Below are 57,671 nucleotides of genomic sequence, written 5' to 3'. Positions count from 1 at the left end.
AGCGCCTTTAACTGGGTAGAGCAACATCCGCGCTCGGAATTCGCTGAAGCGATGCGAACGGTGAAAGTCGCTGTTGATGCCGAGTTACCGACGAAGAGCACCAAGGCGATCGGCATCGTTTCGTGCCTCCCGGGAGAAGGGAAGTCGCTGGTCGCGGCTAATCTTGCGATGGTTCTTGCCATGCAGCGTTGTAGGACGCTGTTAATCGATGCCGACATCCACAATCCGGGCTTGTCCCCTATGTTGGCCAACGGCTGGGAACGTGGCCTGGCCAACTTGTTGGCTGGAGACTTCAATGCGAGAGATATGCTGGCCCATCAGTCATTGCCATTGAGGTTCCTGCCCGGCGTGAACCAGAGCCAACAAAAGCTCGCAAAGACCGTGCAGCCTATCGAGAAAATGGGCGACTTTCTGCTCAAGGCGGGCTCTACGTTCAATTACGTCGTCGTTGATTTGCCCCCGTTGGCTCCAGTCGCGGACGTGAGGTCCCTAGTCCAGCACCTCGACGGCCTTGTTCTGGTTGTTGAATGGGGCGTGACCGCTCGTACATTCGTGCGCGAAAGCCTCAACAACAATCCGATCCTCGCGGATAAATGTATCGGCGTTCTGCTTAACAAGGTCGATATCAAAAGAATCAAGCTGTATCAAAAGTTCGGCAGTGCTGAATTTTACAGTGAACGTTATGGTAAATATTATCAGAATTAGTTGTGGAGCAAGCTTGACGACTAATGATGTTCGACCGGGCCTATCCGTGCGAGACGCAGGAAAGGGTGTTCTTCGACGCGCATGACCGGGCGTTCGCCTTCTTAGGCGGGGTCTGCGCGCAGCGCGCAGGCCACCGGCTGGAGGAAGCGACGATTGTATTGCCGGTCCTTGCCGACGAACATCATCTCCACCACCGTCTTCGTGTTGTCGTGGATGAATCGGAGAGATGGACCAGGTCGAGAACCATGCCGGACAGGTGAAATGCGGAGCTGTCAGCACGATCGGCCCGGCTATCTTGGTCGCCGGTCCTTTTGCCGGTCCTTACATTCCGCCACCCAACACCGCCGTAGCGCGGACTCGCAAAGCACCCTGCGAATAGGCCTGCAGCATATCCTGTCGTGCCTGCACTCCGATCTTCTCGCGGAGCGTTTTATCGCCCACAAACACCAGTGCTTGCGTCACCGCCATCTCCGCCGAGGGAACAGCAAGCTTCAGCATATTCTCTCCATCCTTGCCGTAATCCCGGATACCGCCGACGTCGGTCGCGATCACCGGAAGGCCGGCAAGCATTGCCTCGGCGACGACGATGCAGAACCCTTCCGTATCGGACAGGTTGATGAACACGTCATGATCACAGGCTAGCTCGAACCAGCGCGCGACATAGCCATGGAAATGCACGCGATCTCCAATGCCGAGCTCATCCGCCTTGCGCGAAAGCGCCTGCCGTTCCGGTCCGTCGCCGTAAAGATCGAGGCTTGCAGAAACGCTGCGGTCTTGGAGCATTCGGATAGCCTCGATCAGGCGGTCAAAGTTCTTCAGCGGGATAAGCCGTCCGGCAGCAGCAAGGCGCAAGGGTGTGTGAAGCGCGTAATCGCGCTTGTAGCTGGAAGCCTCATCGGAGCAAAACAGAGGCACGATATGCGACCGGCGCCTGCGCGGCAGGAAGTATGCTTGCGTCTCCTGCAGCGTACTTTCGCAATCAGCCCAGATTTCGTCGACGCGCCAGGACAGCGCCTTGAGCACAGGGCCATAAACGCCTGCGGCGCGCCGGGAGCGGTAGCGGTAGCGGGCGGTGTGTTCGAATGAAACGCAGTGCAGACGAGGAGCAAACATCGCTGCAAGCCGTCCCAGGAGATTGGCCTGTTTAAGCGACAACGCAACCATATCCGGCCGCCACTCCCAGATGAGGCGCAATACTACAAAGAACGAGCCTACGAAGTTGCGCAAGGAAGTCTCTTCACTCTGCGAAGTCAGGATAAAATTGTGCTCTCCGATCTGTGCGGCGATTTCATCGGCAAGAGCCCCCCCTCGACCACGGCAACAGGCGAGAATCTTCAGCTGGTGGCCGCTGAAAAATCCTGCTCGCAACAAGGTGAGCAGCCCGTGCTCGGCGCCACCCGGATCGAATCCGTAGATGAAGTAAAGAATTCGCATGTGATAGTGAAGCGCTCCGATTATATTGCACCCCGTATCTACTATCGAAAATAACTGTCCGATCTTGTGTGGGCTTCTGCGCGCGGAGGGGCCGGTGGTGCGGGTTGGGAGATTTCTCAGTTCCTGCCGCCGGGCTGCGTCGCCAGCCGCCGCCCAGCTCCATCGTTCCGCCTGACCGGGGATAGGTGCCCGTCTCACCTGCCGTTACACGCCAGAACTTCAACGATAGGCCTGGGCGACTTTTGTACCGAGCTTTACCTGGGATAAGTGAGGCATATCGGACAGACACGCTGTGACCGAGGGCACAGTGAACTCGATATTTTCATGACAGGTTGGAGTAGCTGATATCCTGCTCGATCCGTAACTGCTCAATCCATTGAATGGGTTGCGACAAGGGGCTGAATTGGGTGAGCGCAAATGTCGAATAGATCGGCGCGGTGGCGGGCAGGCAGCTGCGCCGCGCCCGCATGCATATTTCTGTTGATCGCATACGCGAATCTGTCGAATGGCCCTGCCCTAGCTGAGGAGCACAATGTCGACGAATACCGTCTGCAGACTGGCGACGTGATCGGCTTCGCTGTCATAGGCTATCCCGAGATGCAAAAGCGAGCTGTTATCGATCAGAGCGGTATAATTGTGTTGCCGGTCTTGGGTCCCCTAAACGTTCTCCAGAAGACAATAGAGGATGTTCGCAAGGAGGTGATCGAGGTGCTAAAACCGAAGTCGCTTCCGCAACGATCTGCTGACGGTACTGAGAATTGGACAAATTTCTATCCAGATCAGATTATTGTTGATATTGAAGAATACCGACCCGTCTATATCGACGGGGATATTGCTTCTCCTGGGACTCAGGCCTTCAGACCAGGAATGACTGTCCGACAAGCTGTGGCGGCTGGCGGCGGCTATAAGCTCGGTCGCGGTGAGGTTGCAAACCCTGAACTGACGGTGGCGGACCTTGGCGGCCGCCTCGACGTTCTGCGCATCAAGTATCAGGAAAGCGAAATCAAAGCTGCTCGCATAAAAGCACAGCTGAGCGGCGCCAGGGCAATTGAGGTTCCGGATGCAGAACGTGACCCGAGCCTTGAACCTCGTCGCGACGAAGCTTTGCAGCAGGAGCAGAAGCATCTTGAAGCTCTCTATGCGGATCAGGAGAAGGAGCGCGCTTCAATCAAGTTGGCCACGACCAAGGCGGCGGAACGGATGGGCTACCTGAAGGAGCAGCAGAAGGCGGATCAAGCGGGCGCAGCAGCGGATGCGACGGAACTTGTTCGCCTCAAGAAGCTCTTCGAGAAAGGTCTGATCCAGATCACCAGGGTCAACGATGCTCAACGCGCAGTGCTCTTGTCAGCAACCCGCGCTTTGCAAACCAACGCTGAGATCTCTCGACTAGAACGCGACCAAGGCGATTTGCAGCGAACCCTAGAGAAGCTTACCGACCTAAGTCGAATTGACCTGCTGGCTAACTTGCAGACTGAAAGCGCGGCGATGACGCAAATGCGCGCTGAGATGGATTCGTTGGCCAAACAAATCGCCTATGTGAGGCAGCTGCGCATCGACCTTGTGGCCGAAGGGAGCCGGCGGGTTACGATAGGTGTAACCCGTTCCAATGGCGGACAGGCAGAGACGACCGGGGCGACTGACGATACCCTGCTCGCTCCGGGTGACACCATCACAATTACGCTGCAGGCCCCGCCAGGAGAGGCGGTCGCGAACTAGCTTAGCTAGTTGGCTCACATATGCTTTGCGGAACGCATGGAGGGAAGGATGCGCGTCCTCACGATGCCAAATGCAGCTTTCGCCCAAGGCGAAGTATCGGTCGAACGAGGGTTGCAGGTATCAATCATCGGCGGGTGTCACGATTGCCATACCGAAGGCTACAGCGAAACAGAAGGCAAGATTGATCCTGAAAAGGCTTTAATGGGCAGCTCGGTCGGTTGGCGCGGTCCCTGGGGCACGACCTATGCGACCAATCTTCGGAGAGATGCTGCGGTAATGAGCGAGCGTGGATTCGTAGGGATGCTGAAGCGCATTAGAACGTTTCCACCGATGCCTTGGTACAATCTTCGAGCGATGGAGGAGAGCGATATGCAATCGCTCAATCAATACATTAGGTCGCTCGGCAAACCCGGGAAGCCGGCCCCCAGCCGCATTCACCCTGATAAGGAACCGACGACGCCATACGTTCAACTTGTGCCACCCCAAATGCCGAACAACTGACAGATATGCCCAGAGCTGAGCGAAGAACTGCGCCAGGCAAAAAGCGCAGCGTCAGATTTCAAACTGACCACTACCCCCGGTTTCAGCTCCACCCCCGGTTTCAGCTCCTTGGCACGAATAGTAGTTTTAGCTAATATGTGCAGTGAACGACCCATCCCAGCAACTCTGTGCCTAGCGTTGCGGCGGATAGCAGCAGACGAAAAACGCTGAAAACCAAAAACATTTAGCGGTTTTTGCGGACGCCTGCACACCAGCGGAGAAGGGTTTAGATGACACTCTGTGCGTCATTCTCTCGTCAGGCCTTTGCGGACTTTAGGCTGCTTGATTGTCTTTGTGATGAATTGTCCAAAGATCATTTCTGGCCAATCTGGGGGCGATCGCAGTGCTCTTCGTTCGGGCGTGACTAGGGGATGGCGGAGTTGCCGGGCAATTCACAACACTCTGCCCACGCGCTCGTGGCGGTTATCATCCCTGCCTACAACGCGGAACCATTCATCGAGCGTACCTTGGCGTCCGTGCTCGCCCAATCGCATAGGAATATCGAAGTAATAGTCGTTGACGATGGTTCGACCGATGGAACAGCATCGATCGTTCGACGACTGGCTGATGGCGACGGGCGCATCAAGTTGCTCCAACAGAAGAATGGTGGCGTCGCCTCGGCGCGCAATGCCGGGATGCGGGCTAGCAAAGGCACCTTTATGGCGCCCGTAGACGCCGATGACCTCTGGCACCCGACCAAGCTCGAAAAGCAACTGCGTGTTTTCGCAGCGGCTGGCAATGATCTAGGGCTTGTCTATACACTTTACCGGACGATTGATGCCGATGATATGGTGATCATGACGCCGAAGCGGACACACCCGAATGGATGGGTGTTCATGCAGCATCTCGGACAAAATTTCATCGGCAACGGCAGTTCGGCGATGTTTCGGCGCGATGTTCTCTTCGAAATGGGTGGCTACTCCTCGCGACTGCGCGAGAGCGGTGCAGAGGGTTGCGAGGACTTCTTTGTCCAACAAAGCATTGCCTCGAAATACCGCTTCGGCGTCGTTGAGGAGCATCTTGTCGGATATCGCCGAACGCCGGGGAATATGTCGGCAGATTACGTGCGAATGCTCATCTCGCGTCGGTTGGTGCTCGAAAGCGTACTTGCCCGCTGTACAGAGGCGGTGAAGCCGGACTTGCTGGATGCGATGTTCCGTACCGATGTCGAGATTGCCAAGCTTGGGCTAATGACGCGCCGATTTGCTGCGGTCGCCAGGCACTGCACCAAGATGCTCTGGCGGTCACCTGTGCAGTTCGCGAAACTCGTTGCAGCATTCGCGGCCATTTTCTTGCGCAAGGTGAAACGAGCGCTTCCGCAACCGGAAAGTCAGGACCGCAGCTCGGAGATCGGACGAAATTTTTGGAACTACTCTATTCATGAGTTTGCGGATTCCGACGAGCATGCCAACCACCGCGTGGGGCTCAGCAATCTTGCTGTAATGGACGAGAAACTTGGACCAAGCGGAGCCTATTTGACGCGGCCTCCTGAACAAGGGACGCTTGCAATGCCCAACGAGAACACGAATTCCGACAGCCTACTACGTCCCCTCGAGACATGAGATGAAGAAGCTGTTGCTGGCTGGAGGAGCAGGATTCATCGGGTCGCACCTGGTCGACCGGCTGCTCAAAAGAAACGATTTGGACATGCTGGTTGTGGTCGACAGCCTATGGACCGGCAGGGCAGAAAACGTCGATCATATCCGAGACCAACGCCTGGTGCTGGTCCGCTGCGAGGTGGAGCATTTCAAATCCGATTTCCAATTCGACGAGATCTTTCACCTTGCCTCGCCCGCGTCGCCGCCAGTCTATATGCGGGAGCCCGAGCGTACCGTTTCAGCAAATCTGATTGGCGCTATGCGGCTCTTGAAGCTGCTCAAAAAGGGTGGGCGAATCTGCTTCGCGTCGTCCTCGGAGGTTTATGGAAATCCGTTGGTCAACCCGCTGCCCGAGACGTATCGGGGGTCAGTGGACTGTACGGGCCCGCGCTCTTCCTACGACGAAGGCAAGCGCTGCACCGAGGCGCTCCTCTTCGAGAGCAACCGTGTCCGTGGCGTCGATGTGCGGGTTGCCAGGATCTTTAACGTCTACGGTCCGCGCACGCGAGCCGATGATGGGCGTGCTGTTTCCAACTTTATCGCCAATGCGTTGTCCGGCAAGCCGATCGTCGTTCATGGTGATGGTCTCCAAACCCGCAGCTGGGGTTATGTCGACGATATTGTCGATGGGCTCGAACGGCTGTTCTGGCTGGAGAACTTCAATCATGTGGGAGCAGTCAACGTAGGAAACGACCGCGAAATTTCGGTGCTTGAGATCGCGCAGTATATTGCGGGCCTCATTCCTGGAACGACAATTGTTCATGATGACCCGGCGCCGCAGGATCCGACCAACCGGCGTCCTGACCTGACCCTGTGCCGAAGAATCCTGCCGGGGTGGTCGTGCAAAGTGCCCTATGAAGAGGGCCTCGTGCGCACCTTGCGCTGGTTTGAGGCCAATGGTGAAATTGCGGAAATGAGGGCAACCATGCGATCTAGAGCCGGCAATGATCGGCATGATCTGAAATAGGCGGGCGACAAGTACTGCGGAGCGGAAGGTGAATGAATCAACGGTTCGCGTGACCGCCCTCATTGTCACTTACAATCACGCACGCTACGTGGCGGCCGCTATCGACAGCGCTCTCATGCAAGAGGCCGATTTCGGTGTCGAGATATTGATCAGTGAAGACTTTTCGACCGACGGTACCCGAGAGATTGTCGAGCGATATGTTTCCAACCATCCTGAAAGGCTGTCGGCGATCTATTCCGGCGGTAATGTGAGATCGAACGAGGTCGTCGCGAGAGGACTCCGGGTGGCGCGTGGGCGCTACGTCTCGATCCTCGATGGCGACGACCTGTGGACGTCCAGAACCAAGCTGAAAGATCAGGCGGCCCATCTCGACGCGCACCCGGAACTCTCTGCAATATTCTATAATGCAGTCGTGGCGGATGGCGATGAGGTCACATCGACGCGGTGGACGCGGGCGGACCAGAACCCCATCGTGACGCAAAGGGATATCTGGGAGGGCAATCCTTTCGCCACTTGCGCCGGCATGATGCGAACCGCGTGCGTTCGAAACGTGCCGTCTTGGTATGCTGATTTCTTTCCGATTACTGACTGGCCGCTGTATGTGCTTTGCGCAAAGACAGCAGATCTCGCTTTCGTCGACGAGGTAGCAGGTGTCTACCGTCTGCATCCGGGCGGACTCGTATCGGCACTGCCAAACCGACCCAAGCTGGATGCGATCGAAGGATTCTACCGGCGCATGGCGCAGGTCATGGACACTCAGGGGGCAAATTCTGCGCGTGGCGGCTGCTCCCGCTACTTCTATGAATGGTCAATGCGGTATCTGGTAGAAGGCGATTTGCCATCGGCCAGATCGTGCTTCCTGCGGAGCCTTCGCGGCGGTGGTATCGGACGTGACGTGCCCAAACGCGACATTGCCAGGTTGGGGCTGCACCTGCTGAAGTCCTCGGTGCTCCAAAGATGACGGCGGCCCGCGACTTCGAGTATCGCGATCCGATCTCGCCGTTGCCACGGGATGCTGCTCGCCCGAAATGGTCGGTAATGATCCCCGCCTATAACTGCGCCCGCTTTCTTGCCGCAACGCTGGAAAGCGTGCTGGCGCAGGACCCCGGCCCGGCTCAGATGCAAATCGAGGTGGTTGACGACTGTTCCTCCGATGATCCTCAAAGGGTCTTGAATGAAATCGGTAGGAACCGCGTTGGCTTTTTCCACCAGCCGCAGAATCTAGGGCATATCGGCAACTTCCATACCTGCCTGGATCGTGCTCAGGGCCAACTCGTACATCTCCTGCACGGCGACGATGCCGTCCGCCCCGGCTTCTACGAATTGCTCGGACGAGGCTTCGATGCGGACCCGAGTACGGGCGCGGCATTCTGCCGGGCGATCTTCATGGATGCCCACGGACAGGAGCTGTCGATCCCGCCTGTAATGCAGTCAAGCCCCGGACGGCTCGAGAATGCGGCGGTTCGACTGGCGCTGGAACAGCACATCATGACGCCATCAATCGTTGTGCGGCGCGCGGTCTACGAAGAACTCGGCGCGTTCGACCGGCGGCTGAAATGCAGTGAAGACTGGGAGATGTGGGTCCGCATCGCTTCTCGGTTTCCTGTCTGGTACGAACCGCAGGCCCTTGCGCTTTATCGGATGCACCGCCAATCGAACACAGGGCGCCATATCCGAAATGCCGAGGACATGGCCTACACGCGAATGGCGATCGATATTTTCAAGAGCTATCTTCCAACCGAACTCGCGGACGATGTCGCCGCGTCGGCAAGGCGGACCTATGCGCTAAGCGCTCTCGAAACCGCGCGGCGACTGCTCGGCGCCGGTGATTGGGCTGGATGCCTGGCGCAGATGAGCGAAGCGTTCCGCTTCGATCCCTCACTCAAGACAATTGGGCGTATGCTGCGGCTTGTTGCAAGGCAGGGAGGCAGGATTGTCCATCCCGGTTGAAACCGAGCAGCGGCCTGCAGGTCACCGGGAAGATGAACCGGTCCGGCTCGTTTTGGCCGGATGTGGCGCCGTCACAAAGCTCTACTATGCGGAAGCGCTTTCACGCCTTCAAAGCAGAGGCCAAGTTGCAGTCGCGGGGATATTCGATCCAGAAGCGAAGCAGGCCGCACTCGTTCAGGCGCGACTGCCCTCAGCCAAGGTTGCGGCCAGTTTCGACGGCCTTTTGGCTATGGACGCCGATGTTGCGATCATTGCTTCGCCACCTGGATATCACGCTGATCAGTCGATACAGGCGTTAGAAGCCGGGCTGCATGTTCTGTGTGAAAAGCCGATGGCCACGAGCTGCTCCGAGGCGGATCGTACCCTTGCGGCAGCGGCAGCCAACAATCTTCTTTTGGCAACAGGGCTCGTCAGAAGGCAGTTCCCTGCGACGCGGTCGATAAAGGCCATGCTGGAGGGCGGCATGATCGGACGGTTACGAAGCGTCAGTTGTTTTGAGGGCGGCTCCTTTCAGTGGCCGGTGGCTTCGATGAGCTATTTTAGCTTCGCGGAGTCCGGGGGTGGCGTGCTTCAGGATATCGGCACGCATTGCCTTGACCTCTTGACCTGGTGGTTTGGAGAACCCGACGAGATTCACTACGCCGATGACGCAATGGGCGGCGTCGAGGCGAACTGCCTTGTCCGGCTGCGTTTTGGCGGCTTCGACGCGAAGGTCAGGTTGAGCCGGGATTGGGCTCGCCCGAATCTGTACCGCCTTGAGGGCGAACGTGGCTCGATTTCCTGGACAGTCAATGAGACCGAGACTGTGGAGCTCGCCTTGAATGGAAGTCGCACGACAGGCTTCGTTTCCTTCACCAATGCCGACGGCCGGTCGCGCGATTTTGTCGATGCATTTTGCGATCAGATTTCGGGCTTGGTGGATGCGGTCCGAAATGGGGTCCCCCTTTCTGTGCCGGCCAGTGCTGGGCGCAATGTGCTCGATCTGGTCGAAGGTTGCTATGCCAGACGGAAACTGATGGACATGCCCTGGCTCGGTCCGGAAGAATTGCTCAATTTCGCTGCTTCCGCCGGGACCAGACAATGACCGGCACTGTTGCAGTGCTTGGCGCCAACGGCTTCATAGGTTGCCGCACCGTGGAGTTGCTGCAACTTTCCGGCTGGGCGAATGTGAGGCCGATCGTTCGCAGGCCGGATGCTTTGGCCAGTCTGTCTCGCTTTGCGATGGACGCAATGGTGGCGAATGCGCGTGATCTTCAGGCTCTTACCGCGGCCTTTGCAGGCTGTCAGTACGTCGTACATGCAGTTGCCGGTGATGCCCGCACGATCGTCGATGCTGTCGAGCCCGTCTATCGTGCAGCCGCCGCTGCCAGCGTGCTTCGTCTGATCTATCTCAGCAGCGCTTCCGTTCACGGCCAATCGCCCCCGTCCGGGACGGACGAAACGAGCGCGCTGCATGACGATCAGACGATCGCGTACAACAATGCGAAGGTTCATGCCGAACGCCGACTCGGGCAACTGTCACGCGATGGCGCGGTGCAGGTCGTGGTGCTGCGGCCTGGAATTGTCTTTGGCCCACGCTCCCGTTGGACCGGTGGGTTTGCCGACGAGCTCATCGACGGTTCCGCCTACTTGGTGGATGGCGGTCGTGGTATCTGCAACAGCGCCTATGTCGACAATGTCATTCACGCGATCAAGCTTGCCATCGAAGTGCCCGAGGCGTCTGGGCGAACCTATCTGATCGGAGACCGGGAAGAGATCAGTTGGGCAGATCTTTGCCGACCGATCGCCGAGGCACTGGGGTTCGACCTGGCCACGATTTCGATTCCAGCGCCCTTGTCATTTGCTCCAAGCTGGAAACAAAGGCTGAAGGAAAGCGAAGGATATCGGCGGCTCGTCCGAAGCCTGCCAAGGCCTGTTCGCAGCGGACTGAAGGCAGGCTATGGCGAGTGGCGGAAGGCACGACGCAATGCGACCGGTGCGACTATGGCCCCAACGGTCATGGTATCGGAAGAGCGCGCGCTTTTGCACCAGTGCCAGACGAAACTTCCATGGCGCAAGGCCGAGCTTGAGCTCGGATACCAACCGGCTGTCAGCTTCGAGGAAGCATGTCGGCGATCGGTCGGCTGGTTGACTTTTGCCGGCTACCCGACCTGCGGAAACGGAGCGGGTGAGAGATGACCACCCGCCCCGCTGCATACAGCGTTTCAGTTGTCATCACGACCTACAATCACGCGCGGTTCCTTGCCGAAGCGATCGACAGTGTCCGCAACCAGACCGTAAAGCCGGATGAGATCATCATTGTGGACGATGGGTCGTCGGACGATCCCGAAAGTGTCGTTCGTCGATATGACGACGTCCACTACATCCGCCAAAAAAACCAGGGTTTGGCCGCTGCGCGCGACACCGGGATGACGGCAGCGCGCGGCGAATTCATTGCCTTTCTGGATGCCGACGACAGGCTGCGCCCGGTGGCGCTCGCCACCAATCTTGCCTTGTTTCACGACAATCCCGATTGCGCGTTGGTCTACGGCGCCTACCGCGATATCGACGAGGCCGGTGCAGTCAGGAATACTGTGCCACTGAGGTCGGCGGGCGCGGACCCGTATGCGGGGTTCCTAACCGGCAACCTGATTGGAATGCATGCGACGGTGCTCTATCGCCGCAGGACATTGGAAGCCGCCGGCGGATTTGACCGGTCACTGCGGGCTTGCGAGGACTACGACGTCTACCTTCGCCTATCACGGGCGAACAAGGTAGCCTGCACTCCGGAATGCCTCGCAGATTACCGTCGGCACGCAAGCAATATGTCGAAGAGCAATCCGATGATGTTGCGCGCGGCGCTGAAGGTCCTTCGCCGGCAGCGGAACGTCGCGCAGACCAATCCTGATTGGGCGGCCGCCTACCGTCAGGGTGTCGAAAAGTGGAAGCTTTATTATACGGACATGCAACTGGCACAGCTTGGTACAGCGCTGCGATCCCGTTCTTCGCTCGTCGGTCAACTCAGCAGCACGATCGCCGTTTCGCTTGCAGCGCCGTTGCAGACCGCCGTGATGGTGCGGCACCGCTTCAGGCGCCGTTCAAGTCGGCACCGCTCGAGCGCCTGGTTCGGTGACCTCGAGCGTACCGTACCCTTCAGCACGGAGTTCGGTTTTGATCGCGGCAAGCCAGTGGACCGCCGCTATGTCGAGACTTTCCTCGCGTCCTGTTCGTTGAACATATCCGGAAGGGTCCTGGAGGTTGGCGACAACGCCTATACGATGCGTTTCGGAGGCAGTCGGGTTACCACAAGCGAGGTTCTGAACCGCTATGCCGGCCACCCGTTGACAACCTACGTGGGTGACCTGGCGAACAGCGAGGATCTGCCCTCCGAGACCTTCGATTGTATCGTGCTCACCCAGACCCTGCACCTCGTTTTCGATCTACCCGCTGCGGTCGCCACCCTGTGGCGGATCCTGAAGCCGGGAGGCGTGCTTCTGATTACAGTGCCTTGGGTGAGCCCGATTGACAGGGGAGAATGGGGTGGGAGCTGGTACTGGTCGATTACTCCGGCTGCCCTGAGGCGACTTCTGTCGGACAGGTTCGGGGCGAAGAACGTCGAAGTCAGTCACTATGGAAGCGCTTATTCTGCTACCGGATTCCTCTACGGCCTGGCAGAACATGAGCTGAATTCGGCACTACTTGATGTGAATGACCCCAACTGTCCGGTAATAGTCGCGGCGCGGGCTTTCAGGCGATGAGCGGCGCCGTGACTGCGCGTCAAACTGTCAGCAAACTGCTGCAGCGGGGGCGCCTGCTTGCCGGCTTCAATCGACCTATCGTGCTGATGTATCACCGCGTCGGAGCACCGCTCGTCGATCCTTGGGAACTCGCGGTTTCGCCGCGTAATTTCGCACGCCAGATCGAAGTCTTGACGAAAGCGCGTGACATTGTTCCCCTGCAATGGCTGGCGCAACGGCTTCGCGAGGGACGGCCACCGAAAAATGCGGTGGCAATCACCTTTGACGACGGCTACGCGGATGTCCTCCAAAACGCCGTGCCGACCCTGCGGCGTATGAACTGTCCTGCGACTGTCTTCGTCACCACCCATGCGATCACCGATCCGTCGGTGTTCTGGTGGGATATTCTATCCCGCATCATTTTGGAAATGCCAGCTCTCCCGAATGCTCTGGAGATCGAGATCGCTGGCCGAAACTACGACTGGCGCGTGAGGGAGGACGCAATGCAGGCGGACTCCAATAACGCGATCAACCGCACGAAGCTCCATTTCGACTTGCACGCACTGCTGAAGCCGTTGAGAGCACCCGAACGCGAGAAGGCGCTGGAGTGGCTGGCAAGATGGGCAGGAACCGACGCCAGTCCCCGGGGGCGCGATCGCGCCATGACGCATTCGGAGCTTCGGCAGCTCGCCGACATCGATGGCGTTTCGATCGGCGCCCACACCTGTACGCACCCATCCTTGCCGCTACTGAAACGGGACGATCTTGAACGCGAGATCTCAGGCAGCCGCCAAAAATGCGAGGAGATTACAGGACGGCGGGTGGTAGGATTCGCATACCCGTTTGGAGATGTCGATGGCAGCACCGCCAACGCCGTAAAATCTGCCGGCATGGACTATGCAGTAACCACCCTGCCGCGTGAAGCGGGGCCTCGCGTCGACCCATTCCGATTGCCGCGCGTTGCGGTCGCCAACTGGGATGAAGCTGACTTTCGGCGCATGGTGCTATGCCATGGCTGACAACTCAGGCGCACAGCCGCGTGTCACGGCAATTATAGTCGTGTTCAACGGTGAGAGGTATCTCCGGGAAGCAGTTGACAGCATTGTAGGTCAAAGCTTCGTCGACTGGGAACTCCTCGTTGTCGACGATGGCTCGACTGACCAGTCGTCCGCCATCATACGCGGCTACGAGCAGCGCCTGCCGGGCAAGGTTCGGCTATTGTCTCATCACGACAACCGCAATCATGGTATCAGTGCCTCGCGCAACCGTGGGCTGGCGGAGGCGCGCGGCGCCTATGTCGCGTTTCTCGACGCAGACGATACATGGCTGCCCGAAAAGCTTTCCGAACAAGTCTCCATCATGGAAAGCGATCCGGCGCTTGGCATGGTCTATGGCCGCACTCTGATCTGGCATAGCTGGGACGAGGCTGCTGATTGTGCGGACTTCCACTACCCGCTCGGCGTCGAACCAGACGCCCGTTATGAACCACCTGTGCTGCTGGAGCTGCTGCTGCAGAACGAGGTCCAGACGCCGACAACTTGCAATGCCCTGATGCGTTCAAGCTTGTTCGCAACGCTTGGGGGATTCGAGAACAGCTTTCGCCTGATGTTCGAGGATCAGACATTCTTTGCCAAGGCGCTCGCATTCGCGCCCGTCTATGTATCCGGCCGCATTTGGGCAAGATACCGCCAGCATGCTGAAAGCTGCTCTGTCGCCTCCGCCAGGGCAGGCGCTGACGAGGCCGCGCGTATTGCGTTTCTCAAGTGGCTGAATGGCGTGATGGCGGATCAGGGCGCCTCTTTCCGCATTCGTTCCGCAATCTGGAAAGTGCTCGCGCGCGAAACCTGGAAAGCGAACAAGCGAAGTATTAAGAGACGGCTTCAACGATGACTTCCCTGCCGCGGGTGACAATCATAACCCCCTTCCTCAATGCGGAGGCAAATCTGGGCGAAGCGATCGCCAGCGTCCGAGCCCAGACGGTTACGGATTGGGAGCTCGTGCTGGTCGACGATGGCTCGACCGACGACAGTGTCAAGATCGCCAAATATTTTGCGGCAACCGACCCCCGAATTAAGGTGCTGCGCAGGCCTCCCGGATCCAAGCGTGGCGCCGCGGCAGCTAGAAACGCCGGAATAGAGGCCGGCAGCGGCGATATGCTTGCCTTCCTGGATGCAGACGATCTGTACGAACCGCATATGCTCGAGACGGTCCTAGCGGCAGCCGATGCCAACCCAGATGCCGCAATGATCTTCGGGCCAACCAGATGGTGGTATCCTGATAGCGCGCGCTCCGACTGGATCGAACCGACAGACGGATTTGCCAGACGTTTGCATCAGCCTCCACGGCTTCTGAGGCGGCTTCTGCTGATGCAGGATGGCCACGTTCCGTGCACTTGTTCCGTGCTCTTGCGCAGAAGCGCGGTTACCACGGTTGGCGGCTTCGAGGAGCGCTTCGATCTCTATGAAGACCAGGCTCTTTGGGCGAAGCTATTCCTACGCTTTCCCGTCTTTGTCACTCCTGTAACGCTCGCAAGCTACCGGCAGCATCCCGGTTCGGCATCGGCGTCGGCCACGGAGCGAGGCCTCTACGACCGCATGGGGAAACACCCTGCCCGCGCAGCTTTTCTCGACTGGATCGCGGAGCACATGGCGGAAAGTGGACGGCAGGACTTCCGCGTCCAATGGGCGTTGCGGCTGGCGCGTGCGCCTTATGTCACGCCGCCAACAATCGCAAGCAAGGCCAGCCGGCTCACCCTGAAGATCAGCATGTGGATAGCAAGGCGGCGGCGCCGGGTTCGGCGGAAGCTTGTGCGTGTTTTCAAATTGAAGTCAGGCGTCAACGCCTGACCACCCACCGGTGCGGAAAGCTGACACTGCCAAAACCGGGTTGGGCGGTGACCGGTCGATCGTCGAGCAAGCCGGGCATTACATCGAGCACAGCGGCGGTCTCGACGTGGTCTTCGACCACCCTGTCGTCCGCCACCAGCGCTACATCGATCCTGTAGCGCCCCGGTCTCAGCATAAGGCTCTCCACATCAACCGTATAGACGTCGCCTTGACGATCATGCAGGGAGTGCTCCAGGGTATCAAACGACGTCACAGGATCGCCGAGGTCGTCGATGATGGTAACAAGGCATTGCGCGGCTTCGCGCGGCCCATCGACCTGAAGCCGAAAAACCGCCGGCTGCCCCGACGCGACGGGACCCTTTTTGTTGAAAACCTCGATGCCGACGACACGCAGGCGGCCCCGCCCGGTGCGCGTCGTTCGTGTGCTCAGATCGGTGCTCGCATGCGCTTCCAGTGTCTGCAGATAATTCCGGACCAGGTCGCTCGTCGGGCCGTCGGCCAGGATCGTCCCGCCGTCGATCAGAATTGCGCGGTTGCAAAGCCGCTGCAGAACCGACATCTGGTGGCTGGCGATCAGCACGGTGCGGCCCGTTTCGGCGACGCTCTCGGCCTTGGCAATGCATTTCTTCTGGAATGCGGCATCGCCAACAGCCAATATCTCATCGATCACCAGAATATCGGGATCGACATGCGCGGCAATCGCGAAGGCCAAGCGTAAGTACATTCCGCTTGAGTAACGCTTGACGGGCGTGTCGAGAAACGGCTCGACGCCGGAGAATTCGACGATTTCATCGAGCTTGGATCTGATCTCGGCGCGCCGCATGCCGAGTATCGCTCCGTTGAGATAGATGTTCTCGCGGCCGGTGAGCTCCGCATGGAACCCCGTGCCGACCTCCAGCAAAGCTCCCAGCCGTCCGCGTATCGTCGCGCGACCGGAAGTCGGCTCCACAATCTGCGCCAATATCTTGAGAATGGTGCTCTTTCCCGCGCCGTTGGGTCCGATCACGGCAAGGACTTCGCCTGCGCGCACCTCGAAGGAGACGTCCCTCAGGGCCCAGAATTGATCGTCTCCACTGTTGCGCCGACCCAAATCTGGCTTCCTATGTAGGATTCGCCTTGCGCCGCTGGCCAGCGCGTCCCGCAAGGTTGGGAAGCTGTTGTTCGCCACCCCCAGCCTGTAGGCCTTGGAGAGATTGGTGGCTTGAATCACTGTGTCGGTCATTGCTCAGATCAGGTCCGGAAACGCGCGTTCGGACTTTGAGAAAATAGCCAGCCCGGCAACGAGAAGGGCCAGTGAGGAGAGGATCGATATCGAAATCATGACCCAATCGGCGGGCGTGCCCAGTACGCTCCAGCGCACGGCTTCGACTATCCCGACCATAGGGTTCAGGCTGTAGAGCGGCCGCCAGAAGTGGGGCACGAGATTGCCCGGATACACAACCGGGGTCATGAACAGAACTATCTGGAGGCTGAACGGCACGAGATATCCCACATCGCGAAAGCGGACATTGATCGCAGATAGTGCCACTCCCAGCCCCGTCGCCGACGCTGCCATGACTAGCACGAACAGTGGCAGGAAGAGCACCTGCGGTGCCGGCCAGCTTCCGAATGCCAGCAGCGCGGCGAACAAAAGAGCGAAGCCGACGATCATATCGGTCAGGCACGCGGCTATAGCGGAGATGGGAATGATCAGACGCGGAAAATAGACGCGCTTCACCAGTTCCTGGTTGCTGACAAGACTGCCCGTCATGCTGCCAACCGCGCGCGAAAAAAAATTCCATGGCACGAGCCCACACAGGACAAATAGCGGGTATGGCGCCCCGTTTGATGATATGCCTACGAGTCGACCAAAGAAGACGCTGAGGACCGACATGGCAACGAGCGGCTGCAACATTGCCCAAAGCACGCCCAGATAAGTCTGGCGGTATTTGACCTTGAAATCGCGCCAGGCCAGGAAGAATACAACTTCCCGATATCGCCAAAGCTCGGGAAGGTCGATCAGCCGCCGCTTGCGGGACGGATCGATCACCGTCTCAACAATTACAGGTAGCGGGTCTGTCCGAACCGACACTTTGATGGCGTCCCTGCTTCCTTGACGGCCCATTGAGGCCTACATTTCCGCGCAGTGCAATCAGGACTTTCTCCGAAGTCTATCCTGGGGAACGCACGAATGTAGTCGAACGGAGCCTACTCCTCTTCCCGAAAATCCTGTAGCGAGGCGTGCCGCAAATCGTCCTCGCCGCGCAAGTGCTTCACGCGGCCGATCAGACCCGGCATGACCCATGTCGTCGCTGGTCGCTTCATGCCATTTGGGGGCTGCCCTGGGCTCTCCTGGACGCGCTTCCAAAGCCGTTCCCGCATCTCGCGGTTCAAGGTGATGAACGCTGCCGACATAGCGCCCGGTGACCGTGGATTCGACCTGACATTGCAAGGTGGTTAACGCCGCAGAGGGTGTCTCGCTCTTCGGGCTCTGCGTAAGGCTTGTTGAAGACCATGAAGTCCGGTCACCGGCAAGCCTTGACCATTCTCTATGGCGGCAATCCTGAAGCACCTCCTGGCCTCCTGCGGAGTCGCATTACCAGCCAGGGGCGGTGCAAACGCGTGCCGCTCGGTTCCAGTGCGGGCCACGCTCGGTCCATGTCAGGAGTTCCTTGGACGCAGCTTGTACGTTGCTGATCAGAAGTCGGTGACCGGCAGTGGTCTTCACAGGGACCTTGGGGCTGAACGAGAGAACGGACATTAGTAAAGTCTAATGGAGCGGCAGAATGTTGGGTAGAAATTTCTGAGCGGAGCTAGCGTAGTCTGCCCGCTGACAGGCCCGTCGCTTCTCGCCACAGCGGCCGCATTATCTATCCTTTTGGCGTCGCCGCGCCCCGCAGCAACACCGCCGCCGAGGAACTTGCGTAGGTTCGGTATTGCGATTTCGACGGCCGTGACCCTTCTCCATCATTTCAACGAAGCAGGCTGGCGTGGCGGGCACGCTCGCGGATCTCTTCGCGAGAAATGCCAGCATCCGCCAATGTGCTGTCCGGGACCTGCCTCAAGCTCGCAATCGTCTGGCGATAGGCAAGCCAGCGGGTAAAACGGTGTCGAAGTTCATACAACATGATCGTCTCCTTTGGCGCGCGGAACGCCCGCGCGCCTGGGTTGGTCGAAAGCGCAAAGCATCTGCGCGAAGCACATGCCGATCGAAAGGATAGCGCTGGCTTCTTGGCCAGCTTTGGCGCTTCTCGCTGTCCCGCCAGGCAGGATTGTCCAACGCCTCCAATGCCTCCATACTTGCGTGTGATGCCGCTTCGCGCTACAGCCACGGTCGCAAGGAGTTTTTCATTTCTGCAAAATGGATATCGTCTGGGACGATCTGAGGCTGTTTCTCGACGTTGCGCGGCTGGGTGGCTTGAGCGCAGCGACGGGAATCACGCGCCTCAGCGCAGCCACCCTTGGACGACGCGTCACCGCGCTCGAAAAGCAGATCGGCGAACCGCTGTTCGTGCGTCAGCAGACCGGCTACCGGCTCACCCCGGTCGGTGAAGAACTGCTGCGGCGCGCCGAAGACGTCGAGGCAGCAATGCAGTCGCTGACCCGCTGGCGCGAGGGAAGCCTGCCCGACCGCATTGTCCGTGTCTCGGCCGGGCCATGGACCTCGGCCTTCGTTTCAGCCCATATCGGCGAGATCTGGACGGTCGATGACGGCATAAGGGTGGAGCTCGTCACCACCACCGATCGGGTCGACATCGGCCGCCGTGCCGCCGACATCGGCATCCGCAGCGAGCGCCCGACCGAGCAGTGGCTGGCCGGCCGTCAGAGCGGCAAGGTCGCTCACGCCATTTATTCCGGACGCCACCTGATCAACGGCATCGCCGCCGGCTTGTTCGTCGGCGTCACCGGCGAAGGGGCAAAGATTGCCTCCGCGCGCTGGCTGCAAGCCCATCATGGCGACCGCATCGCCGTGCGCGGCAACAACAGCCATTCGGTGCGCGAACTGGTGGCCGCTGGCGCCGGCCTTTCGATCTTTCCGTGCTTCGTCGGTGACAGCGATCCGCGGCTGGTGCGCGTCGCTCGGCCTATCCCCGAACTCGAAACCGACCAGTGGATCGTCACCCATCACGAGGAGCGTCACTCCCCGCTGCTACGAAAAGTCGCCGACCGGATTGCCGCTTTGATGCGGGCGCACCAGCCGCTGTTTCGCGGCGAAAGGCCGATCCTGTAAGCCTAAGGCGTCGATCGGCCGCCAAGTGAACCGCATGCTTGCGCTCATGTCCTTGCCGGGGCTCCGGCGCCTTCAGGCGTTGGACGTGTTGTCCGGGTGCGACAAGTAGCGCCAATAGTCGTCTACCGACTCCGGGACCCCACTCTGGAACTCAGCGCGCTACAAGCAGGGAGTGCGTTGGGCAGCGAGCCGGTGCTCGCGCCCCAGCCCTGAGCGTCGGCTGATGGGAGAGCGACGGGCCTGAGACGACGTCTCTCCCACCTGCATCCACACCATCGGCATCGCCAGCAAATCGATGCACCGTCGCCCGGCTAAAGCTGGCGACTGGAGAGGTTCGCCCCTTCCGGGACATGATTATTCAGGCGCCTGATCGGATGCTCAATGGAAGAAAGATTGAATTTCCTCCATGTCGACATTGCCGTCGCCATTGTTGTCGACCGCGTTGAATATCCGTCCAACCAAATCTTGAACCTCGTTCTGCGACAACGCGCCATCGCCGTCGGCGTCCACTGTAGCAAACATCATTCGCATCCCTGCGCCATGCATCATCCTGGCTCCCATACCGTCGCGACGTTCCCTCATCCTGCGTCCTTCAGGCGAGCCCTCTCGGAAGTCGCGGTGCCATCGGCCGCCACCGCGCCGTTCTTCGCTGGCGGTGTGGTCCTCTTGCATTCTTTCCTGCATCATTTCATGCATCATCTGACGCATCATTTCGCGCATGGAACCTTGGGTCTGTGCGTTTCCCGGAGATTGTTCGGCTCCCTGCTCTTGTGCCGGTGCTGATGGCGTAGATGTCCCGCTCGTCTGTCCCAGCGCTGGCGAGGCCAACAGAGTGAGCATCACGACAGCGGCCGTAGTTGCGGTTGGTAGTCTCATCATGTCCTCCTTTGGACGGATGGATGCGCCGAACGTGTCGGCATCAAGTCAAACCCGCTGCTCTTCTCATGGTTCCTCATAGGTCAGCAGAGGACTGAAGCGATCGAGAAAGCAATTGGCCCGCTGGCGCGAAGCCGGCGCAGAGTGGACCGTTCCCCGTGCGCGATCTCTTTAAGGAACTGCAGCTCGAATTCGTCGTCGACTCTTTTTGTCAAGGTCAAGCTCTTCCGCCGCGACCTGGATAAGCGCGGTGCGGATGCCTTGCCCGAGCTCGGCCTTGCCGGTGAAGACGGTGATCTTGCCGCCTGCCTTGAGCAGCGTTCGGCGATTGAGCGCGACGTTCATCAGCCTGCCCTTTCCATCTGTTCAACCGCGGCGGATTTCATCAGTTGGCCCGCGCGTCCGCGTCGACGCGGATCCAGCTGTCAAGAAAACGCCTTTCGTTGAGGCTGCCCGGCAGTTTTGGCGACGTTGCAGGGGCCGCTGCTTCCTGAGCCGCCACCGGGCAGTATCGTGAAAGAACGACGAGCGCGCCGCCTGCCTTGAGCAGCGTTCGGCGATTGAGCGCGACGTTCATCAGCCTGCCCTTTCCATCTGTTCGACCGCGGCGGATTTCATCAGTTGGCCCGCGCGCCTGATCGCCAAGAGAATCCGCATATGCGTCCCGCAGCGGCAGAGATTTGTCCGCAGCGCATCCCGGATCTCGCCGTCGGTCGGTTCAGGATTTTTCTGCAGCAGCGCCTGCGCGCTCATCATCATGCCCGGGATGCATAGCCGCACTGCGCGGCCTGCATCTCGATGAATGCTGTCTGGATCGGTGCCGGGAGTCGGTGCCCTGGGTGTTGGGCATCGGGGTCGTTGTTGAGGAGGATCCGCTCGTGTTGGTGTTGCTTGACTGAGCAAAAGCAAGACCGCTGGGCAAGACCATCATGGCTGACGCGAATAGAAGCCGTTTCATCATCATCATCTCCTGTTTCAGGAAGCATGGTCCCTTCGCTTTGATAATCGGGAAGCAAGTTGGCAGTTCCGAAAAAAGCCTCATTCGATCAAGGCTTTGCATTTGCTTTGTTCCAGGGCCTGTCCTTCGGATGACCGGCGCCTCCTGCTCGCGCCTCGATCGCCGGTCGCCCTGTTGTTTCAGCCACACAAAACCTCGTCCGCATGGGCGTTCTTGCCTCGCGGTTCCGGCGACCCTGTGCAAGCACGGAGTGTACCATTTTGATACAATCGCCGATTGGTAGACACGCGCGATGCACCGGCAGTTAGTTGCTCCGACTGGCCAAAGGAGGGAAAAGACCGCGAACAGGGAGGAAAACGATGTCTGCGCAAAAAGAAGACTATCGAACGAACAGAGCCGACTATGCGATTGCCGCACACGGCCGCGCGGTTGTTGAAAATGGCGTTCGCGAAGATCTATTGGCAAGCACGAAGTCGCTGTGGCTAAGAGATCGGCGGACCGTCAGATTGACCGCAAACCCCTCGGAAAGCTGGCCAGGACGAAGAGGCAGACCGCGCGGTTTAGTTTAGCGTGCCCTCCGCTAGGCCAGACAGCTGCCTGTACCGACAGGCTGCCCGGAATCCTCGGAACAAGGCCAAACCACTCACGTTGTGGAACGACGACACAGCGGCAGAGCGAAGGCCGCAAGCTATTGGGAGGTTCTAATGTCTGTGCAATGCCGCGTGTCGGTCGACGACAGCCAGTACATCCAAGATGTCACCTTTCAGGTCTTGCCACGGATCGGCGAAACCGTGTCAATGGCGATCGGCGGGAGCGCCGCCAACCTACGAGTTTCGCGAGTGGTGCATTTACCGGAGGGCGAGTCGCCGGACGGGTCGCTGATTGTTGTAGAACTCACGAGCAAGATCCTTTGAAAACTGCCTCGGCCCGCCACAGGCCTGACTGACCATTGGTGCCGCGCTCCAGCAGATACTGACAGCCGTTCACCACCATCCACCTAGCGCGGGCAACACGCTTGAAAAGCCGTTCGACGTGAACCATGCGGGCAGGCAACGAGGCTGGACGATCCGAAGAATAACGTTTCGGCGACAAGGAACGGCTCCTAGGGCCGGATCCTCAATGAAGCTTACCGGAGTTAGAGCTTGATCAACTGCCACCAGTCGAGGCAGTCAAGCGCCTCGCCGAGTTCACATTTGGTCTTCACAGCCGCCAGATGGGCGCTTCCTTTTCCAAGTCAGCTTTGGGAGAGCCGGTTTTGGGCCAAAAACGAGAGCAACTTCCGAATCTGCATCATTCAGCCGCAGCAACGAAGCTTGAATCGACAGGTCGATGAGTATGGGGAAAGGCGGTAGCGCTCTCCCGCTACCACTTAATCAATTGGTTACCAGCGTTTGCCGGATGGCGGCCAAAAGCCGGGGAGAACAGAAACGCCATTCTCCCCCAAACTGCTCTCCGAATGTCCATCATTCTCCGAAGCTGGGGAGTAGCTCCAAAAATCCCCAGGTTTTGAAAACAGCAATATCAATGCCTTAGCGCCGGCCTCGTTGCGGGCAGTTTTGCGGTTCGCTCGCCTGTCAAAAAGGACCACAACTAAGCTGTCGCTCGCTAGGTCCGGCTTGCGCCAACTAACTTTTCCGAGGAACGCGACTTCTCAAATGGTCTCATTTGATGGTCGAAAACTCAAAACGATCAAAACGGAAAACTGCCGTATACTCGTGGCCCCGCTCCGGCGTCCCGGCAGGATTACGGAAGATCGCGCCGCAGGTTGTCTGAACTCTCGGAATAGCGTCGCACAGGAAGTTCTCCTGCACCCAACTGGTCCTTTTATCTATCCATGCGCCTCCCCCGCGCAGGTCACGACCGAGGATGAGCGACCTGATCTCCGAACCGGTAAGCCGGTCCTTCGCATCCAAATCGAGCTGTTCCGGCAACTCCGGCAAACCGGCCTTGTCCAGGCCGTCCAGCAGGCGGCCGATGTCAGCCGGGTTCTTGAACACAAAATACCTCTGCGTGACCAGTTGATTTGCCCCTCCATCCTTTCGTTCCAACATAACGTTCCTTAGCCTGTCGCTATAGGCGGCGACCTGGTCACTGCGCCCCAGATGTGCATAGGCCGAAACCAACACCTGCAGGCCGTAGAATTTCGGCCAAGGATCGGGCGATTGGAGATCGATCCTTTCAAGGTAGTCGACGGCTTCCTCGAAACGACCCTGGCCAAATGCAGCCAGCCCGGTCTGGTAGTGCTGATGGTCATTGCCGCCTGGGTCGACACGGTTGGCCGCGTCGAGATAGTCGCGCGCTTCGTTCGGCCTGCCATTGAAACTCAGGGCTTCTGCCAGCCCGACATAGTTCAGGGGATCGCTCGGGTCGAGCGCCACTGCCTTGAACATAACCGCGACTGCCTCATCGGACCGGTGCTCGCGAACCAGCAAACTGGCGACGAGCTGATAGTAGGAGGGCGAAGGATGCTTGGCCGCCTGCTCCAGGTACTTGTAGACGTTGTAAAGCGCGCTAATGTCCGAAACGGCCAAAGCCTTGACCCGCGGCCCGTCCATCTCCCAATAGGCCCATGCGAGCGATGCTGCCGCCGCGCCGAAATTCGGATCGAGTTCCAGCGCCTGCTGGAATAACCTCACCGCCTGCGCAAACTCCTCTGGAGTATTGCGACCGTTATAGATTTCCATGCCCATGAGGTAAGCTTCGTAGGCTGCGGGGTTGCGCGTGCCTCCTGCGAAGTCTGCCTTACCTTGGGCGCTGACGAGACGGAGCTTGAGCGCGCCTGCGATGCTAGCGACGACCTTGTCCTGTAGCGCAAAGACATCCGCCCACTGGCCGTCGAAACGTTCCGCCCAGAGATGTCCGGTGGTCGAGCCGTCGACCAATTGAGCGTTGATACGCATGTCGTCGCCGACCCGACGTATCGAGCCCTCCAGCATGTACCGGACACCAAGCGCTGCGGCGATCTCTGCGGGCTTGGTCTCCTTGCCCTTGTACGCTGAAGCCGCGTTTCGCGACACGACGAACAGGCCGGGTATGCGTGCAAGTTCCGTGGTCAGGTCTTCGGTGAAACCGTCTGCCAGATAGCCTTGCGCCTTGTCGTCGCTGAGATTGTCAAATGGAAGCACGACGAGGGATGGCCGGGCGTCGGCTTTCGCGTTGGCTGCCAAAGCGGCGGGCCGAATCGTCGGCTCCCACGGTCGCCACCAGGCTGCTGCAAGGCCGATTGCGACAACAAAGACCCCAACAGAGACGGCCAGATAGCGCCAGAAGCGTGGGTGTCGATTGACATCATCCCTAGGTTTTCCCGCCACCGCGGGATCAAGCAGCACCCGGTATGCCTGCACCGGTTCGGCGATGTTTTTCAGCTTCTGTTCGCCCATCGGCTCAAAGCCGAAAGCCAACTTCTTCTCGACCTCTTTGGCGACCTTTCCTGAGACGCAAATGCCGCCAGGTTCCGCTAGCTGTTGAAGCCTCGCAGCGACGTTGACGCCCTCGCCATACCGGTCCTCGCCCTCGACAATCACCTCGCCGAGATTGATCCCGATCCTGACGTGAATCCGATGATCTTCGGAAACGGCGGCGTTGCGTTCCACTAGGCCGCGCTGCAACGACACGCCACATTCGACCGCGTCCACGACGCTGCCGAATTCGGCCAGCAGTCCATCGCCTATCAGCTTGAAGATGTGGCCGTGGTGGCGGGCAATCTCGGGTTCGAACAGTTCCTTGCGTCCAGCACGAAGGCGCTCGAACGTGCCGGCCTCGTCGCGTTCCATCTGGGTGGAATAGCCAACAACATCGGCGGCGAGAATGGCGGAAAGCTTGCGATCCATCGATCTGGCCCCATCCCCGACGGATTATAGAACTGGTTGCGCTGAAATGAAACGACTGACCTCACCAGCGTCCGCCGTGAGCCGGATCCAGCAAAAGCCGTCGCGTAAGGAGTTCGTAGAAACGGGGGTTTCGCCACTCTTCAGATCAACAGCACCCAGCACCAATACGCACCAATCACCATTTGCACGGCGAACGCGGTGAACCTGAGACTGACCGCGAGTTGGTTGGTCGAGACGAGGTGGATCACCGACTGCACTATCCGTGCGCCTAACAGCGTGGAGGCCAGGGGATCCGTGACATCTGTCTTTGAAATAATGATCGCGACCCCGAGCAGACCTCCGAAGATTGGAAGCCCTTCTATGCAGTTGGCGTGGGCTCGGGCCAACCTCTGCATGAAGGGGGAGAGTGCTGCGTTATCTGGCGTAAAGCCGTTTGCCGCGACTTGTCCCGAGATCACTGATTTCCATTACGATCAGCAGGCCCAGTGCCCAGGGCAAGAAAGCCGACCCTTACGTCCAGCGTTAGCGGGGCGGGCCTCTCGTCAGGGCGCTGCGTTAGGTGTACCATTTTAGCCATGTTGGGTCCGGGGCCGGATGATGATCGTCCCTCCATTGAACCGGAAACTGCTGGCGATCCTTGCAGCGGATATGGTCGGCTATTCAAAGGCGATCGAGATTGACGAAGCTGGCACCATCGGACGCCTGAAAGCTGTCCGGGCCGACGTAACCGATACGGCGATCGCTCTGCACCAGGGTCGAATTGTCAAGCTGTTAGGAGATGGCGCACTTGTCGTCTTCGACAGCGTGGTCGATGCGGTGATCTGCGCAGCCGAAATTCAAAAAGCTGTGGCCGCTCGCAATGGTGGATTGCCGGAGCATGAGCGGATTGTGTTCCGCATCGGGATAAATCTTGGCGATGTGGCGCTGGTGGATGGCGATGTGTATGGCGACGGCGTCAATATCGCCGCTCGCATAGAGCAGCTTGCTGAGCCGGGCGGGGTAGTGGTGTCAGGTACGGCCTACGACCATTTGCAGGGCAAGCTTGATTGGCCACTCGATTTCGTTGGCGAGCAGCAAGTCAAGAATATCAACCGCCCCGTGCGGATGTACCGGCTCAGGCTTGATGGCAAGCGGGTGCGCTGGACCTTACGCAAGGCGATGCCGCGCTGGACCAGGACGGCTGCGGCGGCCCTCGTGGTGCTGGCTCTGGCGGGTGGAGGGACCTGGTGGTTCTTTCAGCCCGCGCCGCTGGGGGCCAAGCCGTCGGTCGCGGTGCTGCCCTTCAATAATTATGGCGACGACGAGGTCACCGGTCGTTTGGCCGATGGCTTGACTGAGGATATCATCACCGACCTCGCGCGGTTTCCCGAACTTGAGGTCGTGGCCCGGAATTCGACGGAAGTTTACAAAGGCAAGCCGGTGGATGCCCGCCAGGTCGCAAGTGCGCTCCATGTCGGCTTCGTACTGGAAGGCTCTATCCAGCGACAAAACGGGCGGGTGCGGGTCACCGCGCAGTTGATCGATGCACAAACCGGCAACCATCTTTGGTCGGATCGTTGGGACCGGCCCGCTGAGGATGTGTTCGCCGTCCAGACCGAGATTGCAGAGCAAGTCACCAACCGTCTGGGCGGCGGCGTAGGGTTGATTCAGGCGGCCGGGCGGGCCGCGGCCAAACGTAAACGACCTGAAAACCTGAATGCTTATGATTATTATCTGCTCGGGACCGAGAAGATTGAAGAGATCACCATAGCGGATGAGGAGGAGGCCATCGCGCTTCTCAACCGCGCCGTCGAGCTGGACCCCGGACTGGCCCGCGCCTGGGTAGAACTTTATCATGCTCACGTTATATTGGCTGGCTTCGGTATCAATCCCGAGAGCGAGATCAAGGCGGCTGCCGATGTGGCCGAACGCGCGGTGCGGCTCGATCCAAGTGACGCTGAGGCACACGCCGTGTTTGGTATGAGCCTCAGCAACAAGGGCGACATCGCTCGCGCCAAGGCTGAGCTGGACACGGCCCTTCGTCTTGCTCCCGGTTCGTCCGAAATCCTGACATTCTATACCGGCTATGCGGCACGCTTCGGTGAACCCGAACGCGGCGCTCAGATGGTCGATCAAGTGATGCGGCTCGACCCGAACTACCCGATGTGGACGTCCAACTTCTTCGCCCCTGCCTATTTTATGGCCGGCCGGTATGAGGACGCGTTGAAGATGCTGGAGCGCATGACGCCTAACAACTACGACAAGTGGAAGTGGGTGGTGCTTAGCAGCTCCCTCGCGGCTCTGGGTCGAATGGATGAGGCGAAGGCTTCGGTTAGGGAAACTCTCAACCAGTACCCGGACCTGACCGTCGAGAGCATGATTAATGAAGTCGGCTTGAGCACTAAAGAGCGCAGCCGGTTTGTTGAAACAATGCCGCTCGCCGGCTTTCCGGCTTGCGCCAAGCCCGAGGTGCTGGCGAAACTCGCCAAACCTGTGCGGCTGCCGGAGTGCGAGGCGGGGGAGGCGCAGCCTCTCGGGCAGCCATAGTACAGCTCGGCGCAAAGGGAGATGTGAGCCGCTGATCGCCCCGGTATTGGCGGGCCGCTGTCGCAGAGGATTGGACGCTATGACGCATATGGTTGTGACGCCGCGCGAAGCTCCCGCTAACGAACGAAGAGCTGAGGTCAAGCGCTGAAGTGAGGATCCCTACAGTGGAAGCCGGCTCAGCAAGTGAATTCTGAGCAGTGGCGGCTATGTCAGGAATGGGGGCGGGAGCAGTAGGTCCGCTTCTTCAAGTTTGACTCTTTCGACATAGATTAATTGCCAGGTCCGTGGAAAACGACCCCCTTGCAATGCCACCTAATCTGGCAAGCCCGCCAGACGCCAGCCATTAACAAAGAGCTGTGCAGTACTCATATCTCTAAAGGGCGAATTCGCCGCCGTCTCACCGATCCTCCATTGGATTACCCGCAAGATAAAGACCGGCCTCCTCCCGTGCCTCAGGCACGCGGCCGGCAAGGGCAAGAGCACCAAGAAGCGCAGCGTCAGGGTGGACGCGGCTGCTGGTTTCGTAAATGCGGGCAGATGCGTTCATCAGCAACCATAGCTCGCTACCGGGGCGCCAAAGACGCCAGCTTCTGGCTTGACCCCGAGGCCCGGTCGCTGCGGCACGGCGATATGGCCGTTTTCTATGACCACAGGGTTCGTATTGTCGTAGTGCCCATCAATGTATTCTTGCGCAATCCAGGCGCCTTCAAAGCGACTTGGCTCGACTGTCGATGCAAGATGCGTGCAGGCCGCAGCGATTATGTCGCCGCCCCACGCGTCGTCACAGGTGTGCGGCAACGATCGGATTGAACACATGTCGCGAACGATCATCATTTTGGTCAGCCCGCCGAGGCGAGTGACTTTGAGGCCAAAACCGTCCGCGATGCCCGCTGAGATCGCCCGCAATACCGCATTCAGGTCTTCGGTGTTCTCGTCCAGATAGACGGGATGGGTAAGCCTGCCTTTGAGAGTTACGATCTCTTCCATGCTGTTGCATGGCTGCTCGAACACGAACGGAATGGATTGGCAGAGCCGGTCGAAGTGAAGGGCCGACACTACGGTCAAACCGCGATTGCCGTCCACCGCCAAGCGGGCCTTGAAGCCAACAGCCTCCCATACCTTATGCACGGTTGCGACGTCCTGTTCGAGATTGTGGCCACCGATCTTGATCTGGAGACGCGGGTAACCCGCCTTGACCTTGTCGGCCGCGATACGCGCAGTCTCATCGGGAGTGCCGACAATGGTGGAGTAGTAGGAGGGCACTCGGTCAGTAAGCGCGCCGCCCAGCAGAGTCGAAACCGGAACGCCCAGGCGTTGGCCAATGATGTCGAGCAAGGCTATGTCGAGCGCCGCCTTGGCGTAGCCATGGCCGGTTAGACGCTCATCCATTCGCTTGGCGAGATGACGCACCGACTGGGTCTGCTCGCCAATCAGGCCGGGGGCGATCTCGGCTATTGCGGCGCGGGCACCCAAGGCGTGGTGTGCTTGATAGACCGGTCCGACGGGGCAAGTCTCCCCCCAGCCAGTCAGTCCATCTTCAGTGGTTACCTCAACAAGTGTGCTATCGAGATTCTGAACCGTATCGCTCGCCATGCGATACGCGCCGCCTTTGACCGGCAGGAGCGCCCGGTATACGTTGATGGAGCGAATGCGCATTTGATTAGTGGTCCTCATTGAGTGCGTCGACAGCCGGAATCTCACGCGAGCGTCGATCGATGTAGGCGCGCAGTTCTTCGTCTTTGGCTTCATCGAGCTTTGGCTCCTCGTACTCCGCCAAGAGCCGTCGCGCATCCATGGCGCCCTCGGCCTTCCACTGCTCGATGGACCCGACCTTCAAGACTGCAACTCCCGCGGAGTTTGAGCGCCAAGCATGGCGAGAGTGATGTCGATTTCGGTCCTCATCATCTCGAGCACGGCGTCCGCTCTGGGTTCACCGGCGGATGCCAGTCCCCACAAAGGAAGTCGGCCCAGCATCACTGACTTCGCGCCAAGCGAGACATATTTTAGAACGTCGCTGCCGCGCATAACACCACTATCCGCCAAGATCTCGATTTTCTGGCCGACCGCATCCACGATGCCGGGAAGAACTTTGGCGGGCGTCGGTGCGCAATCGATATTTCGACCGCCATGCGCGGACACGACGATACCGTCCGTTCCAATCTCACGGGATTTGCGGGCATCCTCGACACTGAGAATGCCCTTGATGACGAGTTCGCCCTTCCACCACTGCCGGAGCTGGCGCACATCATACCAGTTCAGTTGGTTTTCGAGCTTCACCGCGTCCGCGACCGAAGGCCTGATAATCGCGCTGCGAATTCCTTGGGGTAGTGGCCATAGGTCGGCATGCCGGTGGTCGTCAGATAGCGCAAGAGCACGCCGAACATCCACCGGGGATGCATCATCACGTCGACACCGGCGCGAACCGTATATCGCAGTGGAATCGAGAAGCCGTTGCGGACATTGTATTCGCGCCGCGGGATCACCGGCGTATCGACGGTGAGGACGAGCGTGGTCACGCCGCTGGCGGCCACCCGCTCCAGAAGCTGCCGGGAGAGATTGCGGTCTTTCCACATGTAGAGCTGGAACCAGACCAAGGCACCAGGCGCCCCGTCGCGCACCTCTTCGATGGTGGTCACCGACTGGGTCGAAATGCAGACGGGAATATTCGCGCGTGCCGCGGCCCGGGCGAGCTTCACCTCTCCACCATGCGACACCAGACCGGCAAGGGCCGTTGGCGCTATGATGACCAGCATTGCGGTCTGCTGGCCGAGCACCAATGTCTTCAGGTCGCGCTCGGCGTGACCTGTGAGCATGCGCGGCATCAGCTGAATTGCGTCGAGACTGCGGCGCAGTACAGAAAGAGCAAGCTCGTCTTCCGTGCCGCGATCGATATATTCGAACAAGGAACGCGGGAGACGCCGGCGTGCCGCCTCCCGGTAATCTCTGGCATTCAGCAACTGACGCATGATGCCATTCTCTCCCTGTCGAGAGTTTTACTTCTTGTAGTTGGCTGCAATGAACTCCGGGGAGAACTTGCCGCTTTCGATGTCCTCACGCAGCAGGACCTCGCTGCGTTCCTGCGGCAAGCCATAGCCTCCCGCACCGGGCGTTTCGATGACCGCGGCCATCCGCGACGTCAGGCGGACGCCGGTTGCCTTGGGCGGCAGGCTTTGCTCGCCCCCTTCGCCACCGAGCATCAGGAAACGGCCGGTCTTGCCGGCTGCGCCACCGAATATGCCCCAGGGCCGGTTGCGGAAACGCTCGCCGACACCGTTGAATTCGCAATCATGATCCACGGGGCGAATGGTCCGGCGAATGCCGAGGCCACCCCTGAATTTGCCTGCGCCGCCGGAATCCTCAACCAGGGCATATTCCTCGACGCGCAGCGGATACTCGATCTCGATCGCTTCGACCGGCAGGTTCGACGTGTTGGTGATGTTCACCTGCACACCATCCTTGCCGTCCTTGGTCGCCCGGGCGCCCATGCCGCCGCCAAGGGTTTCTAGATAGATGTATTGCTTACCCGTGCGCGGATCGATGCCGGCGAACACCGCGCTGGTATTCGCGCCATTGGCGGCGCCGATTGCCCGATCGGGCAAGGCCCGAGCCAGGGCGCCGATGACGATATCGACGACGCGCTGGCAAGTATTGGCGCGCAACGCAACCGATGCCGGCGCGACGCAGTTGACGAAGGAACCCAGCGGAGCACGAATCTCGACGGCATCGAAGATGCCCTGATTGTTCGGCACTTCCGGATCGAGGAGCGCCTTGAGCGAGAAGCAAACGGCCGACTGCGTTGCATTCAGCGTGAGGTTGAAGTTGCCGGGAACCTGCTTGTCCGTTCCGTCGAAGTCGAAAATGATGCGTTCGCCGGATTTGTGGATCACCAGATTGATCCTGATGTCTTCGGTGCCGGCACCGTCGTCATCCATCACGTCGGAAAAGGCATAATCGCCGTCCGGCAGCTGTGCGATGGCATTGCGCATCCGCAGGTTGGTGCGGCGAACGATATCGTCGAAAACGGCTTCCAGATGGGCTGCGCCGTTGCGCGCCATGAATTCCTGCAGGCGTCGCTCGCCCAGTCGCGCCGCCGCGATCTGGGCGTTCAGATCGCCTTTGCGCTCTTCGGGAAGCCGCATGTTCAAAAGCAGCAACCGCATCAAATCGTCCTGCAGCACCCCCTTGCTGTAGAGGCGCACGATCGGGATGCGCAGGCCCTCCTTGTAGATTTCGTCAAGTCCGCCGGACATCGAGCCGACCGCTGCGCCACCGACATCCGCATGATGGACGATGTTGGCGACGAAGCCGACCAGGCGCCCTTGCGCGAAGACCGGCATTGCGAGGTTGATGTCGGGCAGATGCGTACCGCCCGCCACATGCGGGTCATTGCCGATGAAGATATCGCCCGGCGCGATGGTGTCGCCGTATTGCTCGATGATGCATGTCATCAGCCCCGCCATCGATGCCAGATGGATCGGCAGAGCGTATTCCGCCTGGACGATCAGCCGACCCTGCGCATCGGCAATCGCCGTCGAATGGTCGTGGCGCTCCTTGATATTGGTCGAAAAGGCGCTCCGCATGATGGTCAGGAAGCATTCGTCGGTGACCGACTTCAAGCCGTTCCAGCTGATTTCAAGCGCGATGGGGTCGAGCCCGATCTTATTGAGCATCGTCGATCTCCAGAATGAGGCTCAGCGCCGGGTCCACCGTCAGGCTGGCCCAGGGCGGCACCACGGTCGTGGTGTCGAATTGCGTGATGATCGCAGGCCCCTGTATCCGGATGCCGGCCTCGAGGGTGCTGCGCGGATAGATCGGGGTCGAAACAGGCGTCTTCTCGTCGAACCAGACGTCGTGATGTTCCGACGCCTTTGCCGGGCCCACCGGCAATTCCGACACCGGCGCCACCTGGCTCAGCCGGGCGACGGCCTTCATGCGCACATTCATGATTTCGATCGGCGCATCACGGTCGACATGGCCATAGCTTCGCTGATGCGCCTCGAAGAATGCGTCTTTCAGCGCATCGGTACCGGGCAGGTCCGGAGTTTCTCCCGGCTGGCCGAGCGTAACGGGAAGCTCATAGTTCTGTCCGACATAACGCATGTCCAGCGTCAGCAGGCGATATGCGCCTTCAGCGCCCCGTGCTTCGGTGGCGATCCACTGTTGCGCCTGCTCGTCCAGCTGCTTCACGGCCGCCTCGATGGCCGACAGCGAACCATTCAGCGGCGTCCGGCAGGTAAACACGAAGTTCTCCTGCAGATCCGCCTCGATTAGCCCTTCTGCGCACAGGATACCCGGTGCCGTCGGGACGAGAATGCGCCGGATACCCAGCGATCTTGCGACATCGGCGGCATGCAGGCCTCCCGCTCCGCCAAAAGGCATAAGCGCGAAATCACGCGGGTCATGGCCCTTTTGTGTCGAGACCGCACGGATTGCCCGCGTCATGTTGGACGAGACGACACCGCATATCCCCAGCGCCGCCTTGACCACGGAGATCCCCAACGGATCGGCGATGGTGCGTACCGCCTCCACTGCCTTGTCCCGGTCAATGATCATTCCGCCGCCGGCTAGCGAAGCCGGCAACCGGCCCAGGACGACATTGGCATCGGAGACGGTCGGCTTGACGCCACCCTTGCAATAGCATGCCGGTCCCGGGACGGCGCCGGCGCTTTCCGGCCCGACCTTCATCAGGCCGTCAGGTCCGATATGGGCTATCGAGCCGCCGCCGGCCCCAACGGTATGGATATCGACCATCGGCAAGCGGATACGGAAACCGGCTATGTCGCGAACATGGGCGATTTCCATCTGGCCGCTGCGAATGAGGCATACGTCCGTGCTGGTCCCGCCGATATCCAGGGTGACTATATCGCCTACCGCCGATTTTCCACCGGCCGCGGCGGCTCCGACCGCTCCGGCTGCCGGACCCGACAGAGCGGTACGCACGGGAAATTCCAGCGCCTTGTCGATCGACATCAGGCCGCCGCTCGACTGGAATATGCCGAACTTCGCATTCGGCGCCACCAGGGCTATGGCACCTTTCAACCGCTCCATGTAGCGGCCAACCTCGGGCTGCAGGAAGGCGTTGATCAGCGTCGTCGAGAAGCGCTCATATTCGCGGAACTCCGGCTGGACCTCGCTCGAAATCGACACGAATACGTCGGGGATTTCGGCGCGGATTGCTGCGGCAATGCGCTGTTCATGCACGGGGTTGAGGAACGAGAAAAGCAGGCAGATCGCGATGCTTTCCACCTTCGGACCTGCCTGCAGATCGGCAATCAGCCGCGCTATCTCCGCTTCGGTCAGCTCGGTGATGATCTCGCCACGCGAGCCAATGCGTTCCGACACTTCCAGCCGGTTTGATCGCGAAACCAACGGCGCCGGCGCATCTTCCTGCAAATCGTAGATCAGGGGCCGGACCTGGCGGCCGATCTCGACCAGATCCCGAAAGCCTCTTGTGGTTATCAGCCGGACGGTCGCGCCTTTGCGCTGCAACAGGGCATTGGTCGCCACCGTGGTGCCATGCGCAAATCGCGCGATGTCCTCGCCGGAAATCCGGGTCTTCTGCTGCAGCTCCTTCAAACCTTCGAGGATCGCCCTTGACGGATCATCCGGGGTCGACGGCCGCTTGTGGATATGGACCGTGCCGGTGCGAAGGTCACGTGCGGAAAAGTCCGTGAATGTTCCACCGACATCCACGCCGACAATCCAGTCAGCCATTCCTAATTCTCTCACTTTTGATGACAGCCATATTCGGTCGCAGAAGTGCTTCTGAACGGGCAGGTTCGTCGGATAAATCTATTGCGGAGCGCACGAAAACGCGGCGCCCTTCACGCTCCCGGTCAGGCCCGCGAGGAAGCGCCGGCATCTCTCGGTTTCTGGTGAAAACAGGACTTTGCTCGAAACACCCTGCTCGACGATGTGTCCCGCTTCCATGAAGATCGCCCTGTCCGACACATGGCGCGCGAAGTCCATTTCGTGCGTGGCGATCAACATCGTCATGCCGGTGTCGCGAACTTCGCGAATGACATTCAAGACTTCCTGGACCGTCTCCGGATCCAGAGCCGATGTCGGTTCGTCGAAAAGCATGATTTTGGGTTCCATTGCCAGGGCGCGCGCAATGGCAACGCGTTGTTGCTGGCCGCCGGAAAGTTGACGCGGGAAACTGCCTGCCTTGTCTCCCAAACCGACCCGATGCAGAAGCTCCATTCCTTTTTTGTGCGCGGCACTGGCCGGGTGGCCTCTGACCAGTCTCGGTCCCGACGTCACATTTTCAAGCGCGGTCATGTGAGGGAACAGATTGAAGCTCTGAAACACCATGCCGATATCTTCGCGCTGACGGGCGAGCACTTTCGCGCTGTGCTGGCGCCGGCCCGAAGCAGTCGTTTCGGCTCCGATCTCCTCATCGCCCACTTTGATTGTGCCGGAAGAGATTGTTTCAAGCGTGTTGATGCAGCGGAGCAGCGTGCTTTTGCCCGAGCCGCTCGGGCCGATCAGCGCAACGGCCTGGCCCTTTTCCACGGAGAGCGAAACGCCCTTCAGCGCAACATAGGTCCCGTAGTGCTTCACGACATCGCGAAGCTGTAAAAAGGCGTTCGCATTGTAGAGTCCTGCCGCCATGACCTATGCCGCCGCCGTTTTTGCAAGCGGCTGGGTCTCCACCTTGCCTGCATCCGCGAACCAGCGCGAGTTGCGCCTTTCGAATGCATTCTGCAGCAACGTCCAGATCGTGGTCGCGCCGAGGTAGTAGATGGTCGCCACGGAGAGCGCCTCCAGGACACGGAAGTTCGCCTGGGTGAGATTGTCCGTCGCGCGAAACAACTCCGTCATCGAAATGACCGATACGAGCGATGTGTTCTTGAGCTGCCGGACGAATTCATTGCCAAGCGGCGGGACCGCGATCCGGAGTGCCTGCGGGAAGATGATCCATCGCATGATCGTCACCGGGCGCATACCGATGGCTTTCGACGCCTCCCATTGCGCCACCGGCACGGCCGACAAAGATGAGCGGACGATCTCCGCCACATAAGGGCTCTCGGACAGCATCAGACCGATGATCGCTGCCTCAACGACGGAGAGCCTGATGCCCATCTGAGGCAAGGCGCTATAGAGAAAAACCAGCTGGACAAGGGGCGGCGTCGCCCGAAAGAAAGCGACATAACCCTGGTAGAAGCCCCGCGTCAGCAGATGGTCGATCCGGCCGACCAACGCGACAAGCGCTCCGAGCATGATGGCAAGTGCCAATGTCAACAAGGTCAGCCAGATCGTCGTCCATAGTCCGCTCAGGATGGTCGGATTCACCAGGTTGTGAAAAAATACTGACCAATCCCAGACCGACATGACAGGCCTCCTTAAGCGGCAATCGCCAATGTCTTCACGCCGGCCTTGTCGAGTATGCTCTTCAGACGGTCGCGAAGGTCCGCGGGCGTGGGTGTCATCGGTTCGCGAGGATCGCCCAGAGGCAAGCCGCGAAGCGCCGAGCCGGCCTTGGCAAGCGGAACGTAGCCATTCAACAGCATGAAATTCAGGATCGGCCAAAGCCTGGCCCAGACTTCAAGCGCGCTCGGCAGATCCTTGTCGACGGCGATCCTGTCGTAAAGCTCTACGCAGAGTTCGGGGATGAACGTCGAGGCGCCAATGATGGAGCCGGGCGCGCCATGCGCCAGAACCGCCAGGAGCGCCGGGTCGGAACCTGCGAGAACGGTTGGCGCTTCGGGGTTCGACAGCATCCGCATCGTTCTCGTAAAGCTCGCGGGGCTGTCCTTGATGTGCGAAACCAGACCGTCGCGCTTCAGAACCACCATCTGCTCTTCCGAGATATCGAGACCGGTGATGGACGGCGTGTCGTAATAGATGATCGGTCCACCGGCGATCCCGGCGATCTTGTCGAGGAATTTCTGGACTTCCGCGAACTTCAGCCTGTCGAAGTAAGGCGTAACGACCAGCATCTGATCGACGCCGACATTGCGGGCATGCCGGGCCAGATCGAGAGCGTCCCGGACATTGTTGGATCCGACATGCGCGATGACGTCCATCTTTCCGGACGCCGTCTCGATTGCGATTTCGAACAAACGCTTGCGCTCGGCGACGGTCAGAGCCGGGTGTTCGCCCGTCGAACCACTCGCCACGATCCCATGAATACCGGCATCCAGTTGGGATCTGATCAGCTGCGCATAGGCGCGTTCGTCGATGGCCGTTCCACCCTTGCCGAACGGCGTCAGGATCGCACTGAGAATTCCTTTGAGTTCGCTTTTCATGACTTACCTTTTTGTTGGGCGCGAGCCGGAGGCGACGACGAGGTCGCCTGCCGAAAGATCACTTCACTTGGCATCCAAAGCGGCGCTCTCGATGCCCCACTTCTTCAGGATGGCGTCGTAGGAACCATTCGCCTTCATCGTGGCGAGGCTCTCGGCCACGAGCTTGGCGAGCGATGCGTTTTCCGTTTGGAACCCGATGCCGAGCAGGTTCGGGCTGATGCCGGTTGCAACCTTCTTCAGGCTGTCGTTCTTCGTCATGTAGAAGGAGATGAGAGCATCCGTGGCGATGAAGCCATCGACGCTGTCGTTTTCAAGAGCGCGGATCGCGACGGGCTGCGTGTCGAACGCCTGGATCGTCACCGCCGGCTTACCACCAGCTTCGCACGTTGCACTGGTCTGCTGCAAAACTTTCAGCGAACCGGAGCCTTGGAGCACGCTCACGGAATGGCCGCAAAGACCGTCGAGACCTTCGATAGTCGAGGTCTTCTTGGTCACCACCGTCTGGCTGGCCTTGATGTACGGCACCATCGCGATGGTCTTCTCGCGCTCCGGCGTGATGTACATGGCGGCACAGACCATGTCGAAGCGGCCGGCCTGGAGTGCCGGAATCAGACCCTTGAAGTCGAGGCTGATGAATTCAGCGGTCGCGCCGATCTGCTGTGCAATTGCACCGCAAAGGGCAACGTCCACGCCGGTCGGCTTCTGGTCCTCGTCGTAGAAGCCCCAAGGCATCTGGGTCAGCGAAGTGCCGATCTTCAGATGAGTGGGTCTTTCCTGAGCGTCGGCAACGCCAGCGGCGACACATGCGAACAATGATGCGGCGATCAATTTTCTGATTTTCATTTCCGTCCCCTTAGTTTCAGTATAATATCTGTATACTGAAAAATATGTCAACACCCTTTGTGTGTTGGGCGTGACACCGGAATGCGGCTGGGAACCGACAACAAAGGTCTTTCAAAACGAGCAGGTCCGCTCGCGGAATGCGGCATGCGAACGCTCTGCAAATCAAACGCGAAGTATAGACATTTCATAGACTTACGCGGCGACATCGCGCCTCGCCGTTGCAGGCGGAAGCCTCTCTTCAGACAGGAAGAACGCGTCCCGGATTCATTATGTTGTCGGGGTCCAGCAGCGCCTTGATCCCCTTCATCATCTCCAGCTCGACGGCAGGCTTGTAGGCTTTCATCTCCTCGACATGGAGCGCCCCTATGCCGTGCTCGGCGCTGAACGTGCCGTCCATCTCCGCGGCAATGTCATAAATTGACTTGAAAACGTCCTTGCGCGTTTCCGCCTGGTTCTGGATGCCGTCCCAGCGGAACTTCTCGAAAATCACGTTGTAATGAAGGTTGCCGTCGCCGACATGGCCAACGACCGCGATTTCCGCAGCGGGGAAGGCTTCCTCCACCTTGAGTTTGGCGGCCTCGATGAAATGCGGGATCTGCGCCAGCGGAACGGCGATGTCGTGCGACATCCCCATGCCGTATTTTTTGTGAGCTTCGGTAAGGCTGTGCCTCAAACGCCAGATCGTCGCTCTCTGGCTTTCGTTGACGGTGACGACAACGTCGGTGATCCGACCTGTTTCCACCGCGTCCCCAATTGTGTTCTGGAGCCGGTCGCCGACGCTTGCCGGCTCGTCGGAGGCAATATCGACCAGGAGAAGCCAGCTATTGCTTTCATCGAAGGGAAAGGTCACGTCCGGCAGCATCTGCTTAACGATACGAACTTCGCTGCCCGACAGGAGCTCCATCGCGACAATGGAGCTGTCGAACGTACGCCGAAGCGGTTCGGTAATCGCCGGCAGGTTGCCTATGTCCTCGAAAGCTATCAGCGCGGCCGTGATCGGCGCCAGGCTCGGGAACAATTTCAGCGATACGGCGGTGATGACGCCGAGCGAACCCTCCGCCCCGATGAAGAGATGCTTTAGGTCATAGCCGGTATTGTTCTTTCTGAGCGTGCGCAGGCCGTTCCAGATCTGGCCGTCCGGAAGGACAACTTCCATGCCGAGCACGAGGTCGCGCGTATTGCCGTATCGGAGCACGCTCGTACCGCCGGCGTTCGTGGACACATTTCCGCCGATCTGACAGCTTCCTTCCGCGCCGAGGCTCAACGGAAAAAATCTGTCGACATCGCTCGCGGCCTTCTGGATATCGGCGAGGATGCATCCGGCCTCCGCCGTGATCGATCCGTTCGTCGGGTCCACCGAAATGATCCGGTTCATGCGACGCAAGGACAGCACGACGGATCGGCCGGATGCGTCCGGTACCGCACCCAGGCAGGTGCTCGTATTTCCGCCCTGCGGGAAGACGGCTATCTTGTGCTTGCGGCAAATGGAGAGCACTGCCGAGACTTCCAGCGTGCTTCCCGGAAGCACGACACACAGGGCCTTGCCGCGGGCCCGGCCCCAGAAATCCTCAAGATAGCCTTCCGCATCCGCGCCTGTCTTGACGAATTTGGGGCCAAGCTGTGCCTCGAACTCGGCCAGTACCCGACTATCGACGTCCATTTGCTTCACATCCCAGGAAAGAAAACGCTGCCTGTCTGAGCAACCGTGCCCTGCTGCGATCAGGCGACCATCGACGCTTCCAGGGCCAGAATTTCAGGAAGCATTTTGGAGAGTTGCGCCTCGGTCTCTGCACTTGCGTTGAGCAGCGGCAGCAGCGGCTCGCCGCAGGGTCGTCCGAGTATCTTCAAAGCGGCTTTCAGCGGCACCGGATTGTGTTCGGAAAACAGAAGCTTCAGGAACGGACGGATCTTGGCGTGAAGCTCCAGCGCCTGGTTCAGCTCATTCGCCAGGACCAACGCAGTGATCTTGTGCCAGATCCGCGGCACAATGCAGGAGGAGGCGATCAGCCCGCCTCGAGCGCCAGCAGCGATGTGCAACGGGTACACATCCTCGTCGCCAGACAGGATGGAGATCTTGTCGCCAGCAGCCTCGATCACGCGCATCTGCAGGCCTGTATCGGCATTGCACGCCTTCATCGCCATGATCCGCGTTGTCTCGCCGAGTTTCTGGACGGTTTCGGCAGTCAACGAGACCCCGGTGCGGTAAGGAAATTCGTAAAGAACCAGGTCTGCATCGAGCGTATCGGAAAGCGCCTTGAAGTATTCGACAATCCCCTCCTGCGTCGGGCGAACGTAGAACGGCGTGGTGACGAGCAGACCGTCCGCCCCCGCACGGAGGATGCGCTTGCCGGCGTCGATCGCCTCGCCCAGGCCGGGTGCGATCAATCCGGCAATCGTCGGCACGGCGCCATCGACCGCCTCTACGGTACAACGCACCATCTCGAGTTTCTGGCTGTCGCCAAGCGACACATACTCGCCAGTTCCGCCGATCGGCGCGAGCGCCGACGTCCCCTGGGCGACGAGATATCGAGCGAGGTCCCTGACGGACTCGACATCGACGCTTCCGTTCTTGATGGGCGTCGGAGTAGCAGTGACAATTCCGGAAAGGCTTTTGATATTCACTGGATTCTCCAACAACTACAAATCTCTAGAGGGCGTTGCCTCAAAACCGGGACGGTCATCCCTGCTGGACGCATCTGCGCGAGGACGTTCCGAAGACGAGCCATGGGCCATGGCCGTCATTTCTCGTTCTGCAGGACGACCAGATCCTCAGGCTCCCATCGCAACTCGATGGGGTCACCGATCCTGTATCTGCTCTGCGAAGGAAGCGATGTCGATTTCAGCTTGAGGATCGTGCCGTCCGGCAGTTGGACGGCCAAGGTCGTCATGCTGCCGATAAATGAAACACTGACCACCTTGCCGGCCGCGGTTGCCGTCGTTGTTGAAGCATCGCGCTGATCGGTCCCGGCGATACGGATTCTCTCGGGCCGAAGCATCGCTTCGCATTGTTCTCCCTGCGTCACCTTTCGCGATGCCGGCATTGCAAGGCAATAGCCCGTCGCGATGCGAAGTTTGCCGTTTGCTTCGACAGTCCCGGCCAGGAGATTGGACTCGCCAATGAACTGCGCGGCAAACCGGTTGATCGGGCGAAAATACAATTCGTCCGGCGTTCCCAGCTGGACGATCGCGCCATTGTTCATGAGGCAGATCCGATCCGACATGTTCAGGGCTTCTTCCTGATCATGCGTCACGTAGATGAAGGTGGTCCCGATTTCGCGGTGAAGGGTTTTGATCTCGTCCTGCATCTGCTCGCGCAGGTTTTTGTCGAGCGCGCCCAGCGGCTCGTCCATCATGATGATGGACGGCGAGTAAACGATGCAGCGGGCGATGCCGACGCGCTGCTGCTGGCCGCCGGACAGTTGCTTCGGCTTTCTGTTCTCGAAACCCGACAGACCGACGCGTTTCAACGCGTCGGTCACCTTGGCCTTGATGTCATCCTTGGAATAGCCCCGGACCCTGAGCGGATAGGCGACGTTGTCGAATGCGGTCATGTGCGGCATGAGCGCGTAGTTCTGAAACACCATGCCGATGCCGCGCTTGCGCGGAGGGGCATCGGTAATGTCGCTGCCGTTCAGCAATATCCTGCCGGAGCTCGACGAATATCCACCCGAGATGAGGTTCAGGAGCGTGCTCTTTCCAGATCCGGATGGACCGAGCAGCGTCAGGAATTCGCCCTTCTTGACCGCAAGCGTCGTCGGCCGCAATGCGAAGGTCGCGCCGAATTGCTTCGAGACTTCCTGCAATTCAATCATGCTCTGTTCAAGATCAGCCATAAGTTCTTCCTTGGCGCATGACGAGCTGTCCTTTGCGGCAGCTCGTGCGCGTGTCGTGTGCTTAGAGGTGCAAGCGCCTCAATTCTGGATCTCGGTGTTCTTCTGAAGCGCGACATTGACCAGGCACACGATGAGCGAGAGGACGGTCAGGATCGTCGACACGGCCGCTATCACGGGAGAAATCTCCCATTGAATGGCGCTGAACATCTTGACCGACAGCGTCGTTGTGGTCGGCCCCGCAAGAAACCAGGAAATGACGACCTCATCGAAGGAAATCAGGAACGCGAACAGCGCCCCTGCCCCGATCGACGGGTACAACTGCGGCAGGACGACTGTCATCAGCATTCGAAACCGGCCGGCGCCCATCAGCATGGCGCCGAATTCCAGATTTGGATCGAGCTTCTGAATGCCGGCGCTGACGATCACCATCGTGTAGGGCAGGACGAACATCGTGTGGGCGATGATGAGGCCGGTCGCGGTGCCGGTCAGTTTGAAGTATGAGAAGTAGAGATAGATCCCCAAGGCGAAGACCACTGACGGGATGACCAAGGGGCTCATGATCAGGCCGATCAGGAGCTTTTTTCCGGTAAAATCGAACCTGACCATCGCATAGGCCGCGGGAACGGCAATCACGGTCGCGATGATTGTCGTGATCACGGCGACACGAAAGCTGAGAAAGAGCGGCTGGGTCCAGGATTCCGTCGAAAAAAAGATCCGGTAGAGATCGAGCGAATATTCCGTCGGCGGGAATTTCAATTCGTATTTCGAACCGAACGAAACCGGGATCACGATGATGCTCGGCGCGAGCAGGAACAGGTAGACGCCAAAGGCAAGCACGCCCCCGACCAACTGGAAAATTCGGTTCCGCCAATCCTTGATGGCGTTCGATTTGGCAGCCATCAGTGTGCCCCCTGCTGCTGACGGCGACGCAGGAGCATCGCCGGCACGGCGAAGACGGCCACCATTACGAACAGTATGACGCCAACCGCGGATGCGACGTTCCAGTCCAGGACTTCCCTTGTATAAAAATCCACCAGGTTCGCCAGCATGAGATCCTGCCGGCCGCCCAGCAGCGCTGGCACGATGAAGAAACCCAGCGACATGACCGCGGCGCTCAGAACACCCGCAAGAATGCCGGGGGCGCTGAGAGGCAGTGTGACCGTCAGAAAAATGCGGCCAGGCTTCGCGCCCATCACTTCGGCGGCGCGATAGAGCGCGGGATCGATCGCAAGGAGACTGGCGAGGACCGGGAAGACGACAAGCGGCGTCAAATAATTCGTCATGCCGACGATCACCCCTATCCTGTTGAAGATGAGACGGAGCGCGACCTCGGCACCGGTCATCCAGGACAGGAACGAGTTCACCAGCCCCTCCCGGCCGAGAATGATCGTGAAGGCGTAGCTTTTCACGAGAATGCTGGTCCAGAACGGCAGAAGAACAAGTACCATCAGCGCGGCGCGACGCCGCGCCGACTGACGTGCCAGATGCAGCGCGACGATGTAGCCCAACACCAGGCTGATAAGGCTGGCGAGCAGGGAAACTATCACTGTCGTTTTGATCGCCCGCCGGAAAAGATTGCTTTCCAGGATCGAGACGAATGCTTCCGTGGAGGTGCCCCCCACAGTGCTGGTGTAGAAAATGAAGACGAGCGGCACCAATGCAACCAGAAGCGACAGGATCGCCGCCGGAGCAATGAAAGGCCCAGCATTTCTGGCTGCGTTGGTCGCCACTACGTTTCCTCTAGGTTTCAACAGCATCATAAGCCCGAGCAGCGGCTTTTATCCCAGCAACCACTCCTTGAAACGGCGCTCGAGGGGTTCCAGATTGGTCGACCACCACTCGTCGTTGATATAGGCATTGTTCTTGGCATCGAGTTTCGGAAGCCATTCAAGCGATTCAGGCTTCAGGAGCGAGTAGGCCTTGCGGCTGATCGGCGCGCCGCCTTTTGCCTCCATGCACGACGCCTGGTATTCCGGCCTCATCGCGAAGGACAGGAACTTGAAGGCGTTCTCCTTGTTGGGCGCATTCTTCAAGACGGCGAGATATTCGACGCCGTTGAGATTTTGATCGAACGAAAACCCCAGTTTCGTGGACTGGTCGCGATTGCTGGCCTGAATCCGGTTGGCGTAGGTGAAGCTGAAGTCAGCTTCGCCGGTCTGCAGCAGCGTCACGGTCTGCGGCGTCGCTTCCACCCACTTCGAGACATGCGGCTTGATCTTTTCGAGGACACCGAAGGCACGGTCGACATCGAGCGGGTAGAGTTCCGCGGGAGCAACCCCGTCGCCGAGAAGCGCGATCTCCAGCGTTTCCATTGCGCGCGTCCGCAGCGTCCGGCGGCCAGGAAAGGCCTCGGCATTGAAATAGTCCGCGAAGGTCTTGGGGTGTTTGCCTTCCGGAAACTTGACCGGATCGAAGGCGATGCCGCCGGCGAAGGTATAGAACGGCACCAGGGACTTCTTGCTCGGCAAGAGCAGATCGCTTTCGTCGAAAAGTCCCGACGGCAGGTCTTCCCAGTACCCGTTGAAAGCGCCGCTGGCACCCATCGAGCCGGGGGCGTCGAACACGTCCCACTGCACATTGTTGGTCATGATTTGAGCCTTGACCTTCGCCATGTCCGGCGTGTCGAGGATCGTCACGTTGATGCCGGTTTCCTTCATGAAGGGCTTTACGAGGCCATCTTCCATGCCTTGGCGATAATTGCCGCCCCAGGTCACCAGGACGAGCTCCGAGGTGGCGGCCCGGCTTGTTCTGATATTGGGCGCAGCCAGCATGCCGGCAGCGGCGACACCGGCTGTTACGAGGAAGTTACGGCGATTCATTGTGGGCAGATGCGTGCGACGAGTCATTGTATTCCCCTTTTCTCTGTCGTTGCGGATGGATTGCGATCGCACTGTGGTATTTCTTATTTATCCCTCTGATATTGAACCAGAAATTTGAGCGCATGCGTTCCCCAGAGGACAGGATGGCACCGCTCCCGAAGCTCCTTCGGATCACCCCACCGGCCCGCTGAGGAGGCACTTTTGTTACGGCCGGGCGCCACAGGCTTTCGACGCGGCATGAGCCGAATGCAAAGCCCTCAGTCCCAGGCCCACGCCTCTCATTTCGGAATACTTTACGTATACCGGAATTGAAGTCAATGCCTCGATGTCTAAATCTTGTCACATATGGGCTGCGCGAGGCGGCCCTCGCCTGGTGCCCTTCTTCAGGAGAATTTGGGGGATGCCCGCAAGTGAGCCATCCAAGAATGGATCAGAGTGATGCTCGAGATTCGGCAGTTCAAGCGATCAGCGCTCTGCTATCGATGCTCTTCGGAAGCCGCCTGATTGGCAGCAAGGCTTTGGCAGGTTTCGACGAACGCGCGGATCGCAGCAATTCGTGCGCCCAAAAGGTCCCAAAGCACGCCCATGCGCCGAATCTCGCCATCCTTTAGCCGAATTTTCTGCAGGCGCAGCCCTTCCGGCCAGGGGGGCGCCCAATCCGGCACCAGTGCTACGCCGAGGCCACGGCCGACAAAAGCCGCGATCGCGTCGAGCGCATCAAGCTCCGCCCATTCGCGCACCGTCAATCGGTGGAGCCGCAGATAGCGATCGATGATCTGGCCTCCCCATTGGTTGCGGTCATAGCGAATGAAGGGTTGCTCGCGGATCGTTGCGTGAACATCGCGGATCGACAGCCCTTCCGGCGCCAGCAGCACAAGCGGCTCATGACGCAAGGTGATCCAGCCGAGCGACTTGGGCAGCGGAAAATGCGGCTGCATGATCAGCGCCGTATCGAGGTCTCCCGCAAGGACGGCGTGATACAGATCGACCGATGAGCCCGGCATCAGAAAATATTCGATCTGCGGAACCCGTACGCTGAGCGCTGCTATGATTTCGGGTATCTGGCCCGTCAGCGCGGTAGCTGTCGCGCCAATCCGCAACTGTCCGGCCGGCAGGTCATCCGCCGCGATCGCCCGCAGATCGCGTGCCGCTTTGACCAGATTTGGTCCGTGTCGCTGGACCGCCATCCCGGCTGCCGTCGGCCTCACGGTCCGCCCCACACGCGCGACGAGGGTCTGCCCCAACTCGACCTCGAGAGCGCGTATGCGCTGCGCAACCGCGGCCGGGGTTACATTCAAGCGACGCGCCGCCTCGGCGATCGAACCGCAGTCCGCCACAGTCAGAAAGCTCTCCAGGAATCGGATATCCATAAGATACGTTTTCTATCTTCTAAAGAAAGAAGCAAGCATATTTCATTGCTTCATACCTGCCGTTATGTGGCATCGCATTCCAACGGCCAGGGTGCCTTCAACGAGGAATTTACCGATGACGATCCAGAGCAAATTCAGCGGCCTCGGCACCGACGCAGCGCCCGGACAAGAAGTCCGCCAGCTGTCCGGCAGTCTCGGGGCGGTGTTGCGCGGTGACGCGATCACCGGGCGACCGGTGGACTTTTCGCATGGTGACGTCGACGCGTTCACCCCGACGCCCCGCTCCTTCGAGGTCTTTTCAGCCGGCGTCGAAGCCGGCGGCAAGCAGGCCTACACCGAATACCGCGGTGATCTGGCTATCCGCGAAGACCTCGCCTGGCGGCTGGCAAGTTTCACCGGCGCGCCTGTCGATGCCGGCGACGGCATGATCATTACGCCCGGCACCCAGGGCGCCCTGTTCCTGGCCGTCGCGTCGACCGTATCGCGAGGCGACAAGGTGGCGATCGTCCAGCCCGATTACTTTGCCAACCGCAAACTGGTGGAATTCTGCGAAGGCGAAATGATGCCCGTCCGAATGGACTATGCGACCACCCAGGGCCGGTCGGGCCTCGACCTTGGCCAGTTGGAAGATGCGTTCAAGTCGGGCGCAAAGGTGTTCCTGTTTTCAAACCCCAACAATCCGGCGGGCGTCATCTACTCCCGCGAGGAGATCGAATCGATTGCAACTCTGGCAAGCCGATACGGCGCGACCGTCGTCGTCGACCAGCTATACGCGCGGCTTCTATACCCAGGCGTGGATTACACCCACTTGCGCGCGCAGCAGCTGGATGCGGAAAACGTGGTGACCATCATGGGCCCGTCGAAGACGGAATCGCTTAGCGGTTACCGGCTGGGGGTAGCCTTCGGATCGAAGGAGATCATTGCCCGGATGGAGAAGCTGCAGGCAATCGTATCCCTGCGCGCCGGGGGCTACAGCCAGGCCGTGTTGCGCACCTGGTTCGACGAACCGGATGGCTGGATGGACCAGCGCATTCGCGAGCACCAGGCGATCCGCGACGATCTGCTGAAGGCTTTCCGCGCGACGTCAGGCATTCAGGTCCGGACGACCGAAGCCGGCAGCTACATCTTTCCGGCGCTGCCCCAGCTGACGGTGCCCGGTAGCGACTTTGTACGCATCCTGCGCCTGCAGGCAGGCGTCATCGTGACACCCGGAACGGAGTTCAGCCCGTTTTCCGAGAGCGCCGTGCGCCTGAATTTTTCGCAGGACCACGCCGCTGCCATTGCAGCTTGCGAGCGTCTGGTCGCTCTCGTCGAGAGGTACCGCGTATGAACGGCAACAAATCGGATCAAGGCAAGCCGATACCGCAGGGACTGTATCTCCCCGCGACACGGCACGGCAGCATGATTTTCACCGCCGGAATGACCCCACGCAAGGATGGGGTACTGCAATTTACCGGACCGGTACCCGCCGATGCCGACCCTGCCGTGCACAAGGACGCGATGATCCTGGCCTGCCGCAACGCGCTGGCCGCGGCCGAAGCACAGCTTGCGGAAGGCGAAAGCCTTTCCGCCATCCTAACCCTCACGGTCTACATCGCTGCCGAGCCCGGCTTCACGGCACACTCGAAGCTGGCGGATTTCGCATCCGAGTTTCTGAAATCCAGACTTGGCCAGCGCGGAATAGGCAGCCGCGCCGCCGTCGGCGTCGCGACGCTCCCGGGCAACGCGCCCATAGAAGTGCAACTGGTTGCTGCGGTATAGGCGCGGCGGCGACAGTGCACTCCGGCTGCTGCGGACCAGGACCAGGCAAGAGCCGATCTATTCGGCGGGATGAAGAGCCGCCATTTGAAAGTCGGCATTCGTCCCCGCCGCGGTCTCGGTCAGGACATCCAGCGCAAACCCCGCCGAAGCGATGTCGAAGAAGATGTCGTAGGACACCGCGCCGAAACGGTCGAAACGGGCCACAACCGCATCCAGATGCAGGGCGCGGGTCTGGGCGAGATGAGCCGGTTTCAGGCTTTCCGGCCTCAGGTCGGCCATCGAAATCCGCCGCATCAACGCGGGCGCTGCGGGGCCTGATATCACGAACCACGCCCAGCCCTCGTCGCGATAGGCTTCGTAGCCTTTGGCCGGGAGTTCACTGTCGTGCCATGCGTTGCGCAGCTCGCGCAACCGCGCGCCGCTGCCGCCGGGAGGCGCCGTCAGCAGCACCTCCTGTTGGCCCAGCCGCAGCACTGACGTGCCGCAAGGCAGGTCAAGCGTAGTATTCACCGACTCGGGTGCGGATAGACCTGCTTCACCGAGCCAGTCCATCGTACCTGGGCCTCGCAGCCCAAGACGCTCTGTGCGCGTGCAATCGAAAACGACGTTTTCATGCGCACCGGGGAGCGCATCTCTTCGTGCAAGGCGTTGCGCCAAGGCGTTGTGGCGTAGACTGGGATCAACACCGACCGAGATTCCAAGATGGTGGCGCGGAAGCATCTTACATCTCCTGCCGTTGGTTCTCGGGATCATAGAATGGGGTAGGCACCACTCTGGCCTCCAGTTCCTTGCCACACAGGCCGCGTATGCGGAGACTGGATCCCGGCGTCGCATCACGCGGGTCGGCATAGGCCAGCCCGATCCATTTGTGCACGGTTGGCGATAAGCAGGTCGAGGTGACAAAGCCCACCGGGCGTCCGTCCCGCAGCACGAGGCAGGATTCCGCCAGCCGGATGCCGTGCCCCTCGGGCAGTTCGAAGCCGCAAAGCTTGCGCTTCAGGCCCAGCCTGCCGCGTGCCTCGACGCCTGTCTTGCCGACATATCGCGCCTTGGCCTTCGACAGCGCCCAACCCATAGCCAGCTCGTCCGGCGTCGAGAGCGCATCGGTATCCTGGCCTATGATGATATGCCCCTTTTCCAGGCGCAGGATACGCGAAGCTTCCAGCCCATAGGGTTGCAGACCGAAGGGTGCCCCTGCCTCCAGCAGCTTCCGCCAGTGGGACGCTCCGAAGGACTGCGGCACGTGAAGCTCGTAGCTCAGCTCGCCGGTAAACCCGATGCGCATGATACGCGCCGGGCACCCGCCGATCACACCGCTGCGGCCATTGAGATAGGGGAAGCCGTCCGGGGAGAGGTCGATGTCGCCTCCCAAAGCCTCGAGCACCTTGCGGGCCGCGGGGCCGGTGACGTTGATCGCGGCGAAAGCGGCGGTGACGTTCTGGATATCGACCTGCATGCCCCATTGCGTGTTCAGGAACAGCATGTCGGCAAAGACGCGGGCGACGGCGCCGGTGGTGGCGGTCACGTAGAATTCGGTCTCGGACAGTCGGAAAGCCACCCCGTCATCGATTACGGATCCCATGTCGTTCAGCATGAGGCAGTAGCGGACGCGCCCCACCGGCTGCCTGGCATGGGCCATCGTATAGATCCGGTCGAGGAACGCGGCCGCATCCGGACCACGGATCGCCAGCTTCCCCAAGGTCGAGACATCCAGCATGCCGACCCGATCGCGCACAAGCGTGACCTCGTCCCAGATCACTTTCTTGACGTCGCGTTTTCCGGCGTAATGTAGCGGCCGCCACCACGCCCCGACAGGTGCCAGTTTCGCTCCGCCGGCGACATGTTCGGCATGCATGGCGGTATGGCGGTATGGCACATGGTTCGGGCCTGCGAGCAGGCCAAGCTTTTCAGGGCCGAAAGGCGGACGCGAGGTGGTGATTCCCACTTCGCCCACCTTGCGCGCGGTCTCCCGAGCGACGATTCGGGCTGTTGCCAGGGCGGAATGCCGCCCCTGCGATGGCCCCATGCCGACGGTCGAATAGCGCTTCACCAGCTCAAGCTCGCTGTAGCCGTCGCTGACGGCGTTCTTGATATCTTTGATCTGCAGATCCTCGTCGAAATCCACGAAATCCCGCCCTTTGGGATGGGGGGACAGGTCTTGCAGATAATTCATCTTCGGCGCGCTGGCATCGGGGATGATGTCCGGGTGGACGCAGGCATGGCCGGCGCCCTGCGCCGCGGCCGCGCCCGCGACCTCGCCGCTCCGCAGCACCGATTTCAGGTCGAAATACCCTGCCGCCGATCCGGCAACGTGAAACGCTTCTGGCAGATTGCTCAGCACGAATTGCCGGCTGGCCTCGTCAAATCCCAGCTTGGCGCCGGCATGCAGGGGCAGCTGATAACACGGCGTGTAGCCTGCAGCGACCACCAGGTGATCGCAGTCCAGCAGTTCGGTGCCATGCTCGGGCGTGTTGAAGCGGATGGCTCGTATATGGCGATTGCCTCCGGCACCCAATGCTTCCGTAACGGTGGCATTGGGGATGATCCGAACGCCCCGCTCGATGAGGCGTTGCGCGAGGATCTTGCCGGACACATCAGCAGCGGGATCGAGAACGGCGAACAGCGATACGCCCGCGTCGAGAAGGTCGAGAGCCGTGAGATATCCATCCCGGTTGCCGGCAAACACCACGGCGCGCTGGCCGGGACGAACCGCATAATGGCGCATCAGTCTCTGCGCGGCGGACGACAAAAGAATGCCCGGCAAGTCGTTATTGCGAAACACCAGCGGCTGTTCATGCGAACCCGCAGCCACCACGACCTGCTTCGCACGAACACGATAGAGCATCTCGCCCTGCAGCACCGGAAGCCAGTTGTCGGCGAACCAGCCATTGCATGTGGCCCCGCGCAGCACTCGCAGATTGCCCAGCTTTTCAGCCGCTTCGCGCAGCGTCTTCAGGGTCGCCTCTGCCTCTGCCGGCTCAAGCCCGAAACGCGCATAGGTCAGGGCGCCGCCGAGTTCCGGGTTCAAATCGACCAGCAGCACCTGCGCACCAGCCTCGGCTGCCTTGATGGCGGCCGAAAGGCCGGCCGGGCCCGCGCCCACGACCAGCACGTCGGTGTGCAAATTTTCCTTGATGTAGTGGCCGCGACCGGCGGCCGGATCGACCTTGCCGAGGCCGGCCGACTTGCGGATCATCGGCTCCCAGAATTTCAACCAGCTCTTTGCGCCGGGGCGAAAGAAGCTGCGATAGTAGAATCCGACGGGCATGAAGCGCCCCAGCCTGTCGAGCACCGCGCCGCGGTCGTGCTCGGCCGTTCCGCTGACGTTCTGGGCGGTGACCTTCAACCCTTCGGCGATCGGGCGCAGGTCGGCCCGGACATTCGGCTCATCCGGCAGTTGCACCAGCGTGTTGGCGTCCTGTCCGGCCATGGTCAGAATTCCGCGCGGACGGTGGTATTTGAATGAGCGCGACAGGATCCAGCGACCGGTTCCGGCCATGGCGGAGGCAATGCAGTCGCCGGCGAAACCTTCGAGAGGCCAGCCGTCGAATTCGAAACGGATCTTGCGGGTGCGATCGAGACGCGATCCCCAGGGAAGTGGCAGCCGTTCGGTCATTCAGGCGGGCTTTCGGTTCGGAAGGTAGGTGGCCGCGATCTGGTCGCTGACGGTATGGCGTTCGGCGATGAACACGGTGTTGGACGGGGTGTGCCGCCACCACTCGCGCATCACGCCGAGCGGGTTCTCGGCGTAGAACAGGGCTTCGATCAGCTGCTCGGGCTGTTCGGCGCTGGCCGCGCGGACCGGTCCGAGATACTGGAATTCGGTAATGTTGCGAGGCCCATTCACCGGGCAGGTCAGAAGTTTCATGGAAGCCTCGTCAATGGCTGGCGGCCGTGGCGCCCATTTCATTCAGCAGCGCAAAGCTGTCGAACCGGCGCAGGTCGAATGGTTTCAAGACATCGGGCACGCGCCCGGTGGCGATGGTCTCGGCCATGCGCTTGCCGGCCACAGGCGTCGCCTTGAAGCCCCAGGTTCCCCATCCGCAGTCGAGCCAGTAGTTCTGCAGCGGTGAAGCCCCCATGATCGGACTGTAGTCCGGCGTCATGTCGGTGATCCCCGCCCATTGCCGCAGCAGCTTGACCTTGTGCAGGAAGGGGAAGAGGTGCAGCGCGCCTTCGGCGAGATGTTCCTTCTGGTCCAGCGTGGAGCGGGTCGACGCCAGCTGGTAGGGGTCGGAGCCGCCCCCGATGACGACCTCGCCACGGGAGGATTGCACCAAATAGGTGTGCAAATTGGCGGATGAGACAAGTATGTGCAGGAATGGCTTCAACGGCTGCGTCACCATTGCCTGCAGTGGGAAGCAGCGTATCGGCAGCTGGATGCCCGCCATGGCGGCGACCTGGCCATTGAGCCCGCCCACGGCCTGCAGCACCTGCCCGGCGGCAATCGTGCCGCGGTTCGTCTTGATATGGGTGACCCGGTCGCCCGCGCGCTCGAAGCCGGTCACCTCGGTGCGCTGGTGGATCTGCACGCCACGCTCGCTGGCATGCTTGGCATAACCCCATGCCACGGCATCATGGCGGGCAGTACCGCCGTCGGCATGCCAGAGCCCGCCCATGACCTCGTGCTGACCACCGAGATCGAGGTTCAGATGCGGGCAAAGTTCCTTCACCGTCTGGACATCGACCACTTCGATCCGGGTGCCCATATGCTTGCCCATCTCGGCACGCAGATGGAAACTGCGCAGCGTCGCTTCGGAATGCGCGAGCGTCAGCTGTCCGCGCTGCGAAAACATGACGTTGAAGCCGAGATCCTGCGACATCGTCTCGAAGATCTCGACGCCTTCCTTGTAGAAGCGGATCGATTCCTCGGTCATGTAATTCGAGCGGATCGTGGTGGTGTTGCGCGCCGTATTGCCGCCCGCGAGATAGCCCTTTTCCAGCACGGCGATATTGCGAATGCCATGCACGTTGGACAGGTAGTAAGCCGCCGCAAGACCGTGACCGCCACCGCCGATGATCACCACGTCGTAGGATCGCTTCAGCTCGGGCGTCAGAGGGATGTCGCGAAAGGCAACGTGCCTGGCGCGCAGACCGTATTTCAGCAAGGAGAAAGGCATGGTTTCCTGCGGTTCAGCAGCTGGGATCGAGCCTTAGAAAACCCGCCAGGCTGGCTTGGCGCAAGAAATCGTTCTTTACCCAGTGACCTCGTTTTCGTAATGCATGGAAAATCTGAATGGGGTCTCCATGCGAAACCTGCCGCATCTCATCTATCTGGAAGCCTTCGAAGCGGCTGCCCGGCATCTGAGCTTCACCCGGGCAGCCGAGGAGTTGAATTGTACGCAAGGGGCGATCAGCCAACGGGTTCGGGCGCTGGAGCAATTCTTCGCCAGGCCACTCTTCCACCGCCGCAGCAACGGCTTGGAGCTGACCGAAGTCGGCACTGCCTATCTGCCGGGAATAGCCGAGGCTCTGGATCGGGCCGAGGCAGCGACCGAAGGGCTGCTGGGCGCACAGGCGCAGACCAGCGTGACGGTATCAGCCCCGCTCAGCTTCGTCACACTGTGGCTCGCACGGCATCTGGGTCGCTTTTCCGCCGCCCATCCGCGGATCGAGGTGCGGCTGAACAGCACGATCTGGACCGACCCCAACGTGGAACTGGCGGATCTCAGCATTCTGGCGATCGATCCGTTGCAGCCGCTATCGGGTGCCGTGCAACTGGGTGAAGAGCGACTGGTGCTTCTCTGCGACCCCGAGACCGCTCGCCTGGCCGGAACGAGACCCAGCGCAGACTGGTTCAACGCCGCCCGGCTCATCTATGTGCAGGGCAGGATGCAGCTGCTGGATCTTTGGGCGAAGAAGGAAAACATGGTCGTCGCGCCACAAAAAGCGCCAATCAAGGCCGACAATGCGGCAGCGGCATTGGAGATTGCGGCGTGCGCCGGCGGCATCACGGCCGTCATGTCGACTTATGCGGCAGCCTACCTGGCCTCGGGGCGGCTGGTGGCGCCCTTCGGCGCAGGGGAAATCCTGCCGGTCGCCCTGCATGTGGTCCCCAATCAACAGCGCCGGCTCTCGCGGTCCGCGACGCTGTTCGTGCAATGGCTGTCAGGGGAGGTTCCATTCCACCGCGAGATCTAGCTTTCCGTTCAACACCGGCGCGCCCGAAAACATTATTCGTTTGATGCGCTGTTTGGTCAGGTTGTGATGCAGCGTGGCGTATTCGTCGGCACGCTCGGCATCATGCGCCTTTATGGCGTCGAATATCAGATCATGCTGGCGCACGGTTTCGGCGAGATGCAGTCGAACATCATTCTCGTCTTCATTGGCAGCGCTGACGAAGCAGGCGCGCGCTATTCGAATGGAGCCGATCAACGTCTGTTCGTAGAAGCCGGAGAAATGCCGGTTATCCGCGGCCTTGGCGATCGCCATGTGAAAGGAAAAATTGGTTTCGGAGCGGCCGACGCCGTCGCCGGAGGCCACCGCGTCCTTGAACAGTTCCATCTGCTCGGTGATCCGCTTCAAATCGTCGTCCGTGCGGTTTTGGGCCGCAAGGCGATGCACCATGCGGCTGGCGATCAACAGGGCGTCATAGAGCTTGGGCAAATCATCGAAGTCGAGGGGCGCCACCTTTGCAGAACGCCCTTCGCGCACGACCAGACCGTCAGCGATCAGCTGGATGATAGCTTCACGTACCGGCGTGCGCGAGACCGACAATGCCTCGGCAAGCGCCGCCTCGTCGAGGCTTCGACCAGGACGCAGCTCCAGCCGCAAGATCGCGTCGCGCAGCTCACGCGTCACTTTCCAAGCATCCCGTTCGGTCATTGAATTCACAACCTCTAGAATTGTTCTGCGTGCCAATACGTGCCTGCCTTTGAAAGCGCTATTCTAATCGGTTTCGCGAGACAAGCGACCTGCAGGTCACCGCAAGACCTTTGGTCAGCGGAAGTTGAGATTCTACCGCAATGCGACTTGTAGACGTTGCCGCGCCGACGAAATGAATGCCTGGCCGATACCGGCGGGTTCTGTGTGCGGGCCTAGCGAATGAGGACGCCAGACGCCATGAAGCCGCCGTCGATATTCAGAATGTGACCGTTGATGTAGGCGGCTGCCGGGGAGGCCAGGAAAAGGATAGCCGCCGAAACTTCTTCGGGCTTTGCGTATCGCTTTGCGGGAATCTGCGCTTCCCAGATCGCTCGGTCCTTTGGTCCATGCACCTTGAGGATCATCGGCGTATCGACAGGCGTTGGTGCGACGGCATTGGCGGTCACACCCTTGTCGCCAAGTTCCGCCGCCAGAAGGCGCGTCAGCATGTCGACAGCGCCCTTGCTGCAGGAATAGGCGCCACGTCCGGTATTGGCGATCTGGCCGTTCACCGAACTTACGGTGATGATGCGTCCCTCGCCCTTGGCCACCATCTGCCGACCGGCGAACTGGCAGCAATTGAAGGTGCCGGTCAGATTAACCGAGAGAATGTGCTCCCAGTCCTGCGGGTCGAAATCCAGGATGGCACCGGTCTTCACGATGGCTGCACTGGTCACCAGAACATCTGTACCGCCAATCTCCTCGATCTTTTTGAACGCGGCTTCGACGGCGTCACGATCCGTGACGTCGAGTGCGATGCTTGAGACCATGCCCTTTCCGCGCAGCCTCTCCATGGCCTTGTCCAGGGCATCCTGCGACCAATCCATGATGATCACATTGGCGCCCTTTTGCGCGAAGCCCAATGCGGTCGCTTCACCGATGCCGCCGGCACCGCCGGTAACAACGACATTCTTTCCGGTAAAATCTGCCATTTTCTCTTCTCTGTCGCCTCGCGGTCATGGGAGGCCTTAAAGGGCTTGGTTCGTGGTGCAAGAATCCGTCGGCAGGCCCAGTATACCAAATGGATACCAATTTATGTCAAGGCGTTTCCCGGACACTGGTCCCGCCATTGACCCGGCCTTGGCGTGTCGCGACCCGCTGGATGTTCGCGACATTACAGCGTCAGGGCAACACCTCAGCACCAGGTGTTCAAAGCGAACGTGAGTTCGATTACGAGGGCGCCAATGCAGGCTTTCGCCGGCTATTGTGAGGCGATCTCCCTAGGTGGCGGGCCTGGATTGAGAACCTCACCGGCCAAGCCGATAAGCCGCTCGATCGCTTCCGACCGGTCCGGACGATACATGATCTGAACGTCCGCCGAAGGGGCCGGAGCCTCAAGAGGCCGGTACACGACTCCCGGTCGCGATAGCTTCTGAACGCATTCAGGCACAAGCGCGATGCCGAGGCCGGCAGCAACCAGGCTGGTCAGCGAATAGGATTCGACGACCTCATGCGAAATCTGCGGCGTGAACCCGGCTTCGATGCAGCAATCCCTCAGATATCTCGCGAACCGTGAATCGCTCAATCTCAGGAACACCAGACTTTCATTCTTCAGCGCGGACAGCGGCAGCTGATCATAGGCGGCAAGCCGATGCGCCGCCGGCAGGACGACGCCGACATTTTCATGCCAGGCGAGCTGGGTGATCAAATCGGGTTCATGGGGCGGTCGCCGAATGAAGCTGACATCAATGCGACGGGCCAGCAACGCCGCCTGCTGCGCCTGGGGCCCCATTTCATGAATGCGCATGACCACGTCCCGATAACGCTTACCAAAAATCGCGATGAGTTCGGCCAATGGCCCAAGCAGAACTGAACCGGTCGTGCCGACATTGATCACGCTGACCTGTCCTGCACCGATGTCGCGCGCGTCCTTTGCGGCATGCTCGACCCCGCTAAGTATCGTGCGAGCATTCACAAGAAAGCTTATGCCGGCGGGCGTCAGCTTGACCCTGCGGCTCGTGCGCTCGAACAACACCGTGCCCACCTCCCTCTCAAGATCCTTGATCTGCTGGCTGAGTGGCGGCTGCGAAATGTTCATCCGTGCGGCCGCCACCGTAAAGCTCAGCTCTTCGGCCAGGGCCACGAAATATCGCAGATGACGCAGCTCCATGCCGGGCTCCCATGTTTTATATCTTTTTCATATAGAAATAGCCGAACAATATATTGGACATATTGCGCCTCCATCGACAAAAATTCGCAAAATAGAAAAAACCTGATCTTCGAATCAGGATGGGAATCGAGGAACTGGAGCGAGTGTCGGCCGGACGCAGCTGCCAATTGGCGGCAAAGCGCCCTGCCTACGGTCAAAGCTTCTCAAGCTCTCGACAAATCTGCCAGCGATATGACTGGCCTCCTTGGAGGAGAACATGCCAAATCTCATGAAATCCCTGTTCGGACAGGTCGTGATCGCCCTGGTGCTTGGCGTTGTCGTCGGTGTCGCCTGGCCGGAATTCGCAGCCCAATTGAAGCCGCTTGGTGATGGCTTCATCAAGCTCATCAGGATGATCATCGCACCGCTCGTGTTCGGCGTCGTCGTCCATGGTGTCGTCGGCGCGGGCGACCTGCGGAAAGTCGGCCGCGTCGGTGTAAAGGCCATCCTCTATTTCGAGGCGGTCACGACCGTGGCTCTGGTCATGGGCCTCCTCATTGCTCATTTCTTCGCGCCCGGCGCCGGCATGAACATCGATCCCTCGAAGCTCGATGCAGGCGCCCTCGGCTCCTATACCGATAAGGTCGGACAAGTCACGAGTACCGTGGACGTCCTCATGCGCATCATCCCGACGACCATTTTCGATGCGTTCACAAAAGGCGATATCCTGCAGGTCCTATTGATTGCCCTGTTGTTCGGTGCAGGTCTCTGCCTGCTCGGCGAACGCGGACGGCCTGTCGTCAATATCATCGAGATCATCACCGACGTTCTGTTCAAGATCATAGCACTACTTTGGCAGATTTTTGAAAGCGGCGGCACTTTTGGGATTCCCAGGGCGCGATTTGCGTGATTCATGGGTGGTCGGCTTTGTGGAGGGCCGGCCATGGATACGCATTGGAAGACAGATCT

At 59.9% G+C, this 57,671-nt stretch carries 52 protein-coding genes and 3 pseudogenes (1 of these 55 running past the window's edge); 20 read left to right on the top strand and 35 right to left on the bottom strand.

The window, feature by feature from the left end:
• On the top strand, window positions 1-705 hold the final stretch of the coding sequence (locus tag D3227_RS26400) for a Wzz/FepE/Etk N-terminal domain-containing protein (RefSeq protein WP_120017201.1). The gene continues 1,170 nt to the left of window position 1, outside the view; 705 of the gene's 1,875 nt are visible here — the last part of the coding sequence; the start codon falls outside the window, past its left edge; it ends in the stop codon at window positions 703-705.
• Window positions 706-1,026: 321 nt separating this feature from the next.
• Here the strand turns inward: D3227_RS26400 and D3227_RS26390 are convergent, their stop codons facing one another.
• Both D3227_RS26390 and D3227_RS41775 read right to left on the bottom strand, forming a co-directional pair.
• Entirely contained in the window at window positions 1,027-2,139 is a 1,113-nt protein-coding gene (locus tag D3227_RS26390) for a glycosyltransferase (RefSeq protein ID WP_120017199.1), read from the bottom strand.
• A gap of 322 nt (window positions 2,140-2,461) precedes the next feature.
• Window positions 2,462-2,608 (bottom strand): hypothetical protein, encoded by a 147-nt coding sequence (locus D3227_RS41775; RefSeq protein ID WP_167480853.1) that lies wholly within the window; start codon window positions 2,606-2,608, stop codon window positions 2,462-2,464.
• Between the two features lie 11 nt (window positions 2,609-2,619).
• On the opposite strand from D3227_RS41775, the gene D3227_RS26385 reads away from it, so the two are divergent.
• From D3227_RS26385 to D3227_RS26330, 12 genes are all read left to right on the top strand, one after another.
• Window positions 2,620-3,855: a polysaccharide biosynthesis/export family protein gene (locus D3227_RS26385; RefSeq protein ID WP_167480852.1), complete on the top strand. Its 1,236-nt coding sequence runs from the start codon at window positions 2,620-2,622 to the stop codon at window positions 3,853-3,855.
• Between the two features lie 48 nt (window positions 3,856-3,903).
• Window positions 3,904-4,356, top strand: coding sequence for a cytochrome C (locus D3227_RS26380; protein ID WP_147377683.1), 453 nt, complete (start codon window positions 3,904-3,906; stop codon window positions 4,354-4,356).
• 410 nt (window positions 4,357-4,766) lie between these two features.
• Window positions 4,767-5,957 carry a glycosyltransferase family 2 protein gene (locus tag D3227_RS26375; RefSeq protein ID WP_120017196.1) on the top strand — a complete coding sequence of 397 codons (1,191 nt, stop codon included), beginning with the start codon at window positions 4,767-4,769 and terminating at the stop codon, window positions 5,955-5,957.
• Between the two features lies 1 nt (window position 5,958).
• Window positions 5,959-6,960, top strand: a complete 1,002-nt coding sequence (locus D3227_RS26370; RefSeq protein WP_120017195.1) for an NAD-dependent epimerase/dehydratase family protein — start codon at window positions 5,959-5,961, stop codon at window positions 6,958-6,960.
• A gap of 28 nt (window positions 6,961-6,988) precedes the next feature.
• Window positions 6,989-7,921 (top strand): glycosyltransferase family 2 protein, encoded by a 933-nt coding sequence (locus D3227_RS26365; RefSeq protein ID WP_120017194.1) that lies wholly within the window; start codon window positions 6,989-6,991, stop codon window positions 7,919-7,921.
• Window positions 7,918-8,910 carry a glycosyltransferase family 2 protein gene (locus tag D3227_RS26360; RefSeq protein ID WP_120017193.1) on the top strand — a complete coding sequence of 331 codons (993 nt, stop codon included), beginning with the start codon at window positions 7,918-7,920 and terminating at the stop codon, window positions 8,908-8,910. The genes D3227_RS26365 and D3227_RS26360 overlap by 4 nt, the downstream gene beginning before the upstream one ends.
• On the top strand, window positions 8,894-9,994 hold the full coding sequence (locus tag D3227_RS26355; protein WP_147377682.1) for a Gfo/Idh/MocA family protein: 1,101 nt from the start codon (window positions 8,894-8,896) through the stop codon (window positions 9,992-9,994). Before D3227_RS26360 ends, D3227_RS26355 begins: the two co-directional genes overlap by 17 nt.
• Entirely contained in the window at window positions 9,991-11,088 is a 1,098-nt protein-coding gene (locus D3227_RS26350) for an NAD-dependent epimerase/dehydratase family protein (protein WP_120017191.1), read from the top strand. Before D3227_RS26355 ends, D3227_RS26350 begins: the two co-directional genes overlap by 4 nt.
• Complete coding sequence (locus D3227_RS26345; RefSeq protein WP_120017190.1) at window positions 11,085-12,647, top strand: glycosyltransferase; 1,563 nt, start codon at window positions 11,085-11,087, stop codon at window positions 12,645-12,647. The genes D3227_RS26350 and D3227_RS26345 overlap by 4 nt, the downstream gene beginning before the upstream one ends.
• On the top strand, window positions 12,644-13,645 hold the full coding sequence (locus tag D3227_RS26340) for a polysaccharide deacetylase family protein (RefSeq protein WP_120017189.1): 1,002 nt from the start codon (window positions 12,644-12,646) through the stop codon (window positions 13,643-13,645). The genes D3227_RS26345 and D3227_RS26340 overlap by 4 nt, the downstream gene beginning before the upstream one ends.
• A complete protein-coding gene (locus tag D3227_RS26335) occupies window positions 13,638-14,516 on the top strand; it encodes a glycosyltransferase family 2 protein (RefSeq protein ID WP_167480851.1) in 879 nt (292 codons plus the stop codon). Before D3227_RS26340 ends, D3227_RS26335 begins: the two co-directional genes overlap by 8 nt.
• Window positions 14,513-15,472 (top strand): glycosyltransferase family 2 protein, encoded by a 960-nt coding sequence (locus D3227_RS26330; RefSeq protein WP_120017187.1) that lies wholly within the window; start codon window positions 14,513-14,515, stop codon window positions 15,470-15,472. The genes D3227_RS26335 and D3227_RS26330 overlap by 4 nt, the downstream gene beginning before the upstream one ends.
• Here D3227_RS26330 and D3227_RS26325 read toward each other — a convergent pair.
• The 3 genes from D3227_RS26325 to D3227_RS26305 form a co-directional block, all read right to left on the bottom strand.
• Window positions 15,462-16,694, bottom strand: coding sequence for an ABC transporter ATP-binding protein (locus D3227_RS26325; RefSeq protein WP_120017186.1), 1,233 nt, complete (start codon window positions 16,692-16,694; stop codon window positions 15,462-15,464). The two genes, D3227_RS26330 and D3227_RS26325, sit on opposite strands and share 11 nt — an antisense overlap.
• A 3-nt stretch (window positions 16,695-16,697) precedes the next feature.
• Complete coding sequence (locus D3227_RS26320; protein WP_167480850.1) at window positions 16,698-17,543, bottom strand: ABC transporter permease; 846 nt, start codon at window positions 17,541-17,543, stop codon at window positions 16,698-16,700.
• Between the two features lie 880 nt (window positions 17,544-18,423).
• On the bottom strand, window positions 18,424-18,579 hold the full coding sequence (locus tag D3227_RS26305) for a YjiS-like domain-containing protein (protein ID WP_120017184.1): 156 nt from the start codon (window positions 18,577-18,579) through the stop codon (window positions 18,424-18,426).
• Window positions 18,580-18,812: 233 nt separating this feature from the next.
• Here D3227_RS26305 and D3227_RS26300 point away from each other — a divergent pair, with 233 nt between their 5' ends.
• Entirely contained in the window at window positions 18,813-19,682 is an 870-nt protein-coding gene (locus D3227_RS26300; RefSeq protein WP_120017183.1) for a LysR family transcriptional regulator, read from the top strand.
• Between the two features lie 378 nt (window positions 19,683-20,060).
• Here the strand turns inward: D3227_RS26300 and D3227_RS26295 are convergent, their stop codons facing one another.
• From D3227_RS26295 to D3227_RS26280, 4 genes and pseudogenes are all read right to left on the bottom strand, one after another.
• Window positions 20,061-20,558, bottom strand: a complete 498-nt coding sequence (locus tag D3227_RS26295) for an EF-hand domain-containing protein (protein ID WP_120017236.1) — start codon at window positions 20,556-20,558, stop codon at window positions 20,061-20,063.
• Window positions 20,559-20,771: 213 nt separating this feature from the next.
• Window positions 20,772-20,852, bottom strand: a pseudogene (locus D3227_RS44380) (hypothetical protein); the annotation flags it as partial.
• A 91-nt stretch (window positions 20,853-20,943) separates the two neighbouring features.
• A complete protein-coding gene (locus D3227_RS44375) occupies window positions 20,944-21,135 on the bottom strand; it encodes a hypothetical protein (RefSeq protein ID WP_120017182.1) in 192 nt (63 codons plus the stop codon).
• Window positions 21,135-21,382 (bottom strand): annotated as a pseudogene (locus tag D3227_RS26280) ((2Fe-2S)-binding protein); the annotation flags it as partial. The gene D3227_RS44375 and the pseudogene D3227_RS26280, both read right to left, overlap by 1 nt.
• An 838-nt stretch (window positions 21,383-22,220) precedes the next feature.
• On the opposite strand from D3227_RS26280, the gene D3227_RS26270 reads away from it, so the two are divergent.
• Complete coding sequence (locus D3227_RS26270) at window positions 22,221-22,430, top strand: hypothetical protein (RefSeq protein ID WP_120017181.1); 210 nt, start codon at window positions 22,221-22,223, stop codon at window positions 22,428-22,430.
• Between the two features lie 747 nt (window positions 22,431-23,177).
• On the opposite strand, the gene D3227_RS26260 is transcribed toward D3227_RS26270, so the two are convergent.
• Together D3227_RS26260 and D3227_RS26255 are read right to left on the bottom strand one after the other, a co-directional pair.
• The gene (locus tag D3227_RS26260) at window positions 23,178-25,346 is read right to left on the bottom strand and encodes a tetratricopeptide repeat protein (protein WP_120017180.1); all 2,169 of its coding nucleotides are present in this window, start codon (window positions 25,344-25,346) and stop codon (window positions 23,178-23,180) included.
• A 140-nt stretch (window positions 25,347-25,486) separates the two neighbouring features.
• A complete protein-coding gene (locus D3227_RS26255) occupies window positions 25,487-25,804 on the bottom strand; it encodes an MAPEG family protein (protein ID WP_208646438.1) in 318 nt (105 codons plus the stop codon).
• 139 nt (window positions 25,805-25,943) lie between these two features.
• Between D3227_RS26255 and D3227_RS26250 the strand changes: the two genes are divergently transcribed.
• Window positions 25,944-27,872, top strand: coding sequence for an adenylate/guanylate cyclase domain-containing protein (locus tag D3227_RS26250; protein ID WP_120017234.1), 1,929 nt, complete (start codon window positions 25,944-25,946; stop codon window positions 27,870-27,872).
• Window positions 27,873-28,418: 546 nt separating this feature from the next.
• Here the strand turns inward: D3227_RS26250 and D3227_RS26245 are convergent.
• The 17 genes from D3227_RS26245 to D3227_RS26170 all read right to left on the bottom strand — a co-directional run bounded on the left by D3227_RS26245 (window position 28,419) and on the right by D3227_RS26170 (window position 45,988).
• Window positions 28,419-29,528: a mandelate racemase/muconate lactonizing enzyme family protein gene (locus tag D3227_RS26245; protein ID WP_120017233.1), complete on the bottom strand. Its 1,110-nt coding sequence runs from the start codon at window positions 29,526-29,528 to the stop codon at window positions 28,419-28,421.
• A gap of 4 nt (window positions 29,529-29,532) precedes the next feature.
• Window positions 29,533-29,709: a trimethylamine methyltransferase family protein gene (locus D3227_RS26240; RefSeq protein ID WP_245451889.1), complete on the bottom strand. Its 177-nt coding sequence runs from the start codon at window positions 29,707-29,709 to the stop codon at window positions 29,533-29,535.
• Window positions 29,706-30,149, bottom strand: a complete 444-nt coding sequence (locus D3227_RS43855) for an alpha-hydroxy acid oxidase (RefSeq protein WP_281034956.1) — start codon at window positions 30,147-30,149, stop codon at window positions 29,706-29,708. Before D3227_RS43855 ends, D3227_RS26240 begins: the two co-directional genes overlap by 4 nt.
• Complete coding sequence (locus D3227_RS43850) at window positions 30,146-30,838, bottom strand: alpha-hydroxy acid oxidase (protein WP_281034955.1); 693 nt, start codon at window positions 30,836-30,838, stop codon at window positions 30,146-30,148. Before D3227_RS43850 ends, D3227_RS43855 begins: the two co-directional genes overlap by 4 nt.
• 27 nt (window positions 30,839-30,865) lie before the next feature.
• Window positions 30,866-32,542 carry a hydantoinase B/oxoprolinase family protein gene (locus tag D3227_RS26230; RefSeq protein WP_120017179.1) on the bottom strand — a complete coding sequence of 559 codons (1,677 nt, stop codon included), beginning with the start codon at window positions 32,540-32,542 and terminating at the stop codon, window positions 30,866-30,868.
• Window positions 32,532-34,586 carry a hydantoinase/oxoprolinase family protein gene (locus tag D3227_RS26225; protein WP_120017178.1) on the bottom strand — a complete coding sequence of 685 codons (2,055 nt, stop codon included), beginning with the start codon at window positions 34,584-34,586 and terminating at the stop codon, window positions 32,532-32,534. The genes D3227_RS26230 and D3227_RS26225 overlap by 11 nt, the downstream gene beginning before the upstream one ends.
• A gap of 78 nt (window positions 34,587-34,664) precedes the next feature.
• Window positions 34,665-35,486 carry an amino acid ABC transporter ATP-binding protein gene (locus D3227_RS26220; protein ID WP_120017177.1) on the bottom strand — a complete coding sequence of 274 codons (822 nt, stop codon included), beginning with the start codon at window positions 35,484-35,486 and terminating at the stop codon, window positions 34,665-34,667.
• Between the two features lie 3 nt (window positions 35,487-35,489).
• Window positions 35,490-36,206 carry an amino acid ABC transporter permease gene (locus D3227_RS26215; RefSeq protein WP_120017176.1) on the bottom strand — a complete coding sequence of 239 codons (717 nt, stop codon included), beginning with the start codon at window positions 36,204-36,206 and terminating at the stop codon, window positions 35,490-35,492.
• Window positions 36,207-36,217: 11 nt separating this feature from the next.
• The gene (locus D3227_RS26210) at window positions 36,218-37,123 is read right to left on the bottom strand and encodes a dihydrodipicolinate synthase family protein (protein WP_120017175.1); all 906 of its coding nucleotides are present in this window, start codon (window positions 37,121-37,123) and stop codon (window positions 36,218-36,220) included.
• 63 nt (window positions 37,124-37,186) lie between these two features.
• A complete protein-coding gene (locus D3227_RS26205) occupies window positions 37,187-37,966 on the bottom strand; it encodes a substrate-binding periplasmic protein (protein WP_120017174.1) in 780 nt (259 codons plus the stop codon).
• Between the two features lie 238 nt (window positions 37,967-38,204).
• Window positions 38,205-39,626, bottom strand: a complete 1,422-nt coding sequence (locus D3227_RS26200; RefSeq protein WP_120017173.1) for an FAD-binding oxidoreductase — start codon at window positions 39,624-39,626, stop codon at window positions 38,205-38,207.
• Between the two features lie 59 nt (window positions 39,627-39,685).
• A complete protein-coding gene (dapA, locus tag D3227_RS26195) occupies window positions 39,686-40,588 on the bottom strand; it encodes a 4-hydroxy-tetrahydrodipicolinate synthase (protein WP_167480849.1) in 903 nt (300 codons plus the stop codon).
• Window positions 40,589-40,704: 116 nt separating this feature from the next.
• Complete coding sequence (locus D3227_RS26190; RefSeq protein WP_120017171.1) at window positions 40,705-41,799, bottom strand: ABC transporter ATP-binding protein; 1,095 nt, start codon at window positions 41,797-41,799, stop codon at window positions 40,705-40,707.
• 78 nt (window positions 41,800-41,877) lie between these two features.
• A complete protein-coding gene (locus D3227_RS26185; protein WP_245451888.1) occupies window positions 41,878-42,699 on the bottom strand; it encodes an ABC transporter permease in 822 nt (273 codons plus the stop codon).
• Window positions 42,699-43,529, bottom strand: a complete 831-nt coding sequence (locus D3227_RS26180) for an ABC transporter permease (RefSeq protein ID WP_208646436.1) — start codon at window positions 43,527-43,529, stop codon at window positions 42,699-42,701. The genes D3227_RS26185 and D3227_RS26180 overlap by 1 nt, the downstream gene beginning before the upstream one ends.
• Window positions 43,530-43,577: 48 nt before the next feature.
• Window positions 43,578-44,645 carry an ABC transporter substrate-binding protein gene (locus D3227_RS26175; RefSeq protein ID WP_120017170.1) on the bottom strand — a complete coding sequence of 356 codons (1,068 nt, stop codon included), beginning with the start codon at window positions 44,643-44,645 and terminating at the stop codon, window positions 43,578-43,580.
• Window positions 44,646-45,094: 449 nt separating this feature from the next.
• The gene (locus D3227_RS26170) at window positions 45,095-45,988 is read right to left on the bottom strand and encodes a LysR family transcriptional regulator (protein ID WP_120017169.1); all 894 of its coding nucleotides are present in this window, start codon (window positions 45,986-45,988) and stop codon (window positions 45,095-45,097) included.
• Window positions 45,989-46,103: 115 nt separating this feature from the next.
• On the opposite strand from D3227_RS26170, the gene D3227_RS26165 reads away from it, so the two are divergent.
• Together D3227_RS26165 and D3227_RS26160 are read left to right on the top strand one after the other, a co-directional pair.
• On the top strand, window positions 46,104-47,318 hold the full coding sequence (locus tag D3227_RS26165; protein ID WP_120017168.1) for a pyridoxal phosphate-dependent aminotransferase: 1,215 nt from the start codon (window positions 46,104-46,106) through the stop codon (window positions 47,316-47,318).
• Window positions 47,315-47,749 (top strand): RidA family protein, encoded by a 435-nt coding sequence (locus tag D3227_RS26160; protein ID WP_120017167.1) that lies wholly within the window; start codon window positions 47,315-47,317, stop codon window positions 47,747-47,749. Before D3227_RS26165 ends, D3227_RS26160 begins: the two co-directional genes overlap by 4 nt.
• A gap of 57 nt (window positions 47,750-47,806) precedes the next feature.
• On the opposite strand, the gene D3227_RS26155 is transcribed toward D3227_RS26160, so the two are convergent.
• From D3227_RS26155 to D3227_RS26140, 4 genes are all read right to left on the bottom strand, one after another.
• Complete coding sequence (locus D3227_RS26155; protein ID WP_147377681.1) at window positions 47,807-48,301, bottom strand: hypothetical protein; 495 nt, start codon at window positions 48,299-48,301, stop codon at window positions 47,807-47,809.
• Between the two features lie 169 nt (window positions 48,302-48,470).
• Complete coding sequence (locus D3227_RS43845) at window positions 48,471-51,365, bottom strand: FAD-dependent oxidoreductase (protein WP_120017165.1); 2,895 nt, start codon at window positions 51,363-51,365, stop codon at window positions 48,471-48,473.
• Complete coding sequence (locus D3227_RS26145; protein WP_120017230.1) at window positions 51,366-51,617, bottom strand: sarcosine oxidase subunit delta; 252 nt, start codon at window positions 51,615-51,617, stop codon at window positions 51,366-51,368.
• Between the two features lie 10 nt (window positions 51,618-51,627).
• Window positions 51,628-52,869, bottom strand: a complete 1,242-nt coding sequence (locus D3227_RS26140; RefSeq protein WP_120017164.1) for an FAD-dependent oxidoreductase — start codon at window positions 52,867-52,869, stop codon at window positions 51,628-51,630.
• Window positions 52,870-52,996: 127 nt separating this feature from the next.
• Between D3227_RS26140 and D3227_RS26135 the strand changes: the two genes are divergently transcribed.
• On the top strand, window positions 52,997-53,890 hold the full coding sequence (locus tag D3227_RS26135) for a LysR family transcriptional regulator (protein WP_167480848.1): 894 nt from the start codon (window positions 52,997-52,999) through the stop codon (window positions 53,888-53,890).
• On the opposite strand, the gene D3227_RS26130 is transcribed toward D3227_RS26135, so the two are convergent.
• From D3227_RS26130 to D3227_RS26120, 3 genes are all read right to left on the bottom strand, one after another.
• On the bottom strand, window positions 53,858-54,574 hold the full coding sequence (locus tag D3227_RS26130; protein ID WP_120017162.1) for a GntR family transcriptional regulator: 717 nt from the start codon (window positions 54,572-54,574) through the stop codon (window positions 53,858-53,860). The two genes, D3227_RS26135 and D3227_RS26130, sit on opposite strands and share 33 nt — an antisense overlap.
• A gap of 212 nt (window positions 54,575-54,786) precedes the next feature.
• A complete protein-coding gene (locus D3227_RS26125) occupies window positions 54,787-55,545 on the bottom strand; it encodes an SDR family NAD(P)-dependent oxidoreductase (protein ID WP_120017161.1) in 759 nt (252 codons plus the stop codon).
• A gap of 269 nt (window positions 55,546-55,814) precedes the next feature.
• On the bottom strand, window positions 55,815-56,723 hold the full coding sequence (locus tag D3227_RS26120) for a LysR substrate-binding domain-containing protein (RefSeq protein WP_120017160.1): 909 nt from the start codon (window positions 56,721-56,723) through the stop codon (window positions 55,815-55,817).
• Between the two features lie 256 nt (window positions 56,724-56,979).
• Between D3227_RS26120 and D3227_RS26115 the strand changes: the two are divergent.
• A pseudogene (locus D3227_RS26115) lies at window positions 56,980-57,576 on the top strand (cation:dicarboxylate symporter family transporter); the annotation flags it as partial.
• Window positions 57,577-57,671 lie beyond the last annotated feature (95 nt).

This window comes from Mesorhizobium waimense (assembly GCF_003601975.1).
GTDB lineage: Bacteria > Pseudomonadota > Alphaproteobacteria > Rhizobiales > Rhizobiaceae > Mesorhizobium > Mesorhizobium waimense.
This window is presented reverse-complemented; position numbering and strand designations above follow the sequence as displayed.

Coding starts and splice junctions, on each gene's coding strand:
- D3227_RS26390 (WP_120017199.1), bottom strand. CDS start 2,139: ATGCGAATTCTTTACTTCATCTACGGATTCGATCCGGGTGGCGCCGAG.
- D3227_RS41775 (WP_167480853.1), bottom strand. CDS start 2,608: ATGCGGGCGCGGCGCAGCTGCCTGCCCGCCACCGCGCCGATCTATTCG.
- D3227_RS26380 (WP_147377683.1), top strand. CDS start 3,904: ATGCGCGTCCTCACGATGCCAAATGCAGCTTTCGCCCAAGGCGAAGTA.
- D3227_RS26375 (WP_120017196.1), top strand. CDS start 4,767: ATGGCGGAGTTGCCGGGCAATTCACAACACTCTGCCCACGCGCTCGTG.
- D3227_RS26370 (WP_120017195.1), top strand. CDS start 5,959: ATGAAGAAGCTGTTGCTGGCTGGAGGAGCAGGATTCATCGGGTCGCAC.
- D3227_RS26360 (WP_120017193.1), top strand. CDS start 7,918: ATGACGGCGGCCCGCGACTTCGAGTATCGCGATCCGATCTCGCCGTTG.
- D3227_RS26350 (WP_120017191.1), top strand. CDS start 9,991: ATGACCGGCACTGTTGCAGTGCTTGGCGCCAACGGCTTCATAGGTTGC.
- D3227_RS26345 (WP_120017190.1), top strand. CDS start 11,085: ATGACCACCCGCCCCGCTGCATACAGCGTTTCAGTTGTCATCACGACC.
- D3227_RS26340 (WP_120017189.1), top strand. CDS start 12,644: ATGAGCGGCGCCGTGACTGCGCGTCAAACTGTCAGCAAACTGCTGCAG.
- D3227_RS26335 (WP_167480851.1), top strand. CDS start 13,638: ATGGCTGACAACTCAGGCGCACAGCCGCGTGTCACGGCAATTATAGTC.
- D3227_RS26330 (WP_120017187.1), top strand. CDS start 14,513: ATGACTTCCCTGCCGCGGGTGACAATCATAACCCCCTTCCTCAATGCG.
- D3227_RS26325 (WP_120017186.1), bottom strand. CDS start 16,694: ATGACCGACACAGTGATTCAAGCCACCAATCTCTCCAAGGCCTACAGG.
- D3227_RS26305 (WP_120017184.1), bottom strand. CDS start 18,579: ATGTTGTATGAACTTCGACACCGTTTTACCCGCTGGCTTGCCTATCGC.
- D3227_RS26300 (WP_120017183.1), top strand. CDS start 18,813: ATGGATATCGTCTGGGACGATCTGAGGCTGTTTCTCGACGTTGCGCGG.
- D3227_RS26295 (WP_120017236.1), bottom strand. CDS start 20,558: ATGAGACTACCAACCGCAACTACGGCCGCTGTCGTGATGCTCACTCTG.
- D3227_RS44375 (WP_120017182.1), bottom strand. CDS start 21,135: ATGAACGTCGCGCTCAATCGCCGAACGCTGCTCAAGGCAGGCGGCGCG.
- D3227_RS26270 (WP_120017181.1), top strand. CDS start 22,221: ATGTCTGTGCAATGCCGCGTGTCGGTCGACGACAGCCAGTACATCCAA.
- D3227_RS26260 (WP_120017180.1), bottom strand. CDS start 25,346: ATGGATCGCAAGCTTTCCGCCATTCTCGCCGCCGATGTTGTTGGCTAT.
- D3227_RS26250 (WP_120017234.1), top strand. CDS start 25,944: ATGATCGTCCCTCCATTGAACCGGAAACTGCTGGCGATCCTTGCAGCG.
- D3227_RS26245 (WP_120017233.1), bottom strand. CDS start 29,528: ATGCGCATTCGCTCCATCAACGTATACCGGGCGCTCCTGCCGGTCAAA.
- D3227_RS43850 (WP_281034955.1), bottom strand. CDS start 30,838: ATGCGTCAGTTGCTGAATGCCAGAGATTACCGGGAGGCGGCACGCCGG.
- D3227_RS26230 (WP_120017179.1), bottom strand. CDS start 32,542: ATGCTCAATAAGATCGGGCTCGACCCCATCGCGCTTGAAATCAGCTGG.
- D3227_RS26225 (WP_120017178.1), bottom strand. CDS start 34,586: ATGGCTGACTGGATTGTCGGCGTGGATGTCGGTGGAACATTCACGGAC.
- D3227_RS26220 (WP_120017177.1), bottom strand. CDS start 35,486: ATGGCGGCAGGACTCTACAATGCGAACGCCTTTTTACAGCTTCGCGAT.
- D3227_RS26215 (WP_120017176.1), bottom strand. CDS start 36,206: ATGTCGGTCTGGGATTGGTCAGTATTTTTTCACAACCTGGTGAATCCG.
- D3227_RS26210 (WP_120017175.1), bottom strand. CDS start 37,123: ATGAAAAGCGAACTCAAAGGAATTCTCAGTGCGATCCTGACGCCGTTC.
- D3227_RS26205 (WP_120017174.1), bottom strand. CDS start 37,966: ATGAAAATCAGAAAATTGATCGCCGCATCATTGTTCGCATGTGTCGCC.
- D3227_RS26200 (WP_120017173.1), bottom strand. CDS start 39,626: ATGGACGTCGATAGTCGGGTACTGGCCGAGTTCGAGGCACAGCTTGGC.
- D3227_RS26190 (WP_120017171.1), bottom strand. CDS start 41,799: ATGGCTGATCTTGAACAGAGCATGATTGAATTGCAGGAAGTCTCGAAG.
- D3227_RS26185 (WP_245451888.1), bottom strand. CDS start 42,699: ATGGCTGCCAAATCGAACGCCATCAAGGATTGGCGGAACCGAATTTTC.
- D3227_RS26175 (WP_120017170.1), bottom strand. CDS start 44,645: ATGACTCGTCGCACGCATCTGCCCACAATGAATCGCCGTAACTTCCTC.
- D3227_RS26170 (WP_120017169.1), bottom strand. CDS start 45,988: ATGGATATCCGATTCCTGGAGAGCTTTCTGACTGTGGCGGACTGCGGT.
- D3227_RS26165 (WP_120017168.1), top strand. CDS start 46,104: ATGACGATCCAGAGCAAATTCAGCGGCCTCGGCACCGACGCAGCGCCC.
- D3227_RS26160 (WP_120017167.1), top strand. CDS start 47,315: ATGAACGGCAACAAATCGGATCAAGGCAAGCCGATACCGCAGGGACTG.
- D3227_RS26155 (WP_147377681.1), bottom strand. CDS start 48,301: ATGGACTGGCTCGGTGAAGCAGGTCTATCCGCACCCGAGTCGGTGAAT.
- D3227_RS43845 (WP_120017165.1), bottom strand. CDS start 51,365: ATGACCGAACGGCTGCCACTTCCCTGGGGATCGCGTCTCGATCGCACC.
- D3227_RS26145 (WP_120017230.1), bottom strand. CDS start 51,617: ATGAAACTTCTGACCTGCCCGGTGAATGGGCCTCGCAACATTACCGAA.
- D3227_RS26140 (WP_120017164.1), bottom strand. CDS start 52,869: ATGCCTTTCTCCTTGCTGAAATACGGTCTGCGCGCCAGGCACGTTGCC.
- D3227_RS26135 (WP_167480848.1), top strand. CDS start 52,997: ATGCGAAACCTGCCGCATCTCATCTATCTGGAAGCCTTCGAAGCGGCT.
- D3227_RS26130 (WP_120017162.1), bottom strand. CDS start 54,574: ATGACCGAACGGGATGCTTGGAAAGTGACGCGTGAGCTGCGCGACGCG.
- D3227_RS26125 (WP_120017161.1), bottom strand. CDS start 55,545: ATGGCAGATTTTACCGGAAAGAATGTCGTTGTTACCGGCGGTGCCGGC.
- D3227_RS26120 (WP_120017160.1), bottom strand. CDS start 56,723: ATGGAGCTGCGTCATCTGCGATATTTCGTGGCCCTGGCCGAAGAGCTG.